The sequence below is a fragment of the Pseudomonas sp. Ant30-3 genome (assembly GCF_000690905.1).
GTDB lineage: Bacteria > Pseudomonadota > Gammaproteobacteria > Pseudomonadales > Pseudomonadaceae > Aquipseudomonas.
The window spans coordinates 1-46,121 of record NZ_JMCL01000052.1 but is presented as its reverse complement, the minus strand read 5'-3'; the positions used below and the strand labels follow the sequence as shown (position 1 = coordinate 46,121).

39 protein-coding genes and 2 pseudogenes are annotated in these 46,121 nt (G+C 59.5%); 12 read left to right on the top strand and 29 right to left on the bottom strand.

Features of this window, described 5'->3' with window-relative positions; translation table 11 throughout:
* The coding region (locus tag DU29_RS1000000131435) for a helix-turn-helix domain-containing protein (RefSeq protein WP_033051036.1) at positions 1 to 166 on the bottom strand (166 nt) is incomplete at its 3' end.
* A 54-nt stretch (positions 167 to 220) separates the two neighbouring features.
* Here DU29_RS1000000131435 and DU29_RS01000000129865 point away from each other — a divergent pair.
* Positions 221 to 754 (top strand): annotated as a pseudogene (locus tag DU29_RS01000000129865) (queuosine precursor transporter); the annotation flags it as partial.
* 142 nt (positions 755 to 896) lie between these two features.
* Here DU29_RS01000000129865 and DU29_RS0113400 read toward each other — a convergent pair.
* The 21 genes from DU29_RS0113400 to DU29_RS0113300 all read right to left on the bottom strand — a co-directional run bounded on the left by DU29_RS0113400 (position 897) and on the right by DU29_RS0113300 (position 19,770).
* Entirely contained in the window at positions 897 to 1,343 is a 447-nt protein-coding gene (locus DU29_RS0113400) for a hypothetical protein (RefSeq protein WP_028622181.1), read from the bottom strand.
* Between the two features lie 30 nt (positions 1,344 to 1,373).
* The gene (locus tag DU29_RS0113395; RefSeq protein WP_028622180.1) at positions 1,374 to 2,600 is read right to left on the bottom strand and encodes a beta-ketoacyl-ACP synthase; all 1,227 of its coding nucleotides are present in this window, start codon (positions 2,598 to 2,600) and stop codon (positions 1,374 to 1,376) included.
* A complete protein-coding gene (fabG, locus tag DU29_RS0113390) occupies positions 2,600 to 3,328 on the bottom strand; it encodes a 3-oxoacyl-ACP reductase FabG (RefSeq protein ID WP_028622179.1) in 729 nt (242 codons plus the stop codon). Before fabG ends, DU29_RS0113395 begins: the two co-directional genes overlap by 1 nt.
* Positions 3,325 to 3,786 carry a hotdog family protein gene (locus DU29_RS0113385; RefSeq protein ID WP_028622178.1) on the bottom strand — a complete coding sequence of 154 codons (462 nt, stop codon included), beginning with the start codon at positions 3,784 to 3,786 and terminating at the stop codon, positions 3,325 to 3,327. The genes fabG and DU29_RS0113385 overlap by 4 nt, the downstream gene beginning before the upstream one ends.
* The gene (locus DU29_RS0113380) at positions 3,783 to 4,979 is read right to left on the bottom strand and encodes a beta-ketoacyl-[acyl-carrier-protein] synthase family protein (RefSeq protein ID WP_028622177.1); all 1,197 of its coding nucleotides are present in this window, start codon (positions 4,977 to 4,979) and stop codon (positions 3,783 to 3,785) included. Before DU29_RS0113380 ends, DU29_RS0113385 begins: the two co-directional genes overlap by 4 nt.
* Complete coding sequence (locus tag DU29_RS0113375; protein ID WP_081832482.1) at positions 4,976 to 5,581, bottom strand: DUF3261 domain-containing protein; 606 nt, start codon at positions 5,579 to 5,581, stop codon at positions 4,976 to 4,978. Before DU29_RS0113375 ends, DU29_RS0113380 begins: the two co-directional genes overlap by 4 nt.
* Positions 5,581 to 6,306 (bottom strand): class I SAM-dependent methyltransferase, encoded by a 726-nt coding sequence (locus tag DU29_RS0113370; RefSeq protein WP_028622175.1) that lies wholly within the window; start codon positions 6,304 to 6,306, stop codon positions 5,581 to 5,583. The genes DU29_RS0113375 and DU29_RS0113370 overlap by 1 nt, the downstream gene beginning before the upstream one ends.
* A complete protein-coding gene (locus DU29_RS0113365) occupies positions 6,303 to 7,550 on the bottom strand; it encodes an NAD(P)/FAD-dependent oxidoreductase (RefSeq protein WP_028622174.1) in 1,248 nt (415 codons plus the stop codon). The genes DU29_RS0113370 and DU29_RS0113365 overlap by 4 nt, the downstream gene beginning before the upstream one ends.
* On the bottom strand, positions 7,537 to 8,697 hold the full coding sequence (locus tag DU29_RS0113360) for a hypothetical protein (RefSeq protein WP_033050480.1): 1,161 nt from the start codon (positions 8,695 to 8,697) through the stop codon (positions 7,537 to 7,539). Before DU29_RS0113360 ends, DU29_RS0113365 begins: the two co-directional genes overlap by 14 nt.
* Positions 8,694 to 11,033 carry an MMPL family transporter gene (locus tag DU29_RS0113355; RefSeq protein ID WP_028622172.1) on the bottom strand — a complete coding sequence of 780 codons (2,340 nt, stop codon included), beginning with the start codon at positions 11,031 to 11,033 and terminating at the stop codon, positions 8,694 to 8,696. Before DU29_RS0113355 ends, DU29_RS0113360 begins: the two co-directional genes overlap by 4 nt.
* The gene (locus DU29_RS0113350; RefSeq protein ID WP_081832481.1) at positions 11,017 to 11,754 is read right to left on the bottom strand and encodes an outer membrane lipoprotein carrier protein LolA; all 738 of its coding nucleotides are present in this window, start codon (positions 11,752 to 11,754) and stop codon (positions 11,017 to 11,019) included. Before DU29_RS0113350 ends, DU29_RS0113355 begins: the two co-directional genes overlap by 17 nt.
* A complete protein-coding gene (locus tag DU29_RS0113345; protein WP_028622170.1) occupies positions 11,751 to 12,176 on the bottom strand; it encodes an acyl-CoA thioesterase in 426 nt (141 codons plus the stop codon). The genes DU29_RS0113350 and DU29_RS0113345 overlap by 4 nt, the downstream gene beginning before the upstream one ends.
* Positions 12,169 to 13,713, bottom strand: a complete 1,545-nt coding sequence (locus tag DU29_RS0113340) for an HAL/PAL/TAL family ammonia-lyase (RefSeq protein WP_028622169.1) — start codon at positions 13,711 to 13,713, stop codon at positions 12,169 to 12,171. Before DU29_RS0113340 ends, DU29_RS0113345 begins: the two co-directional genes overlap by 8 nt.
* Positions 13,694 to 14,641, bottom strand: coding sequence for an LpxL/LpxP family acyltransferase (locus DU29_RS0113335; protein ID WP_028622168.1), 948 nt, complete (start codon positions 14,639 to 14,641; stop codon positions 13,694 to 13,696). The genes DU29_RS0113340 and DU29_RS0113335 overlap by 20 nt, the downstream gene beginning before the upstream one ends.
* A complete protein-coding gene (locus DU29_RS0113330) occupies positions 14,638 to 15,372 on the bottom strand; it encodes a glycosyltransferase family 2 protein (protein ID WP_028622167.1) in 735 nt (244 codons plus the stop codon). Before DU29_RS0113330 ends, DU29_RS0113335 begins: the two co-directional genes overlap by 4 nt.
* 161 nt (positions 15,373 to 15,533) lie before the next feature.
* Positions 15,534 to 17,213, bottom strand: a complete 1,680-nt coding sequence (locus DU29_RS0113325; protein WP_028622166.1) for an acyl-CoA synthetase family protein — start codon at positions 17,211 to 17,213, stop codon at positions 15,534 to 15,536.
* Complete coding sequence (locus DU29_RS0113320; protein WP_028622165.1) at positions 17,210 to 17,755, bottom strand: membrane protein; 546 nt, start codon at positions 17,753 to 17,755, stop codon at positions 17,210 to 17,212. The genes DU29_RS0113325 and DU29_RS0113320 overlap by 4 nt, the downstream gene beginning before the upstream one ends.
* A complete protein-coding gene (locus DU29_RS0113315; RefSeq protein WP_028622164.1) occupies positions 17,752 to 18,006 on the bottom strand; it encodes an acyl carrier protein in 255 nt (84 codons plus the stop codon). Before DU29_RS0113315 ends, DU29_RS0113320 begins: the two co-directional genes overlap by 4 nt.
* A 9-nt stretch (positions 18,007 to 18,015) precedes the next feature.
* Positions 18,016 to 18,276 (bottom strand): phosphopantetheine-binding protein, encoded by a 261-nt coding sequence (locus tag DU29_RS0113310; RefSeq protein WP_028622163.1) that lies wholly within the window; start codon positions 18,274 to 18,276, stop codon positions 18,016 to 18,018.
* Entirely contained in the window at positions 18,257 to 19,066 is an 810-nt protein-coding gene (locus DU29_RS0113305) for a lysophospholipid acyltransferase family protein (protein ID WP_028622162.1), read from the bottom strand. Before DU29_RS0113305 ends, DU29_RS0113310 begins: the two co-directional genes overlap by 20 nt.
* Positions 19,042 to 19,770: a beta-ketoacyl synthase chain length factor gene (locus DU29_RS0113300; RefSeq protein ID WP_033050478.1), complete on the bottom strand. Its 729-nt coding sequence runs from the start codon at positions 19,768 to 19,770 to the stop codon at positions 19,042 to 19,044. Before DU29_RS0113300 ends, DU29_RS0113305 begins: the two co-directional genes overlap by 25 nt.
* A gap of 349 nt (positions 19,771 to 20,119) precedes the next feature.
* Here DU29_RS0113300 and DU29_RS0113295 point away from each other — a divergent pair, with 349 nt between their 5' ends.
* A complete protein-coding gene (locus DU29_RS0113295) occupies positions 20,120 to 20,890 on the top strand; it encodes a ParA family protein (RefSeq protein WP_028622160.1) in 771 nt (256 codons plus the stop codon).
* A 132-nt stretch (positions 20,891 to 21,022) separates the two neighbouring features.
* Here the strand turns inward: DU29_RS0113295 and trxC are convergent, their stop codons facing one another.
* Positions 21,023 to 21,457, bottom strand: a complete 435-nt coding sequence (gene trxC / locus DU29_RS0113290) for a thioredoxin TrxC (protein WP_028622159.1) — start codon at positions 21,455 to 21,457, stop codon at positions 21,023 to 21,025.
* Between the two features lie 254 nt (positions 21,458 to 21,711).
* Here trxC and DU29_RS0113285 point away from each other — a divergent pair, with 254 nt between their 5' ends.
* Both DU29_RS0113285 and DU29_RS0113280 read left to right on the top strand, forming a co-directional pair.
* A complete protein-coding gene (locus DU29_RS0113285; protein WP_028622158.1) occupies positions 21,712 to 21,981 on the top strand; it encodes an AbrB/MazE/SpoVT family DNA-binding domain-containing protein in 270 nt (89 codons plus the stop codon).
* Entirely contained in the window at positions 21,981 to 22,343 is a 363-nt protein-coding gene (locus tag DU29_RS0113280) for a type II toxin-antitoxin system PemK/MazF family toxin (protein ID WP_028622157.1), read from the top strand. Before DU29_RS0113285 ends, DU29_RS0113280 begins: the two co-directional genes overlap by 1 nt.
* Positions 22,344 to 22,349: 6 nt before the next feature.
* Here DU29_RS0113280 and selO read toward each other — a convergent pair whose 3' ends face one another.
* The 4 genes from selO to DU29_RS0113260 form a co-directional block, all read right to left on the bottom strand.
* Positions 22,350 to 23,813, bottom strand: coding sequence for a protein adenylyltransferase SelO (gene selO, locus DU29_RS0113275; protein WP_028622156.1), 1,464 nt, complete (start codon positions 23,811 to 23,813; stop codon positions 22,350 to 22,352).
* Positions 23,814 to 23,862: 49 nt separating this feature from the next.
* Positions 23,863 to 27,213 carry a mechanosensitive channel MscK gene (gene mscK / locus DU29_RS0113270; protein ID WP_028622155.1) on the bottom strand — a complete coding sequence of 1,117 codons (3,351 nt, stop codon included), beginning with the start codon at positions 27,211 to 27,213 and terminating at the stop codon, positions 23,863 to 23,865.
* Between the two features lie 299 nt (positions 27,214 to 27,512).
* Positions 27,513 to 29,255 carry a potassium/proton antiporter gene (locus DU29_RS0113265; protein WP_028622154.1) on the bottom strand — a complete coding sequence of 581 codons (1,743 nt, stop codon included), beginning with the start codon at positions 29,253 to 29,255 and terminating at the stop codon, positions 27,513 to 27,515.
* Between the two features lie 268 nt (positions 29,256 to 29,523).
* Positions 29,524 to 31,149: a methyl-accepting chemotaxis protein gene (locus tag DU29_RS0113260; RefSeq protein WP_028622153.1), complete on the bottom strand. Its 1,626-nt coding sequence runs from the start codon at positions 31,147 to 31,149 to the stop codon at positions 29,524 to 29,526.
* 276 nt (positions 31,150 to 31,425) lie between these two features.
* Here DU29_RS0113260 and DU29_RS0113255 point away from each other — a divergent pair, with 276 nt between their 5' ends.
* The 4 genes and pseudogenes from DU29_RS0113255 (at position 31,426) to DU29_RS1000000133740 (ending at position 33,993) form a co-directional block, all read left to right on the top strand.
* Positions 31,426 to 31,656: a hypothetical protein gene (locus tag DU29_RS0113255; RefSeq protein ID WP_028622152.1), complete on the top strand. Its 231-nt coding sequence runs from the start codon at positions 31,426 to 31,428 to the stop codon at positions 31,654 to 31,656.
* The gene (locus DU29_RS0113250) at positions 31,653 to 31,955 is read left to right on the top strand and encodes a cell division protein ZapA (protein ID WP_028622151.1); all 303 of its coding nucleotides are present in this window, start codon (positions 31,653 to 31,655) and stop codon (positions 31,953 to 31,955) included. Before DU29_RS0113255 ends, DU29_RS0113250 begins: the two co-directional genes overlap by 4 nt.
* A 100-nt stretch (positions 31,956 to 32,055) precedes the next feature.
* Positions 32,056 to 33,129, top strand: a pseudogene (locus tag DU29_RS1000000133745) (HAMP domain-containing protein); the annotation flags it as partial.
* Between the two features lie 18 nt (positions 33,130 to 33,147).
* Positions 33,148 to 33,993, top strand: coding sequence for a methyl-accepting chemotaxis protein (locus DU29_RS1000000133740; protein ID WP_442961300.1), 846 nt, complete (start codon positions 33,148 to 33,150; stop codon positions 33,991 to 33,993).
* Between the two features lie 129 nt (positions 33,994 to 34,122).
* Here the strand turns inward: DU29_RS1000000133740 and DU29_RS0113240 are convergent, their stop codons facing one another.
* Both DU29_RS0113240 and putA read right to left on the bottom strand, forming a co-directional pair.
* A complete protein-coding gene (locus tag DU29_RS0113240; protein WP_028622149.1) occupies positions 34,123 to 35,925 on the bottom strand; it encodes an acyl-CoA dehydrogenase in 1,803 nt (600 codons plus the stop codon).
* A 258-nt stretch (positions 35,926 to 36,183) separates the two neighbouring features.
* Entirely contained in the window at positions 36,184 to 40,134 is a 3,951-nt protein-coding gene (gene putA, locus DU29_RS0113235) for a trifunctional transcriptional regulator/proline dehydrogenase/L-glutamate gamma-semialdehyde dehydrogenase (RefSeq protein WP_028622148.1), read from the bottom strand.
* Between the two features lie 460 nt (positions 40,135 to 40,594).
* Here putA and putP point away from each other — a divergent pair, with 460 nt between their 5' ends.
* From putP to DU29_RS0113215, 4 genes are all read left to right on the top strand, one after another.
* Positions 40,595 to 42,079, top strand: a complete 1,485-nt coding sequence (putP, locus tag DU29_RS0113230) for a sodium/proline symporter PutP (protein WP_028622147.1) — start codon at positions 40,595 to 40,597, stop codon at positions 42,077 to 42,079.
* Positions 42,080 to 42,440: 361 nt separating this feature from the next.
* Positions 42,441 to 44,357, top strand: a complete 1,917-nt coding sequence (locus DU29_RS0113225; protein ID WP_028622146.1) for a type VI secretion system Vgr family protein — start codon at positions 42,441 to 42,443, stop codon at positions 44,355 to 44,357.
* Positions 44,347 to 45,084 (top strand): DUF4123 domain-containing protein, encoded by a 738-nt coding sequence (locus DU29_RS0113220; protein WP_028622145.1) that lies wholly within the window; start codon positions 44,347 to 44,349, stop codon positions 45,082 to 45,084. Before DU29_RS0113225 ends, DU29_RS0113220 begins: the two co-directional genes overlap by 11 nt.
* Positions 45,085 to 45,287: 203 nt before the next feature.
* Complete coding sequence (locus DU29_RS0113215; protein WP_028622144.1) at positions 45,288 to 45,923, top strand: hypothetical protein; 636 nt, start codon at positions 45,288 to 45,290, stop codon at positions 45,921 to 45,923.
* Positions 45,924 to 46,121 lie beyond the last annotated feature (198 nt).

The following is a 46,121-nucleotide window of genomic DNA, read 5'->3' as shown; positions in this document are numbered from 1 at the left end:
CACAGGCCTGGTAGCGGGTGCCAGGGGCCCGGTTGCGGCGCAGCTCCCGGCTGATGGTCGAGGGGGAGCGGCCGAGCATCCGGGCAATTCGCCGCTGGCTGAAACCTTGGGCAAGGCCGAGTTGAAGGGTCGCACGTTCGGGGATACTGAGTTCGTGATAGGACATAGTGGCAGCACCGTACCGGAAAGGTCAGGTGTTGCACTCAGTTTTTGCGGCCGCCTTGTAACTCCTGGTGTGTTTTTATACCCGTTGACATTTTTGGTTGTAGATCTACTTAACGAAGCCTATGGGCTAAGACTCGCGAGACGAGCAATCTTATTTGCTTTTGCAAGTAATGCATTGATCATCATCTTGCTTAGTATGACGAATGTAATGCCCGCGCTGCCGGGTTGGAAGCTTGATGAGCCGTACCGCGAGGTCATCACGCATGTGACATCAGTCCTCATCGCTTCTTCGGTTTCTTTTTTGTTGTCCGAATATGTGAATTCTTACCTGCTCAGTAAAATAAAAGAGCTTACAAACTCACGATTTATGTTCATTAGAGTATTTTTAAGTACTTTTTTTGCGGTGATAATCGATAGCTTTATTTTCTGCTTTATAGCTTTCTACGGAACCATGCAGACGGATGATCTGCTAACTATGATCTATATTCAGATCGCTATAAAAATGTGCTTCAGTGTGTTCAATGTTTTCCCCGCTTATGGGGCGAGGTCCCTGTTCAACAGGTATATTGCCGTTCCTCAGCATCACTGAGGAAAGTTTGTTGAATTGATCGTCGTTCCTGCAGCAGACGGACGCAGGCTGCGCCAGCTGCTACAGGTCTCCCGGCGTTGCAGCGAGCGGACGCAGGCTGCTACGGGTTGTGCGTCGATGGGGGCCAACGCATGCTCCGGGCTTACTGAACCTTCGCCAGATCCCCTTTCAACGCAACGCCCGCCATGATCGCGCCGGCGTGGCATTCGTAGTTTTTGGCGTCTTTGCGCTCGTTGCTTTTGTAGAAGCTGACGATGTTGGTCACTGCGTTGGCGCCGGCGTTTTTTGCTGCCTGGTGCAGGCTGATGATGGCCGATTGCGCGACCCATTCGCAGGCGACTTCGTCAGACTTGTTGAAGGCGTTGGTTTTCTTGTTGGTGACCGCGCCCGGGCTGACGACGGTGACTTGGCCGGCCGGGGTGTTGCCGGCGAGGTAGAACTTCACGCTGCCGTCGATTTTGCCGGCACGGGTGGCTTCGGCGATGGCTTTATCCAGCGGCAGATACACCGCTGTGTCACGCGCCTGGCTGACGGCGGGCAGGGTGCAGACCAGCAGGGTGACGGCGGTAGCGATTTTCTTGAAGTGCATGAAGGTCTCCTTGACCTTGAGAGTGTTGGGTTACGACCAGCGACGGAAGATCAGCGAGGTGTTGACGCCGCCGAAGGCAAAGTTGTTGTTCATGACGTACTGATTGCTCATCTGCCGAAACTCACCGCGCAAGTAATCAAGCTTGCCGCAGTGCGGATCGACGTCGTCGAGATTGAAGGTGTGCACGTACTGGTCACTGTTCAGCATTTCGATGCTGAACCAGGACTCCAGCGCACCGCACGCGCCCAGCGTGTGGCCGAGAAAACTCTTCTGCGAACTGATCGGCATGTGCTCGCCGAACAACGCACTGGTGGCCAGCGTTTCAGCGATATCGCCCTGTTCGGTGGCGGTGCCATGACCGTTCACATAGCCAATATCCGACGGTTGCAAACCGGCATCTTCCAACGCCAGTTCCATTGCCCGGCGCATGGTCACCTGCTCTGGACGGGTAGTGTGCTGACCGTCGGCATTGCTGCCGAAACCCACCAGTTCGGCATGGATGTGCGCGCCACGCGCCAGTGCGTGCTCGAGTTCTTCGAGCACCAGCATGCCGCCACCCTCGCCAATCACCAGACCGTCGCGGCCGCTGTCGTAAGGACGGGGCGAGGTCTGCGGGGCATCGTTCTTCAGGCTGGTGGCGTAGAGCGCGTCGAAGACCATGGCTTCGGTGGGGCACAGTTCTTCAGCGCCGCCCGCGAGCATCAGCGGCAGGCGACCGAACTTGATCGACTCGTACGCGTAACCGATGCCTTGGCTGCCACTCGTGCAGGCGCTCGACGTCGGGATGAGCCGACCGGTGAGGCCGAAGAAAATACTGACATTCGCCGCCGTGGTGTGCGGCATCATCCGCACATAAGAGTTGGCGTTCAGGCCTTCAGCCACCGAATTGAGCAGCATGTTGCCGAACGCCTTGATCTCGTCGGTGCTGCCGGTGGATGAGCCGCACGACACGCCCATGCGACCGTCCTTGATCAATTCGTTGCCGAGCAATCCGGCGTCGGCCAGCGCCCGCTCGGCTGCGCCTACGGCCAGGCGCGAGACCCGGCCCATGCTGCGCAGTTGCTTGCGAGTCCAGTGACTCGGCACCTTGAAATCATCGATCGGCCCGGCCAGACGCGTATTGAGTTCGGTAAAACGATCCCACTCGTCCATCCGCCGAATGCCGCTGCGGTTGGCTGCGAAGTTACCGGCGATGGTTTCCCAGTCGCTGCCCAGTGAAGTGATGCCGGCCATGCCGGTGACGACGACGCGCTTCATCAGCACAGGCCTCCGTTGACGGCCAGAACCTGCCGGGTGATGTACGACGCTTCCGCCGACATCAGGAAATTGACTGCACCGGCCACCTCTTCAGGGGTGCCCATGCGTTGTGCGGGGATCATTTTCATCAGTTCTTCCACCGGCACGTTTTCATCGAGCATCGCCGTGTCAATCAGACCGGGAGCGACACAGTTGACGGTGATCTTGCGCTTGCCCAGCTCGATCGCCAACGCTTTTGCCGCGCCGATCAGACCGGCCTTGGAGGCACTGTAATTGACCTGCCCGCGATTGCCGATCAGCCCGGAAACCGAGGTGATGCAGACGATGCGCCCGGCCGCGCGACGACGAATCATCGGCATCATCACCGGGTGCAGCACGTTGTAGAAACCGTCGAGGTTGGTGCGCATCACGACGTCCCAATCATCCTCGCTCAGCGCCGGAAAAGCACCGTCGCGGGTCAGGCCGGCGTTGAGCACCACGCCGTAATAGGCGCCGTGTGCTTCGACGTCGGCTTCGAGGATGGCTTTGCAGCTGGCACGGTCGGACACGTCGAATTGCAGGACCCGCGCGTTGCGCCCCAGCGCCTGGATTTCATTTTGAACGGCGATGGCATCTGTCAGACCGCTGCGGCAATGCAGCACGATGTCATGCCCGGCCTGGGCCAGACGCAAGGCGATGGCGCGGCCGATGCCACGGCTGGAACCGGTGACCAGTACGGATTCAGTCATGACTGGACTCCTTGGGGTTCATCAAGATATTGGGCAGCCTGCGGCGGTCGATACACGTTCAGACGCGCGGTGGCGTGAATGCCGGATGCATTGATATGGCATTCGAACACGCCCATGCCGTTGTCGTCTTCCAGTGAGCGAATGCCATGAATGGTCAATTCGGCGCCAAGCGGGAAATGCTCGACGTTGCATTCGAATTTTCGCGTGCCAAGCAGAAACCCCAACGCCACCGCATCGCCGCGTTGGCGTGCATGGCAGCCTGCGTATGCGGCCACGCTTTGCGCCATCAATTCGATGCCGACCCACGCCGGCAGGCTGCCGTCGGGCCGGTTGAAGAGGCCACCGGGCCTGACCGTCAGGCGGGTGTGAATCTGCTCTTCATCGAACGAAAGGATCTGCTCGATGAGGATCATGTCGCCGGCGTGGGGCAGCAGTTCGGCGAGCGGCCAGTCAATCATGGGGCGTCTCCGATAATCAGGCTGACGTTGTTGCCACCGAAAGCGAATGAATTGCTCATGAGGTAGCGAGGTGCAATTGACGCCAGGCGATCGGCCGGGGTCACCCATTTCAGCGGTGGCAGGTCGGGATCGGGCTGGCCGTCCCAGATATGGGGCGGCAGTGCCTGCTCAGGATTGGCAGCGCTCAGGCTCAGCCAGCAGAACGCCGCTTCCAGCGCACCGGCCGCACCGAGGGTATGACCGGTCATCGGTTTGCTCGACGAACACGGCACGCCCGATGGGAACAGCGTCGTCACCGCCAGACTTTCCATGGCGTCGTTGTGCTGAGTGGCGGTGCCATGCAGGTTCAGATAGTCAATTTGTTTGGGTTGCAGGCCGGCGCGGCTCAAGGCTTTGCGCATCGCTTGCAGCGCGCCACGCCCGCTCGGCTCCGGGGCGGAAATGTGATGAGCGTCGGAGCTGGCGACGCTGCCCAGCAGGGCGATCGGTGAGCCTGCGCCTGCATGCTTGGTCATCAGGAACAACACTGCTGCTTCGCCGATATTGATGCCGTTACGGTTCGCCGAGAACGGGTTGCAGCGTTGTTCCGACACCGCTTCCAGCGCCGAGAACCCATTGAGGGTGAGCTTGCACAAAGTGTCGACGCCACCGCACAGCACCGCGTCGCACAAACCCAGATCCAACAGACGCTGAGCGCTCATCAACGCCCGGGCACTGGAGGTGCACGCCGTGGAAATCACATAGGCCGGACCATTCAGTTGCAGCCAGTCAGCGAGAAAGTTCGCCGGCGCGCCGAGTTCCTGTTGTTGATAGTCGTAATCCGCCGGGAACTGCTGCTCGCGGATGTAATGCGCGAGTCCGCGACTGGCTTCGTCGATACCCGACGTGCTGGTGCCGAGGATCACGCCAATGCGTTCACGCCCGTAGGTCTGGATCGCCAGGTCGATGTCATCACGAATTTGCAGCGCCGCTTCCAGCAGCAGTTGATTGTTGCGGCTGCTCTGGGTGGCCAGCTCAGCCGGAATTGCCGACAGTTTGCCGCGCACAGAGGCCACCGGAAATGAGCGTTCCGGCACCCAGCCGGCTTCAGTGCGCATGCCGGAGCAGTCACCTGCGAACAGGTTGCGAGCGACTTCATCCTTGTCGCGACCCAGCGCGCAAATCACGCCAAGGGCGTTGAGGTAGGCGGTCATGGCATTTCACCGCTCAGGGGCGAGACTAAATAGTGTGGGCCTTTGGGCAGGTTCAATTGGAAACTCGACGGTTGCGAGTAGCGCACTTCCCAGTGCTCGGGCAGGGAACGCTGCGCGCCGTGCTGCCATGCAGCAGGATAGTTGTCGCGCAATTCATCCCTGGGCGTCAGCGCGAACAGTATCGCCGCGAACAGCTCCCTGGCTTCAGGATTGGGTGGCAGCAAACCATCGGCCTGCCATTCGCCATCGATCAATTTCTGCCGCGCCTGCGGAATGCCCAGAAGGTCCATCATCGACCAGCGAATTCCCGGACCCTCACGCGCAATCACCAGCACCCAGTCCTGGCGTTGTTCAGCCTCGATGCGCTGGATGTGTAATTGCTGCGGCAACGTCAGGTTGGGCGTTTTTGCAGGCAGCGGCGCATGGCTGGCGCAGGCACTGAGCAGCACCATGCCGCCCAGCAGTAAAATTTTCCGGACATGCGCTGCCCATGTGGGAGTGAGCCTGCTCGCGAAGGCGGCGGTACATCCAACATCAGTATCGACTGACACGCCGCCATCGCGAGCAGGCTCGCTCCCACAGGATTGATTTGCACCGAACATCACTCGACACCTTCCAGCGGCTTGCGCGCGACCACATTGACCAGGGTTTCTTCACGTTGGCCGAACGGCTTTGGCCGGCGCAGACCAAAGCGTTCAAGCAGCCCGAAATCACTGGCGCGGCTCCACCACAGATACGGATACGACACGTTCTGCGCCTCGAACTCAAAACCCTCGCGGCGAATCATCTCAAGGTAACCGGCGGCGCTCTTTTGCACATGCATCGGATGACGGAATAACCAGCGGATGACCCACGTATCAATGTAGGCCTCGGTGGACTCGGCGAACAGCAGATAACCGCCCGGCTTGAGCACTCGGTAGAACTCGGCCAGCGCTTTGTCCTGCTCCACCAGATGATGGAAAGTCTGATGGCAGAACAGCAAATCCACGCTCGCGTCCGGCACGGCAAGCGTCGCGCAGTCACTGCCGATCAGCTCGACGTCGATGCTTTGGCGGGCGGCTTCTTCGCCGCTCAGCGCTAGGCTGTGCGGGTCGGCATCGACACCGATCAGGCGCTGCGGCGCAAAGGTCTGGCGCAGGTACTGAAAAGACTTGCCCTGACCGCAACCGGCATCCAGCAACACCGGATGCGCAGGCAAAGGTTCGCTGAACAGGCTGCGTAAATCGTTGATCGCCACGCGCAACACATGGTGCTGCCAGGTGTAGCTGCGCAGGAACCAGAAACCGAACCGGGTCTCTTCGACGTAGTTTTCGCTGAGGTAACTCACGAAGCATCACTCGCGCAGAATTCCGAGAGCATGCGCAGCCGGCGTTTGGCTTCGCTGACAAACGGGTTGCGTTCATCCCAGGCATACCCGGCCAGAATCGAGCTGATCATGCGGCGAATTTCAGCTGAGCCGCCGGCATGATAGATCACGTCCTGAAACGTCCCGGCGTACCAGCCTTCAACGTAGCAGCGGAACGTGTCGACGCCGCGTTTCAACGGTTCGGCAAACTCGGTTTGCCAGTCGACATTTTCGCCTTGCAACTGACGGTTCAGCACGCCGGCGGCCATGCTCGCCGAGCGCATGGCGATGGTCACGCCGGAGGAGAACACCGGGTCGAGAAATTCCGCAGCGTTGCCCAGCAGCGCAAATCCCGGACCGTGCAGGGTTTTGACGTTAGCGGAGTAGCCGCCGATGGTGCGCGCCGGGGTATCCCACACCGCGTTCTCCAGTACGCCGGACAAGCTTGGCGTTTCGGCAATGAAACCGCGCAGGCAGTCATCCAGATTATCGCTGCGACCTTCGAAGTGTTCCGCCGCTGCTACCACGCCCACCGAGCAACGGCCGTCGCTGAACGGGATGGTCCAGAACCACACGTCACGTTGGGTCGGGTGGGTGGTGACGAGGATTTTCGTGCGGTCGAAGGTCGGATGGTCGATGTGATCTTCGACGTGGGTGAACACCGCCTGGCGCACCGGGAAATTCGACGGTGCTTCAAGGTCGAGCAAACGCGGCAGGCCCCGGCCGTAGCCGCTGGCGTCCAGCATGAAATCCGCTTCGATACGGTACTCGCTGCCATCCTCGCGCATCACGCCGAGCTGCGGTTTAGCCTGACCGATATCGACGCTGACGATCGCTTCGCCATAGCGGATTTCAACACCTTGCAGCGCCGCCTGATCCGCCAGCAGCTTGTCGAAGTCGGCACGCAGGACCTGGAAAGTGGTCGGCTTGCCGTTGCTGAACGTGTCGCCGAAATCGAACGCGCTGTATTGCTCGCCCCAGGCAAACGCGGCGCCGGTTTTCAGCTGAAAACCGGCGGCGTTGACAGCCTCGAGCATGCCGGCTTCTTCGACAAAATCCAGGCAGTGCGACAGCAGACTTTCACCGATCGAGAACCGCGGGAAATGCTGGCGCTCGATTACCAGCACATCGTGCCCTTTGCGTTTGAGCAGCGCAGCGGCGATAGCGCCGGAAGGCCCGGCACCGATGACGACTACCTGACGACGTTCCATTTCAACGGTTGGCATGGGGGCTCCTTGCCGGTATGGCAGTTTTCAAAGGGGTGCGGTGCATGCCGGCGAATGCCGGCAGCAATGTGGCGATCAGGCCCATCAGCATCAGCGCGAAATAAAGCGGCGCGCTGATGAGTTGTTGTTGCAGCAGCAGGTTGAGAAAGACGATCTCGCTCAAGCCGCGAATATTCAGCAGCACACTTTCGCGCCAACGGCTGGCGCCCGCAAACGAGGCTCCGGCCCAGCCGAGGCCGAGCCAGTTGCCGAGCAATTTGCTGGCAATCGGCAACAGCAGCAGGGCGGCCAATTGCACCGCGCTCAGGCTGTCCATGGCGCTGTGCACGTTGATCTGCACGATGCCGAACGTGAGGATCAACGGGATCGCGATCCAGCTTTGCAAGCGGTTCATCCAGACGGCCGGGATCGGCAGCACCAGCGGAATTTTCAGCGCCGCCATGCACAGCAGATAGCCTATGCCGACGATCAACGCATTGAGTTTGTAGTGCTCGGCAACCACCAGCAGCGCGAAGAAAACCCCGCTGTACAACCGTGGCTGGCGCAAGCCGATAATTCGCAACAGCAAAGGCATGCACGCGCAGGCTAAGGGCAGCAGCAGGCTGCTCAGGTGCAGGCTGCCTTGGGCGATGGCGAACAGCGTCCAGCACGCCAGGTCGATGAGGATTGCGGTCTGCACCAGACGCCGGGTGGCGGCGGCCGGATAACCGATATGCAACAGGTACAGGTACAGCACCGGGATCGCCGTAATCGCGAACAGCAAACCGACCGCCAGCGAACTGAGCCACGGTTGCGGCGGCAGCAACCAGATCGCCGTCGCCAGACCGCAGGCAAAGGGCACGCAGAAACTTGGCAGGGCAATTTTCAGGCTCTGGCGATCCAGACGCAGATCGATCACGTCGCTGAGAATGTAGCCCAGCAGCAGAGCGAAACTCAGGCTGTAGAAGCTTTTCAACCAGATCGGCGCGACCAGTGCTGCACCGCTCAATTGCCACTGGGGTTCGACCCAGAAGTACATCAGTAGCGGCAATCCGAGTGTCGCCAGCAGCAACTGGCTGACGATCGGGATCACGCCGAAATGTCGACCGACACGGGTGGCGACGGCGAACAGCGCCAACGCCATTATCCAGAACAGGATGATCATCATGCGGCCGGCTCGACGATGGTAGCGGGATGCACCTGGCGCCCGGCCCACGGCGCCAGCATGAAGCTGAAGGCCAGACCGAGGCTTACCGACAGACCAAAGCTGCTCACCGCCGGCGTGCTCGACACCGCCAGCAGACCAAACGACAGCCACGTCGTCAGTGCCGCGAGCAAGGTGCCCAGCAGACTCACAGCGGCGCCGCCGACCTGCTCACGCATGAGGATCGCGTAATCGACGCTGATTGCCGTCACCAGCAGCAGGCCGAACAGGCTGAACAACGTCAGCGGCTGCCCCAGCCAGCCGAGGCTGGCGAGGCTGCACAGGGCCGCCAGCAGCGGCAGGGTAACGATTCGCAAGGCGCCGCCCCAGCCGAATGGCAGGATCAGCACCAGCACGATCAACACACACGAGGCCAGTTTCAGTTCGGCGGCGCTGATTTGCGTCTGGGCGAACACTGCGTTCAATTCACCCAGGCGATCCACCAGTTCCACACCCGGCAGATCCAGCGTCTGCACCCGCAGCAGCGCCGGATCATTGAGGCCTTGCAGACTGACCATCGCTGCCACGCCGTCCTCATTCGCGCCCAGCCACAACGCGCGATAGGGTTCGGCTAAAGGGCCGACCAATGCGCCGTTGATGTCTTCAGCGGGTAGCGCTTGCAACGTCGCCAATTCGGTTTGCAATGCTGCGGCAGGCACGCCGAGGTCGAGTAACGGTTGCCAGAACTGCGGCAGCTTTTTCAGTGCTTCGCGCACGGCGTGTTGCTCGCTCGGCTGGCTGACCAATTGTTCGAGTGACAGGTAACCCTGCAGCTTTTCCAGGTTGATCAACTGATCCAGCCGCTCGCTCAAGGCACTCAGGCGTTCGAGTAATTGCTGCTCATCAGCGGCGCGCACCAGGAAAAACTGGCTGGTGGGTTGATAGCCGGTGATGCGTGCGATGGTCTGCGCTTCGTCAGTCAATTGCTGCGGTGCGCCCACCCATTGGCGAATGTCGTTTTTGCTTTCGAGCTGCAGCACGCCCGCGACGCAGAAAGCGATCAGCAGCGCTGATAACGACGGCGTGCCAATACGCTTGAGCACAGCATCGCGGACTTTCAGCAAACATTCGGATATCTGTAGCGGCCACTGCGCCGGACGCAGGTCCACGCCCTTGAGCAGCGCCGGCAACAGGCACACCGCAGACAGGTAGGCGCCGATCAGGCCGGCGGCGGAAAATATGGCGATTTGCGTCAGCGCCGGGAAAGGTGTCCAGGCCAGCGCCAGATAACCGATGCAACTGGTGATCAGGCTCAGCGTCAGGCCGGGCAACGTCAGGCGCAAGGCGGGCCAGCTGTGCCAGGGTTTCAGGCTCCAGCTCTTGGACAGGTAATGCAGCGGGTAATCGACGGCGACACCGATCAGGCTCGATCCCAGCACCAGGGTCATCACGTGCATGTGGCCAAACAGCGCCACGCAAGCGACAGCGCCGAACAGCATGCCGACCAGCACCGGCACAAACGCCAGCAATACCCGCCAGCGCCGGAACGCCAGCAGCAGCAGCAACAGAATTCCGACCGTGGCGCCGCCGCCGACCCATGTCATCTCGCGGGTGGCCTGTCGCTGGCCGGCGGCCGCGTAGAGCAAGCCGCTGGCAGCCAGCACTTGCACGTCTGACTTTGCAGCGTCTGCGCGGGCCTGCTCGAGCAGATCGGCCACGCGCAGCGGCAGGTTCATGTCGAACGCGTCGCCGGTGGTCTTCGCGCGCAGCAACACCCAGCTTTTGCCTTCAGCGTCAGCGATCAGTGCGCCGCTGCCAATGTCCAGCTGCACCGAGCCTTGTTGCGGCTGACTGTTCTGGATGCGCCCGGTCAGGCCTAGCCAGTCTTCCTGGCTGGGCACCAGACTGAAACCGGTGAACGGGTCGAACAACGATTGCACCCGTTGCTGAATGAACGTGTCGGGATGCTCGATGAGTTGCTGGCGATCCTCTGTCGCCAGCATTGCCAGCCGCCCTTGCAGCAATTGCTTGCGCAGCGCCGGCAAGTCCGCTTGCAGGTTCCACTGGACCTTTTCGAATACGCCGCTGGCCTGCCACTGCTCGCCGAGTTTCTGCGCCATGGCGACCGCTTGCCGACGATCGGCATGCCCGACCAGCACCAGCATTTCTCGGTTCAGTGGTTCTTGCATGCGTTGTTCGGCACGCAGTTCCAGCGCATCCGGCGCGGTGCCGGGCGCCAGGTCCATCAGGTTGGCCGACAGCGGTGCGCCGTCACGCCATTGCCAACCCGCGAGCGCAAGCACCGCCAGCAGCAGCATCAAAAACAGCCGTGGGAGCATCCGTTCACTCGGCAAAATCATGCTTCTCCGTATCGCTCAGCGGTTGCGCGCTGGTGCTGTCCTGCATGCGCAGCATTGTGCTGTCGCCCTGGGTTTCAAGCAGTTCGATGCTGTGCACAAGGTCGCCGCCCGCGATGTTGATCTGATTGAACACCTGCTTGAGCAGCAGCGAACGCGGGATCAGCGTGAGCTTCCAGTCCTGCGCGCTGCCATCCAGCGACAGCTCGAAATCGCGCTGCAGGCCGCTGCTGTCGCCTTGCAGTACGGCGAGGAACAAACGGTTCTGCTCCGCGCCGGCACTTTTGCCCGGCAGTATCTGCCAGCCATTGGCGTCACGGCGGGCGATGCCTTTGGCGTTGATGCGGTAATCCTGTTGCAGCGGCGTTTTCAGCAGCCACAGCAGGCCATGCTGCTTCGACAGCACAAACGTGCCCTTGCTGGTCAGCGGTTTGGGCAGCGCGCGCAGGTGTTTTTCCTGGGTGAAGTTGCCGTGGATCACCTCGGGTTTGGCCAGTTGATCGCTGAGCTGTTGCAGGTCGAATGCCTGTGCCAGTGAAGTGAATCCCAGCGCAAATACCAGCGTCACCGCCCACCTGTAGCAGCTGGCGAAGCCTGCGTTCGGTGTCGCGATCGCCTTGGATTTCTTCTGACGCACCGCGTGCGCAGGTTTAGCGACGGTTTCGCCGCCGAACGCAGCCTCGCGGGCTCGGCAGCTGCTACAGATGATTTCTGGCAGGTTCATCGCAGCGTCCTTCCAACGGCATCGGTAAAGATTTTCGGCGAGGCCAATTGCATTTCGCGGCTGCTCATCTCGACGGCCACCTGCACGGTGCAGGCTCGGGTCAAGCGTTCGCCGGTTTGCAGGTCGCTGATCAGGTAATTGATCTTCAGACGGCTCTCCCACTCCACCAGGTTGGCGCGTACGTTCAGCTTTTGCCCGAATACGGCGCCGCGCACGTAGCGCAACTGCAGGTCGATGACCGGCCAGGCGTAACCCGATTCGACCATCGCTGTGTAGTTGTGGCCGATCCGGTCCAGCAGCGCGCAGCGGGCAATCTCCAGGTATTTGACGTAGTGGCCGTGCCACACGACGTTCATGGTATCGACGTCGAAAAACGGCACGAGGATTTCCGTATCGACGTGAAGCACTCCCTTGCTACGCATGCAGCCTCCAGTGTTGTTCGGCGATTTTTTGCAGGCACAGGCGCAATTCGCTTTCCAGCGCACGGTCTTCAATGACCGGCGGAAAGTCCCTGGCCAGTGCTTCGTGCATGGCCGCGAGCGCTGGCGGCAATGGGCGCGCATCCTCAGCCTTGCTGCGCAGCCACACGCCTTGGTTAGCTGCGAGCAGGGTAGCGGCAGCAACCTGTTCGGTCAGCTCCAGTACCCGAATCGCATCGCGCGCGGCGATGGTGCCCATGCTCACTTTGTCTTGGTTGTGACATTCGGTGGAGCGCGAGAACACGCTGGCCGGCATGGTATTTTTCAACGCTTCGGCGGTCCAGGCACTGGTGCCGATCTGCACGGCTTTGAAGCCGTGGTTGAGCATCGCTCGGTCCGCGCTGGCACCGGACAGATTGCTCGGCAAACCGTGGTTGTAACGCTCGTCCACCAGCAGGGCGAGTTGCCGATCCAGCAAATCAGCGACGTTGGCCACAAGGTTTTTCAGGCTGTCCATGGCGAAGGCGATATGACCTCCGTAGAAGTGCCCGCCGTGCAACACGCGTTCGGCCTCGGCGTCGATGATCGGGTTGTCGTTGGCGCTGTTGAGTTCAATCTCGATGAACGAACGCAGCCAGTTCAGGCTGTCAGCCAACACGCCGAGCACATGCGGTGCGCAGCGCAGGGAATAGCGGTCCTGCAGGCGATGCAGTGGCGCGGTCGGCGCGTCGATCGCCAGATCCTTGCGCAACCACGCGGCGACTTGCATCTGGCCCGGATGAGGTTTGGCGGCGAACAGGCGTTCGTCGAAATGCTCGGGATTGCCTTGCAGCGCGACCACGTTCAGCGCGGTGATGCGCGTGGCCAGTTGCAGCAGGTAATCGGCGCGGGCGAAGGCGAGGCAGGCCAGACCGGTCATGACGGCTGTACCGTTCATCAGCGCCAGCGCTTCTTTGGGGCGTAGCACCAGCGGTTGCCAGCCCAATTCACGATGGACGTCTGCCGCTTGGCGACGCTCACCGCAGAACATCACTTCACGCTCGCCGGACAGTGTTGCGGCCACATATGACAAAGGCGTCAGATCACCGCTGGCGCCCACTGAACCTTCCTCCGGGATCAGCGGCAGGATGTTGTGCTGCAGAAACGCCTGAAGGCGTTCCAGCAGTTCAACGCGCACTCCGGACACGCCGTGGCACAGCGACTGCAAACGCGCAGCGAGCACCGCGCGAGTCGCCTGAGCATCAAGCAATTTACCCAGGCCGCAGCCGTGGAACGTGTAGAGATGACGCGGCAACGCTTCGACGTGGTGCAGCGGAACGGCGACCACGCAGGAATCGCCATAACCGGTGGTCACGCCATAAATCACGCCTTCCTTGTCCAGCAGGGAATCAAGAAAGCGCGCGCCCTTGGCGATGCGCTCGCGGTACACGGCGTCGTCTTGCAACTGCGTTGGCGCCTGACGATTGGCCGCCGCCAGCACGTCTTCGATACGCAAAGGGAGTTCGCCGAAGGTTACCGGCTCAAGCGTTGGCGTCGTCATCGGTCTTCCAGAAAGGGTAAAAGTTAAACCATTGCTGAGGCGCTTCGAGGCAATAGTGGCCCAAGCGTTCGGCGTAGCGGGAGGTCCACTGATGAATGACCTGCTCGCGGTCGCTGCGCTTCCACACCACAGCGTCGGCGAACGGCTCCAGGGTCAGTCGATACGCGCCTGTCGGTTTTTTCAGGCACAGCAGCAAATTGACCGGGCACTTCAGCAGTCCTGCCAGCAACCATGGGCCCTGCGGGAACGCAGCTGGATGACCGAGGAAGTCCACCGTTACGCTGCGCCCGCCATGCAGCGGCACACGGTCGCCGGCAATCGCCAGCCACTCGCCACGCTCAAGGCGTTCATGCAATTGCAGCATGATCAGCGGGTCGAGTTCGCTGACTTGAATCAAGCGCAGATTGGTTGCGCCGGCTTCGCCCAGCAGGCGGTTGAACTGCTCGGCATGCTTGGTGTGTACCAGCACGTTCATCGTGACTTGTTCGCCGATCTCGGCCAGCGCGCGACAGACTTCGAGATTGCCCAGGTGTGCGCCTACCAACAGTTGTCCACGAGTGCCGCGCAGCTGATTACGCAGCAGCGCCGGATCAATGATTTCGATCTGCTCGATGCTCAGTTTGCCGTTCCATACATCGAGTTTGTCGAGCATGGAATCGGCGAACGCCATGAACTGGCCGAACACCCGCCAGTGGGTCGGGCGCAGCTCAATGCGGCCGCTCCAGTCGGCCAGCCGTTGCTGGTATTGCCAAGCGCTGTGGCGAGCACTGCGGCCAAACAGGAAAAAGTACAGGACGATGCCGTATAACAGCGGGCTCAGCATTCGGCGACCGAGCAATCTGGCAGCGGTCGCGGTGAATTTCATCAGCCAGAAACTGCCGCGCTCCTGGCGGTCGGCCCAGTGCTTTTTATCGGTATCGGCGCTCATGCTCGCCACCGCCGCCAGAGGATCACCGGCGCCCGCAGCATCATGCCGAAGAACAGGCGGGTGTGCATGCTGGAGATCAGCACGTTGTCGTGGAACATGCGGAAATGCGAAACGCCGTCCAAGGGGTAGTGAACCCTGGTCGGCAGCCACTGCATCGGCTGATTGCGCCACGCCAGACGCACCAGAATGTCGGAGTCGAAATCCATGCGTTTGCCGATTTTGGCGGTGTCGATCAGTGCGAGCGTGGGTGGCAACGGGTAAACGCGGAAGCCACACATGGAATCGCGGATCTGCAGCGACAAGGTATTGATCCAGACCATCACGTGCGTCAGGTACCGTGCGTACAACCGGCCTTTCGGCACGCTGGCATCGTATTGCGGATAGCCGCAGATCACCGATGTCGGGTGCGTGCGGGATTTTTCGATGAAGAGGGCGACATCCTGCAGATCGTGCTGACCGTCGGCGTCGACCTGCAAGGCATGAGTGAAGCCAAGGCGTGAAGCTTCGCGCAGGCCGGTCATCACCGCGCCGCCCTTGCCCTGATTGGCGGCCAGTCGGATCAGGTGAACGCCCTCGCGCCGGGCCAGTTGATCCAGTACGTCCGCGCAGGCTTGGTCGCTGGCGTCGTCCACCAGAATGCAAGGCAGGCTGCGGGCGGTCAGCGCATCCACCACAGTGGTGACCGCGGTTTCGTGGTTGTAAACCGGGACAATGGCGCAAGGGTTATGCATAACGTCGCACCCCGCCCTTGTAGCAGCTGGCGAAGCCTGCGTCCGAGTGCGCAGCGCTCGCTTCAACATCGCGCCGATTATTTCGAAGTATGACGAGCGCCGAATGGCGACCGCTTCGCGCTCGGACGCAGCCTTCGGCAGCTGCTACAGAGGGGCTCGACTCAGTCACGGGCGGCCTCCAGCAAAATGCGTCCGCTGGAACAGGTGGCCATCTCGTTGCGGTAGGAGAAATACAGCTTGTTGCGACTGGCGTCGAAGCGCAGGTGCAGCTGGATCTCGTCGCCTGGGCGTACCAGTTGTTGGAACTTCAGGACTTCCATGCCGGCGAACTTCCCGGGTAGCGTCATCAATCGCTGAGCCAGGTTTAGCGCCCAATCCACCTGGACGACGCCGGGCAAGACCGGCGTCTGCGGGAAATGGCCGCTGAAATACGCAAGGTCTGGCGGCACGGTGATCTGCAGATTCCATTCGCCCTCGGCTTCAATCTGTTGCAGCACTTCCGGTGTTTGCGGACGCGGCGCCAGCAGCAGGGCCTCGACCTCGGCCTGGGGCAATTTGCCTTGAGCGTTCAACGGCAGCTGCCGCAGCAGGCGCCAGCGACGCGGCAACGCGAGGGCTTCACAATGCTGGCGTAAATGTTGACGCAGTTCCTCGGTGAGGGTGCGTCGGCCCTGATTGCGCAGGGCATGCAGGCCCGACTCGCTCAGCACCAGCAACGCCCCGAGCGAGGCGCGGTTCTCCTGCACCACGCCCAGACGCGCCTCGGCGACCCATTCATGGTCCGCCAGCGCCTGCTCCAGCATGGGCAGCGAGATACGTTTTTCTTCCAGTTTGACGATTCGGTCGAGCCTGCCCAGCAACTGGAAGCGGCCATCAGTTTGAATGCGCGCGGCGTCCGCTGTGTGCTCGACATGGCCGGACGGCAAGTAAGGGGAGGCGATCAGTAGCGCGCCGTCGGCGTCCTGGCTCAATTCAACGCCTGCGAAGGGTTGCCAGAGTTCGTCGCCCTGGCGCCAGGCAATGCCACCGGTTTCAGAGCTGCCGAGAATCTCCGTCGGCCACTGCTGCAAGCGTTGCTGAAGACTGTGTGCCGCCTCGGCCGGCAATGCGCCGCCGGAAGAAAATACCCGGCTGACGGCGCTCAATGCCGGCCAGTCGAGGTTATCGCCCATGCGTTTGAGCAGTGCCGGGCTGGCGACCCAGGCGAATGCCGGATGTTCGCGGCTGGCGCGCTGCAGATCTTCCGGGAAAGCCAGTTGCTTGCGAACGAATGTGCGTCCGGCGCACAGGGGCCACAACACCCGAAACAGCAGGCCGTAGATGTGCTGGGTCGCCACACTGCCGATGATGCAGGCGTTGGCGAGCTCAGCGCCCCATAACTGCTCCAGCGCTTCAACCTCGTTGGCCAGTTGGCGCAGGGTTTTTTCGATGCGCTTGGGTTCGCCGCTGGAGCCGGACGTGCACAGACTCAGTACGCAGCAATCCAGATCGAGCGCGGCGGCCTGCAATGGCGGATGCAGGAAATCACTCAAATGCGCGTCATCAGCCTGATCGGTCAGCCAAAGATCAACTTCTTCCGACCAGCGCAAGCGCGTGCGGGCTTGCAGATCGGCAGGCAGCAGCACGCTGACCCCGGCGCGCCAGGCACCCAGCAAGGCAATCGCCAGGTCGGCGGCGTCTTCGAAGTGCACGGCAATGCGCCGCACACCTTGGGCTCGCAGACCGGCAGCCAGGCTCAATGCCTTGGCGCACAGCTGGGCGTGATCCAACAGAGGTTCGGCCGTTACGGCGCGTTCCGGTAGAGCCTTGAGCAACAGTTGCTCAAGTTTTATCCAATTCATGGGTGGCCTCGTACCCGTTGTCGTATCAGCCATTCAATGGCAAACAGCAGGCCCATCAGTCCGTAGGAAATCAGGCCGGTGTACAACATCCACCAGCTCAGCGGCGCCCACAGGGTAAGGGCGGCGGCGAGCAGGCCGTTACACAGGAAAAACACGCACCAGACAATTGTTACCTGTCGGGTGTAGACAATCGCCTTTTGCGGCAAGCGAGGTTCGCGCAAGCGCGCCATGCGCTCGATCATTGGCGGGCCATATTTCAGGCTGAAACCGAACAGCCCCAGCATGAATGCGCTGATCAGCACCGGGTACCAGCGCAGCAACAGCGGGCTATTGAACACTGCCAGCAGCAGGCAGAAAACGATCGCGCTCAGTGCCATCCACAAGCTGCCCGGCCGCCGCACCCCGAACATCGCACGGGCCAGCCACAGGCTGCCCAGCAGCAGACCAAACTGCCACGGCGCGAAATGTTCCATGCCGAAATACACCGCGAAGGGGTACAGCAGGCCCGCCAGCAGCAGGCCGAGGCCGATCATTCGGCTCATGCGGCCGGTTGAACCAGACGGTAGACCGCCTCGACCACGTCGCTGACAGTGCGCACGGATTTGAATTCTTCGGCGGCAATTTTCTTGCCGGTCTGACGCTTGATGTGGTCGATCAGGTCGACCGCATCGATGCTGTCGATCTCCAGATCCTGATAGAGGTTGGATTCAAGACTGACGCGTTCAGGCTCCAGCTCGAAAAGTTCAACCAAGGCATCGCGCAAGGTATTGAAAATGTCGTCACGAGTTTGCATGGTCCGGTCTCAAGCTGCCTGTTTTGCAGTGACAAATGCCGCAAGGCTCGTCACGTTGCTGAAGTGATTACGGGTGTCCTTGGCGTCGGCGTCGATTTTGATGCCGTATTTTTTCTGAATCGCCAGGCCGAGTTCCAGCGCGTCAACGGAGTCCAGGCTCAGGCCGTCGCCGAACAATGTCTGGTCGTTGCCAATGTCGTCGGCGTTGATGTCTTCGAGGCCCAGAGCGTCGATGATGAGTTGTTTGATTTCACGGTGTAGATCGCTCATCTTCGGCGAGCTCCTTGGTAAAGTAGTCATGCAGATAGTCATTGAGCTTGCGCGAGGCTTGTGGCGCAGGGCCCAGCGCAGCGAAGGCCTGTGGATCTATATCGGCCCCGACACGAAAACTGAAGTGCACGCGTCGTTTCGGGATCCGATACCAGGGTTCGGCCTTGGTCAATGTGGTGGGGCTGACCTTGATGATCACCGGCGTTACGATTTTCGCACCGCGCACCGCAATTGCTGCGCCACCCCGATGAAAGGCCGGTGATTCGCCAGGCTGCGTGCGGGTGCCTTCGGGAAAAATGATCAGCGTCTGGCCACTTCTCAGCGCATCAGCCGCAGCGTCGAGCATGTCCATGCTGCCGTCGTTGCTGATGTATTCGGTGCAGCGCAGCGGGCCACGAGTGAACGGGTTTTCCCAGAGGCTCTGCTTGACCACGCAGTTGGCGTGGCGCACCAGGCCGATGAGGAAGACCACGTCGATCAGCGACGGATGGTTGGCGATGATCATCTGCCCAGGCCGGCCCAGTTTTTCCGCGCCTTGAATGTCGTAAGTCAGTACGCCGGTACGCGCCATGAACCGGACGAAAAACCAGAAGCAGCGGCTGACCGTGCGGCGTGAGCGCAACCGGTGAGTCTGGGCGTCCCCGGGGAAGCAACTCAATAATGGGAAAATCACCAGGCGCAGGCACAGCCCGCCCAACCCGAACAGGGTGAAGCTTGCGGCGGTGGCCAGCAAACGCCAGTAGTAGGCGTCGCGGTTTTTTCCGTTTACAGGTTGCGTTGCCAAGTCCATACGCGCTTTTTCCAGGCATGTTGGCAGGTGGTCTGCTGGCCGAGCAGAGTACGCAAGAGATTCAGGGCATGGGGCCAGTTCGCGCTAGGCATATCGGCAGGCGTGCTGCTCAGGGACAGCTGCCAGTCGTTGCCCGGGGTGAGCAATAATGCCACCGCGTACGGGAACGGCACGTCATTGATCCAGGCCGAATAAGCTTCAGGCGGCTGCTCTTCAGTCACAATCAGCAAGACTGCGGGAGCACCTTCATCGAGCAGCGCGGCGGCCTCTAGCACGCCGTGTTCAAGCCCGTCACCGGCCGCGGCGAGCGCCGTCATTTCGCTGGTTTCGCCGCGCATGATCGACCACAATCCGATAACGGCATTGTGGACCGACAGGCTGAATTGTGTGGGGGATAACGGCTGATCGGCGGCAAGATCACTGAGAATTTCGAAGGTGCGCGGGGTTTCGCCGTGACGGGAAATAAAGACCAGTGGTAAGTCGTGGCGACCATCGGCCAGAGGCCAGCCCACACTGAACGCCATTCGCGCCAAACGGCTGAGCCGTCGACGTTGCATGGCCGGCAGAAACGAGACGTCGGGGGCGGCATCGCTGCCCTGAAGCACGACCGGTTGTCGGCTCCAGGTCTGCCAATCGTCCACGCTTTCGAGCCCAGGGGCCCAAGCGCGCCATTGGGCGATGTTGAAGTTGATCAAAGCATTCATCCCGCCCCTGCGGGCTTTTTTGACGCAGTGAGTCGCAAAACCGCGATTCAGCTGACGTGACGCTAAGCGCCGAGTGGCGCGCATTATCCCGGTGCAGCAGGCGTGTAGCAAATGCTGGTTACATTTTGCTCAACGAAATGTATCGGTTGTTCGGTGCTTAGCTGTCGTTTGGCCATTATCCACATCTCTACGAGGAAATCTGTCAGCTACGGTCCTCAGATGCGCGTCGAGTTTTCAACTGAATGAGGTGAGATTGGCGATAACTCTGTAGTCCGAATACCGTCAAGGTAGCTAAGCGGCGCTTCGGACTACTACACTCGGGCATTCTTTGATGCACGGAGGTTCTGACATGCGGCGTGTGGTGTTCAATCAGAAAGGTGGCGTGGGTAAATCCAGCATTGCCTGCAATCTGGCGGCGGTCAGCGCCAGCGAGGGCTATCGCACCTTATTGGTGGATCTCGATGCCCAGGCTAATTCCACTCAATATCTGACAGGGCTGACCGGCAACGACATCCCCATGGGCATTGCGGACTTCTTTAAGCAAACACTGTCTTCCGGTCCTTTCTCGAAGAAAAACAAAGTCGATATCTACGAAACCCCGTTCGACAACCTGCACGTCATCACCGCGACCGCCGAGCTGGCCGACTTGCAGCCCAAGCTCGAGGCGAAACACAAGATCAACAAACTGCGAAAGTTGCTGGAAGAGCTGGATGAGGATTACGACCGGATTTACCTCGATACACCGCCAGCGTTGAATTTTTATGCGGTGTCGGCGCTGATTGCTGCTGATCGTGTGCTGATCCCCTTCGATTGCGACAGCTTCTCGCGTCAGGCGCTGTACGGCGTGCTGGCTGAAATCGAGGAGTTGAAGGAGGACCATAACGAAGGACTGGAAGTGGAAGGGATTGTAGTCAACCAGTTCCAGGCCCGCGCGAGCCTGCCTCAACAGATCCTTGACGAGTTGATCGCCGAGGGCTTGCCGGTGTTGCCGGTGTATCTGGGCAGTTCGGTGCGCATGCGGGAATCACACCAAGCCAACACACCGCTGATTCATCTGGACCCGCGGCACAAGTTGACTCAGCAGTTTGTGGAGTTGCACAACCTGCTGGAAAACGCCTGATTCCTCTTGGTAACCCCAAACCCTTGTGGGAGCGAGCCTGCTCGCGATGAGGCCGGTGTGGCAACACAGTTGTTACCTGACCCGCCGCCATCGCGAGCAAGCCCGCTCCCACATTTTGGGTAGTGGATCTGCCTAAACTCCCTGGCCGCGCAGCCAGCTCATCAACTGCGGCAACGGTAATGCGCCGCTCTGGCGTGCGACTTCCCGGCCGTTCCTGAACAGAATCAGGCTCGGAATCGAGCGAATGCCCAGTTGCGCCGACAGCTGCTGATTCGCCTCACTGTCCAGTTTCGCCAGCCGACATTTGACCGCCAGCTGCGCTGCAGCCTGCTCGAACACTGGCGCAAACGATTTGCACGGCCCGCACCACTCCGCCCATACGTCGACCAGCAGCGGGAGATCGCCCTTGATCTGGCTGGCGTAATCGCTTTGCGTTAGCTCAAAGGGTTTGTTCAAGAGGACTTCGGCCTTGCAGCGGCCGCATTTCGGATGGTCGCCGAGGCGGGCGGCGGGAATGCGATTGAGGCCGTTGCAGTGGGGGCAGGGGATGTGAAGTGGGTCGGTCATGATTGGGCTCTTGTTGAGTGGGCGGTCCTTCTGGCTGGCCTCAAGTCAAAACGTGTGTGGTCAAACCTGCAAGCATTCTTGTAGCAAGCGCTCACATTTCCTGGCCGCGGATTCGCTGTCAGAAGCTACGCTGGAGGCTACTTGAAGCTGCTTTTCTCTATATGGGGTATTCACATTTGTCTTTCGCGGCATGCTACTTTTGTAGCACTTTTCGAGAAATCGATATCTTTCAATCGTCGGATAGGAGTTATCCAATGTCCGTGACCTCAAAAATTCGACGCCAGGGCGGGGCCGCCGTCATCACGCTACCGCCTACCTTACTGAGACTTCTGCACTTGGAAGTCGGCGCGCAGCTGGAGTTGAATGTGGTCAATGGCGAGTTAATCGCCAGACCGGTTGTACAGCCTGCTCGCAACCGCTACAGCCTTGCAGAATTGCTCGAAGGCGCTGAAGAGATGGCTGAGTTGAATGCGCAGACAGCGGCGGGCAGAGAAGGCGGCCCTGTTGGTCGAGAATTGGGTTGATGGTTCGTCGGCAGCCGCCACAACGCGGTGACGTTTACTGGGTGGATCCCAATCCGGTAGCAGGTCGGGAGATGATGAACCGACACCGCTTCGTCGTGATAACACCCGCTGAAATCAATGCACTGGGTGTAAGCATGATGGTCCCTGTCACCAGCGGTGGGGGCTTCACCCGAAACACGGGTCTGGCGGTGATCATTGCCGGTCATGAGACGAACGGTGTCGCTGTCTGTAATCAAGTGCGCAGTTTTGACATCGAGCAGCGAGTTCGTGACGGCACAGCCAAATTCATCGAGCGTCTGGACGACGTTACGATGGTGGACATTGTTGCGCGAGTTGTCAGTGCCATCGATCCGCTGAACTGAATCGCATCACGAAGAGCAACTGATCTCCAGATGCTTGCCCCACTCTGGGGGCCGCTCGGCGTAGCTGTCCATCCCCGGCTGCTCCTCAAACGGATTGCTTAGCACCGCGTGGAGGCGGCGCACTTCGGAGTAGTCGCCGCCCTCCGCCGCGTCAATCGCTTTCTGTGCCAGATAGTTGCGCAAAATGTACAACGGGTTGACCGCGTGCATCCGTTGGCGTCGTTGCGGCTGATCAAGCTCGCCATCACGGGAAACCCGGGCGACATACCGCTCGCCCCAGGCATCAAACCCTTTGATGTCGACAAAATCATCACGCAAGCGCGCGATGGCCTGTTCCGGTGGTTCATCGCCGAGGCGGCGGAAAAACAGGCTGTAATCGACGCCGCTGTTTTGCATCAATTGCAGAAGGCTTTCCAGCAACGCCTGGTCATCGTCTTCGGCGATGGTCAGTCCCAGGCGGCGGCGCATCAGGTCCAGGTAATGGGCCTGGAACAACGGCAGGTACAGGCCGAGGGTTTCGCGCAGGGCGTCGACGCTGATGAACGGCGTCAGCGCCTGAGCGAGAGCGCTGAGATTCCACTGACCGATCGGCACCTGATTGCTGAAGGAATAGCGGCCCTGATCATCGGAATGGTTGCAGATGAACTGCGCATCGAAATCATCGAGGAAGGCAAAGGGACCGAAATCGAAAGTAATACCGAGGATCGACATATTGTCGGTGTTCATCACGCCGTGGCAGAACCCATAGGCCTGCCATTTGGCGATCAGTTCGGCATTGCGCTCGACAATTTCGCGGAACATGGCCAGGTACGGTTCAGGCTGCTCGAGGGATTCCGGAAAGTGCGCAGCCAGCACGTGGTCACCAAGTTCTTTCTGCTGTTCGGGGCGTTTGGTGTAATAAAAATATTCGAAGTGGCCGAAGCGTACATGACTCGGCGCCACCCGGAGGACCATCGCCGCACGTTCCTGTTTTTCCCGCCACACCGGCGTGTCGGAGCCGATCACGCACAGCGCTCGGGTGGTCGGGATGTTCAACGCGTGCAGCGCCTCTGAGGCAAGAAACTCGCGGATCGACGAACGCAACACGGCACGTCCATCGCCCATCCGCGAAAATGGCGTCTGGCCTGCGCCTTTGAGGTGCAGGTCCCAATGCTCGCCGGCTTCGTTGTAGACCTCGCCCAGCAACAGGCCGCGACCGTCGCCCAGCTGCGGGTTGTAGGATCCGAACTGATGGCCGGAATAGACCATCGCTCTCGGCTCCGCGTCTGCCCACAACTTGTGGCCGCTGAACAGCTCGGCAAATTCTGTGCTTTGAGCCACGGCCGGGTCGAGATCGAGCAGTGCCATGGCAGCGGGGCTGGCCACGACCAGACGCGGGTTGTCGATCGGCTCGGGCAGTACATGCGTGGAAAACGCATCGCCGAGGCGGGCGAAGCGATTATCGAAGGTCAGTTCGTCGAGGGCTTTCAAGGGCCATCTCCCAGCAGAATGTCCGAGCATTCTGCTGGGGATATGCCAGTTAGTCGAGCTTGGTGGCCGGCGGCGCTTGCAGCGGCTCGGCGTCAGTCACCGGCGCGATGGTCTTCTTCTCCGACTCAATGGGCACCATCTTGTATTCCTGGCCTTGCATGTTCTTCAGATAAACCTCCATCTGTCGAAACGAAATGTTGATGTGTTGCTTCTTGAACTCGCGATTGATGAAGCGGTTGACCTCATCGAGCACCGGGTTACGGTCGCCGAGATCACGCACGTGCATGCGCAATTCGTGATCGAGGGTGCTTTCGCCGAAGTTGAGGAAGTACACCAGCGGCTCCGGCTCCTTCAAAACGCGCGGGTTTTCCCGGGCCGCTTTCAGCAGCAGTTCCCTGACCAGGTCAAGGTCCGAGCCGTAATCCACGCCGAGCTTGAGCGTCACGCGGGTGACGGTGTCGGTCAGCGACCAGTTGATCAGTTGGCCGGTAATGAACGTCTTGTTCGGGACAATGATGTCCTTGCGGTCGAAGTCGGTGATGGTCGTGGCGCGGATACGGATCTTGCTTACCGTGCCCGACAAGTTGCCGATGGTAATCGTGTCGCCGATGCGCACCGGACGCTCGAACAGGATCATGATGCCGGAGATAAAGTTGGCAAAAATCTCTTGCATGCCGAAGCCCAGGCCTACCGAGAGCGCCGCCACCAGCCATTGCAGCTTGTCCCAGCTGACGCCGAGGGTCGACAGGGTGGAGACGAAACCGACGCCGGCGATGACATAGGAGAGCAAGGTCGTCGTCGCGTAAGCGCTGCCCTGGGCCAGATTCATTTTCGACAACACCAGAACTTCCAGCAGGCCTGGCAGGTTGCGGGCGAAAGCGAACGTGATGCCGATGATGATCACCGCCCCCAGCATGTCGCCGATGCTGATCGGCACCATGCTCATGTTGGCGCCAGTGCCGCTGGTGTATTCGTACAGGGTGATGTTGTCCAGGTACGAGAACACTGAGATCAGGTCCGACCAGACCCAGTACAAACCGGCGATGAAGCCGCCCAGCAATGCCAGGCGAATCAGGCGCAGGGACTGTTCGTTGACCTTTTCAATGTCCAGGGTTGGCTCTTCAACGATCACTTCGCCGTCGCCGGCCTCTTTCGCCGCCTGACGTTTCGCCAGTGCCCGTTGATAGGCCAGGCGTCGTGCCGCGACGCTGAGGAAGCGCACGAACGCAGCTTCGATGACCAGCCAGAACATCAGCAGGTAGAGGGTGTTGATCAGTCGATCGCTGAGTTTGAGTGCGGTGTAGTAATAGCCGAAGCACACGGCAACGAACAAGGCGATCGGCAGCGCGGTGAACATGACCCCGAGGGCTTTTCGGAACAGCGACGCGTTCTGGTGCGTTGGGCTGCTGATCAGCAGACGGCTGAGCAACCAGGCCATCAAGGCGTAGCAGATCAATACGACCGGCATGCCTAGCACATCATCGGCCAGCGCTGCCGGTTGCAACTCCGCAACGGCGACCACGGCCACCAGTGCCATCACCACCAGCCCGAGCCGGCGTACCCAGCCCTGCAGGAATTCGACCTGGGCTTTCTCCCAGCGGAAGTGCAATTCAGCGACGCCGCCCGGCGCCAGGATGCGATAGGCGGTATAGAACACCAGCCACGCTTGCGCCATTTGCAGCAACGCTGCGCCCATGTTGGCGTTCTGGCCGCGAGCGTCGATTTGCAACGCGAGGCCGCACAGGGCGAGGCCGAGCGAGACGGGCATCGCCAGCAGAATATTGATCAGAATCGCCTGCGGCGTGTGCCACTGGCTGTCGCGCTTGAAGTGGCCAATGTCCTGGTGGATTTTGCTCAGACGTGCGTACAGACTTTTGCGACGCCATAGCAATGCACCGATCAGCAGCGCCAATGGCAGGAACAGCAGTGGCCGCTGAGTCAGGCCGTCAGACAGTTCGCTGAAGCTGGATGCCCACGGCAATGTGGTCACCTGGCGCTCCAGCCTTTCTGGTACGCCGCGCATCCATTCCGGATCGAGTGGTTTGTTGCTGGGAATCCAGAACATCTGCTCGTCCAGCGTTGAGCGCAGGCTTTGCGCGGTGCTCAGCAATTGCTTCTGATTGAGTTGCAACGTGATCGATTCGTTGAGCACGGCGCTCAGTTCACGGTTCAGCCGCTCCAGCAGGTCGGCCCGGGTTGTGGCCAGTTCCATCAGGCTTTTGCGCAGCTGCGGCGTGACTTGCTCGGGCGGTTGCGACGCCAGCAGGTTGTCGACATAACTCGCCGGGTTGCTCAGCAGCTCACGTTGCTGGCTGACTTCGAATTGATACAGGCGAATGTCGGCGATCTGGTCCGCCAGGTCACGATCGACCGTGAGTTTCGGCAGGGCCTGCTTCTGCTTATAGAGGATCTTCGAGAGCAGCAGGCTGCCCTTGAGCACGTTGATTTGCTCATCCAGCGCTGCATCGCTCTGGGTCACGTTGTCCAGTTGTTGCTTGGTCTGCAGATTTTGCTGGGTGACTTCGTTGAGGCGGTCAGTGCTTTTCAGCAAGTAGTCGGACAGCTTGAGGTTCGCCGCGCTTTCCGTCGCGAGCAATGCGCTGCCGCCGGACTTCTGTGCTTCGATGGACTGTTGGGTCACCGTTTCCTGAGATTGCGCCAGACGCTTCTGGTTGATCAGGGTCTGCAGTTCCTGGATTTCCTTGTCCAGGCGATCGGATTTCTCCGTGAGCAAATCGTGCTGGCTGTTGCCGAGATCCTGTAGCTGGCTGTTGCCGGCCAGTTCCTGGCGACGCAGGGGGATCAACGCATTGAGCGCCGCGAGCTCGGCATTGAGCTGATCGCGTTGTTCGCCGCTCAAGGTCTTGCCGTTCTCTTTGCCGGTCTTGAGCAGGTTGTTGATCTGCTGGATTCGCGTCTGGCTGGCGGAGATTTCCGCTTGAGCACGCTCGGGACGGGTCTGCGCAGTGATGACCAGGCTGTTGGCCTCGGCGAGGGCCTTCTGCACATCGCTCTGCTGAGTCGAGCGTTCAGTCAGCATCTGCTCCAGCTGCTGAATCGACTCCTTGGCATAACGCTGCGCCACGGGCAACTCACTGGTGGCCTTGAGGCGAGTCAGTTCGCGCTGGTTCTCGATGTTCTGTTTAGGCGCGGTGGCCAGCTGCTGCTTGAGCGCCACCAGCTTCTGCTCGTAATCACGCTGGTTGGAGAGCTGGGTCAGCGTGCCTTGCAGAACGCTTTGCAGGGCTTTCTGATCGGCTTCCGGCAGCTTGCGGTCGCCTATCTTGTCGAGGCTCGCTTGCACGGATTCGCTGGTGGGCGGTTCGGCCGCTTGCAAGGGGCCGACGGACAGGCTCAGGCCCAGCAGGGCCATGATGAAAAAGTTGCGCAGGGTTGACATAGTGACCGATCAAAAACGAGGCGAAGTGGGGGGGCGTGTTGACGTTTAATCGCGGATCGCGTTGGAGCTGTGAGCGATCCGCGCAAGGCGCGGGACGAAGGTAAGGGTTGTTTCCTTACCAAGTCCCGCAACGCAGTGTGGCTCGCTCACAGCTCCAACCCGCAGGGCCCAGCCCCGCAAAGCGCAATCCGTCGTTATTCGTCGTTCATTTAGAGCAACCAAACTTCTCTCCTCATGCCTAGTCTTGCGCTTTGCGGGGATGGGCGCGACCGTGATTAAACGTCAACACGCCCCCCAGTTTAGAGGAACAAGCCCGGGCCTGGGCGACTTCCTTCGGGAAATCTGACGCCCACTTTGCCGATCTTGTTCCCGTCCATGACCGCGACCGTCCAGATGGTGTTGTTCCATTCCACCTGGTCACCGACTACTGGCGCACCGCCCACTTTCTGGGCGATGAAGCGTGCCAGTGACATGTCCGCATCGATGCCTTCAACCTTCAACCCGTACAAGGCAGCAACCTCGGCCAGCCGGGCGTCTCCTTCGAGTACGAAGTCGCCGAAAAAGCGCAAATCCAGGCCCCGTTGCGGCGCTTGGCTGAACAGTTTTCCGAGGGCGGGAAGGTTGTGTTCATGGCCAATAACACACAGTAAATCATCAACTTCGAGCACTGTACTACCCGACGGATGGAGCAGTTGTTGCCCCCGAAACAGTGCCGCGATACGGGTGCCTTCCGGCATTTTCAGTTCGCGCAGCGGCGAACCGATGCACCATTTCTCGGCGCCGAGCCGATAAACGAACAGCTCCCACTCGCTGGTGACGTGTACTTCGAGTGCGGCTCGGGAGATCGGCGCGGGCTCTGGCGGAACGGTCACTTTCAGAAGTTTCGCCACCCATGGCAGGCTGGTGCCCTGGACCAGCAACGAGACCAGCACGATAAAGAACGCGAGGTTGAAATACAGCTGCGCGTTCGGCAGCCCGGCCATCAGCGGGAATACCGCGAGAATGATCGGGACTGCTCCGCGCAGGCCGACCCACGCAATGAACACCTTTTCGCGACCGTGAAACGCTTTAAAGGGCAGCAGACCGACCATCACCGACAGCGGGCGGGCGAACAGAATCATCCATAAAGCCAAGCCAAGGGCGGGCAGGGCGATCGGCAGCAAATCATGCGGCGTCACCAGCAAGCCCAGCACCAGGAACATGCCGATCTGCGCCAGCCAGGCCATGCCGTCGAGCATGTGCAGCATGCCGTGGCGGCTGCGCACCGGGCGGTTGCCGATGACCAGACCGCACAGGTAAACCGCGAGGAAGCCGCTGCCGTGCAAGGCGTTGGTCAGTGCAAAGACTACGAGGCCACCGGCGATGACCAGGATCGGATAGAGGCCGGTGGCGAGGTTGATCCGGTTGACCAGTTGCAGCATCACCCAGCCACCGCCCAACCCGATCACGCCACCGATGCCGAACTCTCGCACCAGATGCACCAGCAGGTTCCAGTGCAAACCGGTTTCGCCGCTGGCGAGCATGTCGATCAGGGTGACGGTGAGGAACACCGCCATCGGGTCATTACTGCCGGATTCGATTTCAAGGCTGGCGGACACCCGCTCGTTCAGGCCCTTGCCGCCCAGCAGGGAAAACACTGCCGCCGCGTCGGTGGAGCCGACAATGGCGCCGACCAGAAGGCCCTGCATCATGTTCAGGTCGAACAGCCAGGCGGCTGCCATGCCGGTCAGCCCGGTAGTAATCAACACCCCGACCGTGGCCAGTGACAGCGCCGGCCATAACGCCACACGGAAACTCGAGACCCTGGTACGCATGCCGCCGTCGAGCAGAATGATCGCCAGCGCGAGGTTGCCGACCAGATAAGCCGTGGGGTAGTTATCGAAAATGATCCCGCCGCCATCGACGCCGGCGGCCATGCCTACAGCCAGGATAATCACCAGGATCGGGATGCCGAGACGCGAGGACAATGAGCTCACCAGAATGCTCGCACCCACCAGCAACGCGCCGATCAAGAACAGGCTGTTGATGGTCGTCGCATTCAAAGGCATTACTCCAGAAAACCGAAAGGGCGGGCACGAACTGACCATGCAGTCTGCGTGCCAGCGATTCTAACCTGTTGAAATGTGATGCTGTCAAAAAGGTTTTGCAGCAAACCGGTGGCACGACTATTCGTGTAGCAGCTGGCGCAGCCTGCGTCCGACTGCGCAGCAGTCTTGCAACCAGCGTCGCGGATTTTTCAGATAAATCGTCCGAGTGCTGTTACTGATACCGGGCCGGACGCAGGCTGCGCCAGCTGCTACACAGGCGCTGTCAGAGGCTGAATCGCCCAACCATATTGTTCAGGTCCAGCGCCAGACGCGACAACTCGTTACTCGCAGCACTGGTCTGATTCGCGCCGGTCGCCGACTGCACCGACAGATCACGAATGTTGACCAGGTTGCGATCCACTTCGCGCGCCACCTGCGCCTGCTCTTCGGCAGCGCTGGCGATCACCAGGTTGCGCTCGTTGATCTCGACGATGGCGCTGTTGATCGTGTCCAGCGACATCCCTGCGCCGCGGGCGATATTCAGCGTCGACTCGGCGCGCTCGGTGCTGTTGCGCATCGAATCCACCGCGTGCTCGGTGCCGCTTTGAATACTGCCGATCATGCGTTCGATTTCGCTGGTCGACTGCTGAGTGCGGTGCGCCAAAGCCCGCACTTCATCGGCCACTACCGCAAAACCACGACCCGCTTCACCGGCACGCGCGGCTTCGATTGCAGCGTTCAAGGCGAGCAGGTTGGTCTGATCCGCCAGGCCGCGAATCACGTCGAGCACCTTGCCGATGTCGCGGGACTCGTTGGCCAGGTCGCCGATCAGGCTGGCGGTGCTTTGCACGTCAGCGCTCATGCGCTCGATAGCGGTGACGGTTTCCTGAACCAGGTCGCGGCCATCACCGGCGGAGGTAGTGGCATTCTTCGAGGCTTCGGAAGTGCTAACAGCGTTACGCGCGACTTCTTCCACCGCACTGGTCATTTCGTTGACGGCAGTAGCAGCCTGCTCGATTTCGTTGTTTTGTTGGGTCAGGCCACGGGCGCTTTCATCCGTGACGCTGTTGAGTTCTTCAGCAGCGGAGGCCAGTTGTGTGGCCGAGCCCGAAATCCGTTGCAGCGTGTCGCGCAGTTTTTCCTGCATTTTCGACATGGCCAGCAACAAGCGGCCGGCTTCATCGTCGCCATCCACCGTAATCGGACGGGTCAGATCGCCTTCGGCGATTTCTTCGGCAGCGCTCAACGCCTTGGCGATCGGCTTGGTGATGCTGTTGGTCAGCAGCCAGGCAAACAGCAGCGTCAGGGCGCTGGCGATCACCAGCAAGGTGATCACCAGATTCAGCGAGGTCGAATACTGCTCGCTGGCAAGGGTGTCGGTTTCATTGATCTGTTGCGTGTTGATTTCAAGCAGCTTCGCCAGCGCAGCGTTCACCGCCTCTGAGTTGGACAGCAGTTCGCTGTTCAGCATGCTGCGCAGTTCATCGATCTGATTGTTGCGCGAGAGCGTTTTCATCCGCTCTTCGAGTTGACGGTACTGCGCCAGCAGCTGCACGTATTGATCATACGCGGCGCGCTCCTGCGGACCATCGATCAGCGGTTCATAGATACGTTGCGCGTCGCGGATCTGCTGATTGCGCATATCAAACAGTTCGAAGGTTTTCTGCTGCACGTCGGGCTCGCGGTTGACCAGCAAGCGGTAGGACAGCACGCGCAAGCGCAACGTCAGTTGAGTGAATTCATCAAGGCTTTTGATGCTCGGCACACTCATCAAGGCGATATCTTCGCCAGCGCCACGGATTTTGCTCATCTGATTCAGCGCAAACACGCCCAGCACCAGCATCAGGCCGCCAATCAAGGCAAAGCCGAGGAACGCCCGTGGGGCGATGTTCATATTACGAAGGGACATGGTGTTTACCAAAAAAGGCGCATCCGTGCGACGCTGGAGACTTACGTATGGGGGACTTATCGGTCATGCAACTAAAGTCTTGAGGTGCTGCGCGCTTTTGTCGCACGAACGACCCAGCGACGAAGTGCAGGAACCAGATGGGTCAACCACAGTCTTTAAAGTTCGCAAGATCCGTCATCTGCCAGCAAAATCAAGGCTTTGCGCCCGAATAACCCTGGCAACCGTGGTGACTTTTCTTTATCGTACGCGCCCTTTGAAAATGCCTGGAAAATCAAAATGTTGGAAGCATCCCTAAACCAATTGGAACAGATGGTCAGCGACCTGGTGCAACAGAACCAGACCTTGCTCGGCACCAATCAGACCCTGAGCGCCGAGCTGGCTCAGGCCAAGGATGAAAACGAAACCTTGCAACTGAGCCTGATGGAGCAGGAAGAAAAACACGGCGCCACCGCCGCACGTATTCAGGCCCTGGTTGAGCGCGTCAGCGCCGGTCCGGTCAACGCATGAGTGCCGGCGCCGCAGGGGTAAAAGTCGTCTCTATTCTGGGGGAGGACTATTCGATCAAGGCGCCGGCCGGGGAAGAGCAAACCCTGCTGGACGCCGCCATGATGTTGAAAGCCGCGTTGGCCGACACCAAGAGGAAATACCCGACGCTGATCGGCGACCGCTTACTGGTATTGGCTGCGATGAATCTGTGTTCGCAGCAGATCGAAATGAAAAAGCAGCACAAACTCGAACTCGACCGTTATCAAGAGCAAGTCAGCGCCACGGTTGAAGTGATTTCCAAGACGATCAACCAGGTCTGATCGGTTTGCGCACAACCAGAGAATAAGATTGCCGATTGTTTTGTATACAATCGGCACGGCTGTTGCAGGGTTTCAGTCTCTTATTCTCTGGGGGTGAACCATGCAGTTCTGGCGACGCAGCATTCAATGGCAGCTGATTCTGAGTATGGGTACCGCCCTGCTGGTCAGCATCCTGATCGTGGTTGGCATTTATACCCTTGTGGTCAATCGTCTCGCCCAGAGCTATCTGGTCGAGCAAGCGCTGCCGTCGAGCATCGAAGCGATGCGCAACGACATCGAGCGCATCCTCGTTCAACCGCTAACCGCCGCCAAGGATATCGCCAGCAATAGCATGGTCCGGGACTGGTTGGCCGACGGCGAAAGCAGTGCCCAGACCGCGACGTTCGTTAAGTACCTGGAAGGCATTCGCGCCGAGCACAATGCTTTTACCGCGCTGATTATCGGCACGGCATCCAACCACTATTTCACAGAGAAAGGCCAGGACCGGACGCTCAGCCGCGCCAACCCCAAAGACGCCTGGTTCTATACCTTTCTCGACAGCAATCAGCCCCGCACTCTCAATATCGACAATGATGCCGCTACCGGAGAATTGGCGCTTTTCATCGACTTCAAAGTTGAACAGGCGGGCAAAGTCGTGGGCGTTGCCGGGCTCGGCCTGAGCATGAAAGAGCTGTCTGAGCTGATCCACAATTACAGTTTTGGTGAGCGCGGCAAGGTCTATCTCGTGCGTTCCGACGGTTTGATTCAGGTTCATCCGGAATCGCAATTCAGCGGCAAACGCACATTGGCGGAGCAAATTGGCGCCCCAGCGGCGCAGTCTGTCATGGGTCAAAAAGTTGCCGCAAACAGCAGCTTCATCCGCGATGGCGAAGACTTTCTGGCGTTAAGCCTGCCATTGCGCGATCTCGGCTGGACCCTGGTGGCCGAAGTGCCACAGTCGCAGATCTATGCCGAAGCCCGTAAAGCGATGTGGATGAGCAGCTTTATCGGTTTGGCAGTGGCGCTGGTTTGTCTTCTTCTGGTGGTGGTGTTGGCCCGTGGCCTGGTGCGGCCGATTCGTCAGGTAACAGCGGCGCTGGTAGACATCGGTAGCGGTGGTGGAGATTTGACTCACAGGTTAGATTCCAGTCGCGCCGATGAGCTGGGCGACCTCGCACGCGGATTTAACCGGTTTCTCGACAGTCAGCGCGAAATGATCGGTGAAGTGCTGACCACCAGCGAGCGTCTGCGCACAGCAGTCAGCCAGGTAGCGAAGGTGGTCGATAACACCGCTGAGCGTTCCGGGCGTCAGCAGGAAATGACCGACATGGTCGCCACCGCCGTTCACGAAATGGGCCTGACCGTACAGGAAATCGCGCAGAACGCCGGCAATGCGGCATTCGCCTCACAAACCGCCCGCGACGAAGCGATGCAGGCACGCGAAGTGGTCAGCGGCTCGATTCGTCACATCGAAAGCATGTCCGATGAGATCGGTCTGGCCGCCAGCGCAGTGGGCGAGTTGGCGAACCAGGTGGCGTCCATCGATCAGGTCCTGGCGGTGATCCGCGGGATCTCCGAGCAGACCAACCTTCTTGCGTTGAACGCCGCCATTGAAGCGGCACGCGCGGGGGATATGGGCCGCGGGTTCGCCGTCGTCGCCGACGAAGTGCGCACGCTGGCCCGCCGCACGCAGTCGTCCACCGACGAAATTCAGCAGATGATCGGCAGCCTCAAGCAAGGCGCGGAGAATGCGGTGTCGTCGATGCACACCGGGCAAGCGGCGACGGGTACCGGCGTAGAGTCGAGCCAGCGCACCGGCGCGTCGTTGACGGCGATTACCGGGCAGGTTGAGCGGATCAGCGACATGAACCACCAAGTGGCGACCGCGACGGAAGAACAGTCAGCGGTGACGGAGGAGATCAACCGCAACGTGCAGGGGATTTCGGATTTGGCGCGAGCGACGGCGGGGGAAGTGAGAGCTTGCCGAGAGGATTGTCAGACGTTGCAGCGGTTGGCGGATGATTTGGCGCGGCAGATGGGCAGTTTCAAACTCAGCTGATGACGCCATCGCGAGCAGGCTCACTCCTACATTGGATCACTGGTGTTCACAAGTAATGTGTTCACCACAGAACTACTGTAGGAGTGAGCCTGCTCGCGATTGGCCTTCAGCAACACCAAAGATTCAGGATCAAAACCACTCATCCTGCATCCCGAGACACACATCATCGCGCGCCTCGAGAATCGCCAGTTCATGGTGGCAACCCGGTACTTCCCACGTCAGGAAATACCGCGCCGCCTGCAGCTTGCCCTTGTAGAAATTCACATCCGCGGCATTGCCCTTCGCCAGCCCTTCCTCGGCGCGGATCGCTTGTTCCAGCCAGCGCCAGCCGATCACCGCGTGCCCAAATACTTTCAGGTACAGCGCCGAATTCGCCAGGCTGCTGTTGACCTTGCCTTGCCCTAGATCCGTCAGTAATCCGATGGTCACGGTCTGCAGGCGCGCTACCAGTTTCTCCAGCGGTTCACGCAAGGCCGTCAACGATTCGTAAGCTTGCGCACGTTCGGCCGTATCGGCAATCAAGCGGATCAGCTGCTTGAGCCCCGCCCCGCCGTTCTGCGCCAGTTTGCGGCCCAGCAAGTCCAGCGACTGAATACCGTGCGTGCCTTCGTGAATCGGGTTTAGGCGGTTATCACGGTAATACTGCTCAACCGGGTATTCGCGGGTGTAGCCGTGGCCGCCGAGAATCTGGATCGCCAGCTCGTTAGCCTTGAGGCAAAACTCCGACGGCCAGGATTTGACGATCGGCGTGAGCAAGTCCAGCAGTTCATGAGCGTGCTTGCGTTCGGCTTCGGTGGCGAGGGTCGTTGTGTCGTCGAACAGTCGAGCCGCGTACAGCCCGAGGTCGAACGAGCCTTCGACATAGGCTTTCTGGGTCAGCAGCATGCGCCTGACGTCGGCGTGCTGGATGATCGCCACCGGCGCGGTATTCGGATCCTTGCTGTCCGGCACTCGCCCCTGCGGACGTTCGCGCGCGTATTCCAGCGAATACAGATAGCCGGCATAACCCAGCATCACCGCGCCCATGCCGACGCCGATGCGCGCTTCGTTCATCATCTGAAACATGTAGCTCAAGCCCTGATGCGGCTTGCCCACCAGGTAGCCGACGCACTGTCCGTTATCACCAAAATTCAGCGCAGTGGAGGTGGTGCCGCGCCAGCCCATCTTGTGGAAAAGCCCTGCCAGCAATACGTCGTTGCGCTCACCGAGGCTACCGTCATCGTTGACCAGGAATTTCGGCACGATGAACAGCGAAATCCCTTTCACCCCGGCCGGTGCATCCGGCAGTTTGGCGAGGACCATGTGCACGATGTTCTCTGACAGCGGGTGATCACCGCCGGAGATGAATATTTTGTTGCCCTTGAGTCGATAACTGCCGTCGGACGCAGGCTCCGCACGTGTACGAATATCCGACAACGACGAACCGGCATGCGGTTCGGTCAGTGCCATGGTGCCGAAAAAGCGGCCGTCGATCATCGGTTGCAGGAAGCGTTGCTTCTGCTCGTCGGTACCGAAGCTTTCGATCAGATTGGCCGCGCCCATGGTCAGGAACGGGTACGACGTCGAGGCTGCGTTGGCCGATTGGAAATGTGCGAAACAGGCTTGCGATAACAGCGTAGGAAGCTGCATGCCGCCGGCGTCAAAACTGCGCGCGGCGTTAAGGAAACCGGCTTCGAGGAAGGCATCCACCGCCGGTTTCACTTCCGGAATCAGAATCGCCTCACCGTTTTCATAGCGCGGCTCGTTCTCGTCGTTCTTGCGATTGTGCGGGGCGAAGAACTTTTCGGCGATGCTGCGGGCGGTGCCGATCGCGGCATCGAACGTCTCGCGATTGTGCTCGGCGAAACGCTCACGCTGAGTCAGACCTTCGGCATCGAGGACTTCGTACAGCTCGAAAGCCAGATTGCGGGAACTGAGCAACGTCTCGGACATGGCGGCCTACCTTTTTTGGAATGGGCCGAGTCTAGGCGTGGGATGGGGGAGGTGAACAGGATGATTGATGAGCGTGATGGTAGTGCAGAGAGACGGCTTAACTCACGCCACAAAACAAATGTGGGAGCGAGCCTGCTCGCGATAGCGGTGCGTCATCCAACACATGTGTCGGATGACAATCCGCGATCGCGAGCAGGCTCGCTCCCACAGGGGATTTCGCATCCGGGCGCCTACTACGGCGCCCGGTCTTATTGCTGTTTAACCAATCGTCATCAAGCTGGCATTACCACCCGCAGCAGCGGTGTTAACGCTCAACGCCCGCTCGATCACCAGGCGCTCCAGCGCAATGTTGGTTTCGCCCTGGGACAACCCGTGGACCCCGACAATGGCGCCAGCACGCTTGGCCACTTGCTGGCACGTTGCACGCAACTGGTCGGAGTGGCCGTGATGCAGAACTGCATCGAACACCACTTCGTCCTTGCTCCAGTCGGCGACCCGCTTGATCTTCGCCTGAACGTCCTTCGGCAAACGTGCGAAAACGGCCTTGGTCAGCTCCGTCTCCGGCCACACTGCCGAACCGCCGACGGCCAGGACCGCCGCCACCTGGGTCAGCAAATCGCCTTCAACGTCGGCCAGGCACAGCACGTGTTCGCGCGGCAGAATGGCGTAGCTGTTGCGCTCGCCGGTCGGGCCCGCCAGCTGACGAGTGATCCCGCTTTGCGATTGTGCCGCGAACTGCACGCACAGGGCGCTCAGTTCAGCCAGCTTGTGGCTATCGGCCCACGCTTTTAATGCGGTCAGCGGTTTGCTCATGGCATCGCGCAGACGAACGTCCGGTGCTGCGATAGCGTCACCGCGAGCGAAGGATTGTTCGATCGCGTCGGTAGGACGCGTCGACAGCAGGCGGTACAGGTACAACGGACCACCGGCTTTCGGCCCGGTACCCGACAAACCTTCGCCGCCGAACGGTTGCACGCCAACTACAGCACCGACGATATTGCGGTTCACGTAGACGTTACCGGCATTGACGTTGTCGATCACCTTGGCGATGGTCTCGTCGATGCGGGTGTGCACGCCCAGGGTCAAACCGTAGCCCGACGCATTGATCTGACCGATCAACTGGTCGATGTCTTTGCGCTTGTAGCGAACTACGTGAAGCACTGGACCGAAGATTTCGCGCTGCAACTCATCAAAGCTTTCCAGCTCGATCAGTGTCGGCATGACGAAGGTGCCGCGTTTGACTTCGTCAGAATCGGCGATCGCCACCTGGTACACGTTACGACCTTTGTCACGCATGGCCTGGATGTGCTTCTCGATCCCGGCCTTGGCTTCGGCGTCGATGACCGGGCCGATGTCCACGGACAGCCGCTCAGGGTTGCCAAGACGGCATTCAGCCATGGCACCTTTGAGCATTTCGATGACACGGTCTGCCGAATCTTCCTGCAGGCACAGTACGCGCAGTGCAGAGCAACGCTGCCCGGCGCTGTCGAAAGCCGACGACACAACGTCGATCACGACTTGTTCAGTCAGTGCCGAGGAATCTACGATCATTGCATTCTGGCCACCGGTTTCGGCGATCAGCGGGATCGGACGACCCTGCGCATCCAGACGACCGGCGACGTTGCGTTGCAGCAGACGAGCCACTTCGGTGGAGCCGGTGAACATCACGCCCTTCACTCGGTCGTCGCCGACCAGACGCGCGCCAACGGTTTCGCCACGGCCCGGCAGCAATTGCAGCACGCCTTCCGGAATGCCCGCTTCAAGCAGCAAGCGCACGGCTTGCGCCGCGATCAGCGGAGTTTGCTCGGCAGGTTTGGCCAATACCGGGTTACCGGCAGCCAATGCCGCAGCCACTTGGCCGCTGAAGATTGCCAGCGGGAAGTTCCAAGGGCTGATGCACACCACCGGACCCAGTGGGCGGTGGGCGTCGTTGGTGAAATCGTTACGAGCCTGTACCGCGTAATAACGCAGGAAATCCACGGCTTCGCGCACTTCGGCGATGGCGTTGGCGAAAGTCTTGCCGGCTTCGCGAGCCAACAGGCCCATCAGCGGCTGAATTTCGCCTTCCATCAAGTCAGCAGCACGTTCGAGGATCGCCGCACGTTCCGCCGGCGGTGTAGCCTGCCAGATCGGCGCAGCGTTCAGGGCGCACTGGATCGCGCTGTCGACGTCCTCGACGGTCGCTTCCTGGACATGACCCACCACATCACGCAGATCGGACGGGTTCAACACGGCTGCAGGTGTTTCGGTGCTGGAAGCGCAACCGAGCATCGGCGCCGCTTTCCAGTCGTTATGAGCGGTTGCCAGCAAAGCACAGGACAGCGAGGCCAGACGATGTTCGTTGGCCATGTCGATGCCGCTGGAGTTGGCGCGCTCGGCGCCATAAAGATCACGCGGCAGCGGGATACGCGGGTGCGGCAGGCCGAAGCCGCCTTCCAGCGTCGCCATCTGCTCGATGCTGGCCACTGGATCGGCCACCAATTCCTGAATGGAAATAGACTGGTCGGCAATGCGGTTGACGAACGAGGTGTTCGCGCCGTTTTCCAGCAGGCGACGCACCAGGTACGCCAACAGGGTTTCGTGAGTGCCGACCGGTGCGTACACGCGGCACGGACGATTCAGCTTGCCTTCGGAAACTTTGCCTACAACCTGTTCGTACAACGGTTCGCCCATGCCGTGCAGGCACTGGAACTCGTACTGACCCGGGTAATAGTTCTGACCGGCGATGTGGTAAATGGCCGACAGGGTGTGGGCGTTGTGCGTGGCAAATTGCGGGTAGATGACTTCCGGCACCGAGAGCAATTTACGCGCGCAGGCGATGTAGGAAACGTCGGTGTACACCTTGCGGGTATAGACCGGATAGCCTTCCAGACCTTCAACCTGTGCGCGCTTGATTTCGCTGTCCCAGTACGCGCCTTTGACCAGGCGGATCATTAGGCGATGACGGCTGCGGCGAGCCAGGTCGATGACGTAGTCGATCACATACGGGCAACGCTTCTGATACGCCTGGATAACGAAACCGATACCGTTCCAGCCGGTCAGTTGCGGCTCGAAGCACAGGCGCTCAAGCAGATCCAGCGACAGCTCGAGGCGATCGGCCTCTTCAGCGTCGATGTTCAGGCCAATGTCATATTGCTTGGCCAGCAAGGTCAGCGACAGCAGGCGCGGGTACAACTCTTCCATCACGCGTTCGTACTGCGCACGGCTGTAACGCGGGTGCAGTGCCGACAGCTTGATGGAAATGCCCGGGCCTTCATAAATCCCACGGCCGTGGGACGCTTTACCAATCGAGTGAATGGCTTGTTCGTACGAAGCGAGGTACTTCTGCGCGTCGTGCTCGGTGAGTGCCGCTTCACCCAGCATGTCGTAGGAATAGCGGAAACCCTTGCTTTCGAACTTGCTGGCGTTGGCCAGGGCTTCGGCGATGGTTTCACCGGTGACGAACTGCTCACCCATCAGGCGCATGGCCATGTCGACGCCCTTGCGGATCATCGGCTCGCCACTCTTGCCGATGATGCGGCTCAACGACGAAGTCAGGCCGGCTTCATTGTGGGTAGAAACCAGTTTGCCGGTCAGCAGCAGACCCCAGGTCGCGGCGTTGACGAACAGCGATGGGCTGTTGCCCAGGTGCGGATGCCAGTTGCCGGTGCTGATCTTGTCGCGGATCAGCGCGTCACGGGTGCCCTTGTCCGGAATACGCAGCAGCGCTTCAGCCAGGCACATCAGCGCCACGCCTTCCTGGGACGACAGGGAAAATTCCTGCAACAGGCCCTGAACAATTCCGGCACGGCCGCCGGCGCTTTTCTGATTGCGCAGTTTCTCGGCAATCGAAGCAGCCAGCTTGTTGGTGGCTTCAGCCATGGCGGTTGGCAGGCGCGCCTGCTCGATCAACATCGGCACTACTTCCGGCTCAGGGCGACGGTAAGCGGCAGTGATCGAAGCGCGTAGTACCGATTGCGGCAGGATGCTTTCGGCGAATTCGAGGAAGCACTGGTGGGCGTGATCCAGCGGCGCATCGACGTGATCGTCGGCATCCTTGGTCAAACCGTTCAGCTCGGTCAGGGTTGCACCACCCTCGAGTTTTTCCAGGTAATTGAAAATCGCCTGTTTGATCAGCCAGTGCGGCGTGCGATCAATCGAGGTCGCGGCGGCCTTCAGGCGCTCGCGGGTCGGGTCATCAAGTTTGACCCCAAGGGTGGTGGTAGCCATATTTTTATCCTCATGTTTACCACGACTGCGTGGCATCAGCTGGCGGCAAGATTAGCTGCGCCCACTTCGAGGTGCAACCGGGTGCAACCCTTTTTTGTCGGATTTATCTGCAACTCGTCAGGAAATAAATTCCGGAACGAATGTGCCGCTCCTGCTTGGTGCTTTTGCTTATAGCAAAGTGCATGAACTGCGCTAAAAGGGAGCAAAAAAGCGCGTTTGTCCGATATTTTCCATAAGGTGCAACTTATTCGCGAGAAACTGGTTGCACCTTATTTGCTTTGTTGAATAGGATTCGCGGCCAAGGTGCAACCGACATAAAGTCAGGTGCACCGGCTGATGGCTTTCCTGGGGAAACATCAGTCATAAATGCGTGGGTCTATAATCGTCTGTCAAACGTCGTCGTTTGCGAGCGGTTTACAAAAACCGCCGCTACATAAAAACAAAGCCAGGGCGTAACTCAATGAGCGTTAGCAATCCAACCTTGATCACCTTCGTGATCTACATCGCAGCAATGGTGCTGATCGGCTTGATGGCCTATCGCTCCACCAACAACCTTTCTGATTATATTCTGGGCGGTCGCAGCCTGGGCAGCGTCGTGACTGCATTGTCCGCCGGCGCCTCCGACATGAGCGGCTGGTTGTTGATGGGCCTGCCGGGCGCCATCTACATGTCCGGCTTGTCCGAAAGCTGGATCGCCATCGGCCTGATCGTCGGTGCTTACCTGAACTGGCTGTTCGTCGCCGGCCGTCTGCGCGTGCAGACCGAGCATAACGGCGATGCATTGACCCTGCCGGACTACTTTGCCAGCCGATTCGAAGATAAAAGCGGTCTGCTGCGGATTATCTCCGCAGTCGTGATCCTGGTGTTCTTCACTATCTATTGCGCATCCGGCATCGTTGCAGGCGCCCGTCTGTTCGAAAGCACCTTCGGCATGTCCTACGAGACTGCGCTGTGGGCCGGTGCTGCGGCGACGATTGCTTACACCTTCATCGGCGGTTTCCTGGCCGTGAGCTGGACCGACACCGTACAAGCTACCCTGATGATTTTCGCGCTGATTCTGACGCCGATCATCGTTTTGCTGGCCACCGGCGGCGTCGACACCACCTTCCTGGCGATCGAAGCACAGGATCCAAGCAACTTCGACATGCTCAAGGGCACAACCTTCATCGGCATCATTTCGCTGATGGGCTGGGGTCTGGGCTACTTCGGCCAACCGCATATTCTCGCGCGCTTCATGGCCGCTGATTCGGTGAAGTCGATTGCCAAGGCACGTCGCATCTCCATGGCATGGATGATCCTGTGCCTGGTCGGCACCGTGGCGGTAGGTTTCTTCGGCATCGCTTACTTCTCGGCGCATCCGGAAGTTGCAGGTCCGGTGACTGAAAACCCTGAGCGCGTGTTCATCGAACTGGCCAAGCTGCTGTTCAACCCATGGGTTGCCGGTGTCTTGCTGTCGGCCATTCTGGCTGCCGTCATGAGCACCCTGAGCTGCCAGTTGCTGGTGTGTTCGAGCGCCCTGACTGAAGACTTCTACAAAGCCTTCATCCGCAAAACCGCCTCCCAGGTTGAATTGGTCTGGATCGGCCGTTTGATGGTGTTGCTGGTTGCCTTGATCGCCATCGCGATGGCCGCTAACCCGGAAAACCGCGTACTGGGTCTGGTGAGCTACGCCTGGGCTGGTTTCGGTGCTGCATTCGGTCCGGTTGTACTGATCTCGGTGATCTGGAAAGACATGACCCGCAACGGCGCATTGGCCGGCATCCTGGTCGGCGCGATCACCGTGATCGTGTGGAAACACTTCGAGCTGCTCGGTCTGTACGAAATTATCCCGGGCTTCATCTTCGCCAGCCTGGCGATCTACTTCGTCAGCAAAATGGGCGCGCCGACTCAAGGCATGCTTCAGCGTTTCGAAGCTGCCGAGGCTGATTTCCGCCTGAACAAGTGATTGCGATGAGCTGATGCTCTGACCTTTCGCCGAACATGAAACGGCCCGCTTCCTTTGGAAGCGGGCCGTTTTTTTGCCTACTCAAATCTGGAATTCCTAATTGTACCCTGTAGGAGTGAGCCTGCTCGCGATAGCACCGGGGCAGCCGACATGAATGTTGAATGATTAACCGCTCTCGCGAGCAGGCTCACGCCTACAGGAGGGGTGGTAGTTTTGAAGGAGATGTCTGTAGCCGAATACGCCAAGTCTTGCAGGATAAATCTCTAAAAAAGCAGGGCAAATCTGATTTCCCTGTCCCTCCCTCGGCAGTCCTTGTCGCTCATGCAGAATCGCCGGTCTCCCTCCAGCAGAGACACATCGGATGTCCACTTCTGCCAACCATGCGCGTTTCACGTTAACGATCAACGGCGACCGGAATGAGCTCAAGGTGCTTGAGTTCACGGGTGAGGAAGCCATCAGCCAACCTTTTCGTTTTGACCTGGAACTGGTCAGCGAGCGGCCCGACATCGATCTCGAAAGCCTTCTCCATCGTCAGGCATTTCTGAGCTTTGGTCCGCAGAACTCCGGTATTCATGGTCAGATTTACCGTGTAGGACAAGCCGACTCCGGGAAACGTCTGACGCGCTATCAGGTCAGTCTCGTGCCGCATCTGGCTTACCTGAGCCACCGCATCAATCAGCGGATCTTCCAGCATAAAAGTGTGCCGACGATCATCGAGCTTCTTCTCAAAGAGCACGGTATCCAGCGCGATAGGTTCGAGTTTCAGCTGGGCAGTGAATACGCAGAGCGCGAGTACTGCGTGCAGTACGCCGAAAGTGATCTGACGTTTATCCACCGTCTATGTGCCGAGCTCGGCATTCACTATCACTTTCAGCACAGCCCGGCTGGTCACTTGCTGGTTTTTGGCGATGATCAGACGGTTTTCCCCCGGTTGCCCGAGCCTGTTCCGTATCTGCCCGGCAGCGGCATGGCTGCCGAGGCGCCTGTAATCAAACGCTTCAACGTAAACCTGGAAACCCGATCAACGGCGGTGACCTTGCGTGATTACGACTTCAATAAACCCCATCTGCTACTCGAAAGTTCTACTGACAACCTCCAGTTACCGGCACTCGAGAACTATCAGTTTCCCGGGCAGTTCACCGAGCGCGAACACGGCAAAAAGTTGGCTGTGCGCGCTTTGGAATGTCACACCGCAGATGCCCGCCAAGCGCAAGTCGACAGCGATCAGGCGTTCATGCTCAGCGGACATTTCCTGCAGCTGGCTGATCACCCGCGCACGGATTGGAATGATCTGTGGCTGATCACTCGCATCAGACACGAGGGCCGACAGCCACAAGTTCTTGAGGAAATGAGCGGTAGCGGTGCTGAGGGGGACTTCCAAGGCTATCGCAATACTTTTCTGGCCACACCGTGGGACGTTTCGTTTCGCCCGACGCTTGTCCAGAAACCCCACGTGGCGGGCTACCAACCCGCAGTGGTCACCGGCCCGACGGAGAGCGAAATCCATTGCGATGAATATGGCCGGGTCAAGGTTCAACTGCGATGGGACCGCGACGGCCAATTCAACGAGCATTCGAGTTGCTGGCTGCGGGTGGCCACCGGTTGGGCGCATGATCGTTACGGCAGCGTGATGATTCCGCGAGTCGGCATGGAAGTGCTGGTGGGTTTTGTCAACGGCGATGGCGACAAACCACTTATTGTGGGGTGCCTGCCTAACGCCGCTACACCTGTGCCCCTCGACCTGCCGGCCGACAAAACCCGCAGTATTTTCCGCAGCCAGAGTAGTCCCGGAGGCGGCGGTTACAACGAATTGCGCATCGAGGACCGCAAAGGCGCCGAGGAAATTTACCTGCGCGCCGAGCGAAACTGGACGCAGCGTGTGTTGCAGGATTCGTTCATTGAAGTCGGAAACCAGCGCAGCGCCGACATCGGTGGCGGCGATAACTTGCGCGTTCACGGCGATCGGCACATCAGCGTCAGCAGCCAGGTGCTAAAGGCCAGCGGCCAATATCAGGTCTGCGCCGCACAGCAGATTGTGATCGACGCTGGCGTTAACGCCTCGATTCAGGCGGGCGGGCACTGGATCAACATCGGCCCCGCCGGGATCTTCAGCAGCGTGCCCATACAACTCGGCGGAGCACCTATGCCGGCCATGGGGGTTCCAGACACTTCCAGACAACTATCAGCTTTGAGTGCCGCTCAGATCCTGAGCCTCACAAGCGATGCGCCGTTCTGCGAAGAATGTGAGCGCTGCAAGGCAGGTGTCTGTGCAGCCTGATCGCTTGTCACCTTATGCCTGGCTGGAGCGACAGCCGATTCAAGCTTCCGAGCAATTGTTCGCAGTGTTTGGAAGCGCCAGCGCTGCGCAAGTATTCAAAGCCTGGCAGCGCTCAAATCCCCTGCAAATGCCACGTTCGATCTGGGCTGAAACCGCGTATGCCGAGTGGGAAGCGGTGATGCCTTATGTAGGAATCGTCGCCGCTGAAAGTGAGTTTCTGCAGTGGGTTGCCACCACCGAATCGCTGGACTGGGGTTGGCTGGCGGTTTCCTCCGCTCCGCTGGAGGCGGTGGTCGAGCATCTGCGTAGCCTGACGCAAGTGTTGCTGCCGAATGGCAACGTGGTGTTTTTCCGCTTTTGGGACGGACGTTATCTGTTGCCGATTCTTCAGGCTCGCGAAGTCGACGGCGCTCAACTGCTGCCCGTGATCGGGCGCTGCCTGATCAACGGCCAGTCGCTGGAGGTGGGCGGCGCGGCACAGACGACTGCCCGGGTTTTTCCATGGTGGGAAGTTCCAGCGACGCTGCTCAAGCAGCTTGCCGAGCAGTCCAGCGCAGCGCTGGTCTCCAACTTGATCCAGTGGCTGAGCGAAGACCGGCCTGATCTTTACGAGGCGTTTTCGGAAGTTGTTCTGACGCACAAGATTGCGAACTTTCTGGAAACACCCGAACTGCCGCCGGTGCCGAAAGTCGAGTTAGTGGAATACCTGATGGTGGAGCTGGGCTGATGGATCACGACTATCCTCATCTGAACGGACCATTCGTAAAAGATCAGGCAGATCAAACAGACGCTTCTTTCTGAAGGAAGGTGCGAAATTTGCAGGTGTCGAATAAATAAACTGTTCTCATTTTCTTACTTTTGCTTTTTTTTTGTTCGCGAGTATTGAGAGCGAAGCAGCTTTTGTATTGTTGCTGAAGAGGTGTATTTTTAATGTTGAAAGTAATTGACGAAGAAACAAGTAAATCGCTTCTTGAACGGATGGATAATGCTGGCTGCGTTTTCAATTTTGTCGTGCTCCGCCCTGACATAAATGTGACAGTCGATGAATCAGTTCATCGGCAAGCTTTGACCAGACTTCACGAAAAGCTCATGAAAGATTCGTGGGATTGGCATAACGATTTGATAAAAAATCCCGAGTATATAAATCCAGGAGATCCAGCTATCAGCTGGGAGCTCGACAAGGCTGTGGCTAATGTTTTGAGTCGGGAAGAAATACACAATCTCATTTTGGTCGAAGATTATGAACGAGGACCGCTGGCGTTTTACGGTTCTTTCCGAGAACCACCATATGGAACTGAATTCAATCGAGGAGAGCTTGAGGCTCGGGCGCTATTCCATGAGTGGTGTCAGGCTCTAGGCCTCGAAGAACAGGAGGATGTTGTAGTAATAAATTGGGTTGAGGGATTTAAGCTGGAGTGGGTCGATAACGCGGATGCAATTCCAGGTCGCGAATCGTGGAGTGATTACTTTAACGACGGTTTGGAATGGTGGGGGGTGTGGTGTTTGACTATCTGGAATCCTAAACGTCGAATCCTTAGCGCATTGATTGCCAGTACATCGGACTGAGTAGTGGTGTTTATGGTGCTCTTGATGACTGCGAACTTTCCGGGCAAGCCTGTCGGAAGTTTCCGGCTTTTGTGGCGAGGGAGCTTGCTCCCGTTCGGCTGCGTAGCAGTCGCCAAAACAAAGCGCTGTGGTGTGTCTGACAAATCTGCGGTGCTGGGTTTGGGGCTGCTTCGCAGCCCGGCGGGAGCAAGCTCCCTC

Coding starts and splice junctions, on each gene's coding strand:
- DU29_RS0113400 (WP_028622181.1), bottom strand. CDS start 1,343: ATGCACTTCAAGAAAATCGCTACCGCCGTCACCCTGCTGGTCTGCACC.
- DU29_RS0113395 (WP_028622180.1), bottom strand. CDS start 2,600: ATGAAGCGCGTCGTCGTCACCGGCATGGCCGGCATCACTTCACTGGGC.
- fabG (WP_028622179.1), bottom strand. CDS start 3,328: ATGACTGAATCCGTACTGGTCACCGGTTCCAGCCGTGGCATCGGCCGC.
- DU29_RS0113385 (WP_028622178.1), bottom strand. CDS start 3,786: ATGATTGACTGGCCGCTCGCCGAACTGCTGCCCCACGCCGGCGACATG.
- DU29_RS0113380 (WP_028622177.1), bottom strand. CDS start 4,979: ATGACCGCCTACCTCAACGCCCTTGGCGTGATTTGCGCGCTGGGTCGC.
- DU29_RS0113375 (WP_081832482.1), bottom strand. CDS start 5,581: ATGTTCGGTGCAAATCAATCCTGTGGGAGCGAGCCTGCTCGCGATGGC.
- DU29_RS0113365 (WP_028622174.1), bottom strand. CDS start 7,550: ATGCCAACCGTTGAAATGGAACGTCGTCAGGTAGTCGTCATCGGTGCC.
- DU29_RS0113360 (WP_033050480.1), bottom strand. CDS start 8,697: ATGATGATCATCCTGTTCTGGATAATGGCGTTGGCGCTGTTCGCCGTC.
- DU29_RS0113355 (WP_028622172.1), bottom strand. CDS start 11,033: ATGATTTTGCCGAGTGAACGGATGCTCCCACGGCTGTTTTTGATGCTG.
- DU29_RS0113350 (WP_081832481.1), bottom strand. CDS start 11,754: ATGAACCTGCCAGAAATCATCTGTAGCAGCTGCCGAGCCCGCGAGGCT.
- DU29_RS0113345 (WP_028622170.1), bottom strand. CDS start 12,176: ATGCGTAGCAAGGGAGTGCTTCACGTCGATACGGAAATCCTCGTGCCG.
- DU29_RS0113340 (WP_028622169.1), bottom strand. CDS start 13,713: ATGACGACGCCAACGCTTGAGCCGGTAACCTTCGGCGAACTCCCTTTG.
- DU29_RS0113335 (WP_028622168.1), bottom strand. CDS start 14,641: ATGAGCGCCGATACCGATAAAAAGCACTGGGCCGACCGCCAGGAGCGC.
- DU29_RS0113330 (WP_028622167.1), bottom strand. CDS start 15,372: ATGCATAACCCTTGCGCCATTGTCCCGGTTTACAACCACGAAACCGCG.
- DU29_RS0113325 (WP_028622166.1), bottom strand. CDS start 17,213: ATGAATTGGATAAAACTTGAGCAACTGTTGCTCAAGGCTCTACCGGAA.
- DU29_RS0113320 (WP_028622165.1), bottom strand. CDS start 17,755: ATGAGCCGAATGATCGGCCTCGGCCTGCTGCTGGCGGGCCTGCTGTAC.
- DU29_RS0113315 (WP_028622164.1), bottom strand. CDS start 18,006: ATGCAAACTCGTGACGACATTTTCAATACCTTGCGCGATGCCTTGGTT.
- DU29_RS0113310 (WP_028622163.1), bottom strand. CDS start 18,276: ATGAGCGATCTACACCGTGAAATCAAACAACTCATCATCGACGCTCTG.
- DU29_RS0113305 (WP_028622162.1), bottom strand. CDS start 19,066: ATGGACTTGGCAACGCAACCTGTAAACGGAAAAAACCGCGACGCCTAC.
- DU29_RS0113300 (WP_033050478.1), bottom strand. CDS start 19,770: ATGAATGCTTTGATCAACTTCAACATCGCCCAATGGCGCGCTTGGGCC.
- DU29_RS0113295 (WP_028622160.1), top strand. CDS start 20,120: ATGCGGCGTGTGGTGTTCAATCAGAAAGGTGGCGTGGGTAAATCCAGC.
- trxC (WP_028622159.1), bottom strand. CDS start 21,457: ATGACCGACCCACTTCACATCCCCTGCCCCCACTGCAACGGCCTCAAT.
- DU29_RS0113285 (WP_028622158.1), top strand. CDS start 21,712: ATGTCCGTGACCTCAAAAATTCGACGCCAGGGCGGGGCCGCCGTCATC.
- DU29_RS0113280 (WP_028622157.1), top strand. CDS start 21,981: ATGGTTCGTCGGCAGCCGCCACAACGCGGTGACGTTTACTGGGTGGAT.
- mscK (WP_028622155.1), bottom strand. CDS start 27,213: ATGTCAACCCTGCGCAACTTTTTCATCATGGCCCTGCTGGGCCTGAGC.
- DU29_RS0113260 (WP_028622153.1), bottom strand. CDS start 31,149: ATGTCCCTTCGTAATATGAACATCGCCCCACGGGCGTTCCTCGGCTTT.
- DU29_RS0113255 (WP_028622152.1), top strand. CDS start 31,426: ATGTTGGAAGCATCCCTAAACCAATTGGAACAGATGGTCAGCGACCTG.
- DU29_RS0113250 (WP_028622151.1), top strand. CDS start 31,653: ATGAGTGCCGGCGCCGCAGGGGTAAAAGTCGTCTCTATTCTGGGGGAG.
- DU29_RS1000000133740 (WP_442961300.1), top strand. CDS start 33,148: ATGATCGGTGAAGTGCTGACCACCAGCGAGCGTCTGCGCACAGCAGTC.
- DU29_RS0113240 (WP_028622149.1), bottom strand. CDS start 35,925: ATGTCCGAGACGTTGCTCAGTTCCCGCAATCTGGCTTTCGAGCTGTAC.
- putA (WP_028622148.1), bottom strand. CDS start 40,134: ATGGCTACCACCACCCTTGGGGTCAAACTTGATGACCCGACCCGCGAG.
- putP (WP_028622147.1), top strand. CDS start 40,595: ATGAGCGTTAGCAATCCAACCTTGATCACCTTCGTGATCTACATCGCA.
- DU29_RS0113225 (WP_028622146.1), top strand. CDS start 42,441: ATGTCCACTTCTGCCAACCATGCGCGTTTCACGTTAACGATCAACGGC.
- DU29_RS0113215 (WP_028622144.1), top strand. CDS start 45,288: ATGTTGAAAGTAATTGACGAAGAAACAAGTAAATCGCTTCTTGAACGG.